51 protein-coding genes (1 of these 51 running past the window's edge) are annotated in these 55,829 nt (G+C 73.5%); 25 read left to right on the top strand and 26 right to left on the bottom strand.

The genetic code is table 11. The features are described from left to right. Window positions 1-122 precede the first annotated feature (122 nt). Complete coding sequence (locus AB0B76_RS49085; protein ID WP_360390028.1) at window positions 123-3,155, top strand: hypothetical protein; 3,033 nt, start codon at window positions 123-125, stop codon at window positions 3,153-3,155. Here the strand turns inward: AB0B76_RS49085 and AB0B76_RS49090 are convergent. From AB0B76_RS49090 to AB0B76_RS49110, 5 genes are read right to left on the bottom strand one after another with little or no spacing between them, the layout of a single operon-like run. Next, a complete protein-coding gene (locus AB0B76_RS49090; protein ID WP_360390030.1) occupies window positions 3,129-4,043 on the bottom strand; it encodes a zinc-binding alcohol dehydrogenase family protein in 915 nt (304 codons plus the stop codon). The two genes, AB0B76_RS49085 and AB0B76_RS49090, sit on opposite strands and share 27 nt — an antisense overlap. Before the next feature lie 43 nt (window positions 4,044-4,086). Then, entirely contained in the window at window positions 4,087-4,449 is a 363-nt protein-coding gene (locus AB0B76_RS49095) for a hypothetical protein (protein WP_360390032.1), read from the bottom strand. After that, a complete protein-coding gene (locus tag AB0B76_RS49100; RefSeq protein ID WP_360390035.1) occupies window positions 4,446-5,309 on the bottom strand; it encodes an extradiol ring-cleavage dioxygenase in 864 nt (287 codons plus the stop codon). Before AB0B76_RS49100 ends, AB0B76_RS49095 begins: the two co-directional genes overlap by 4 nt. Window positions 5,310-5,320: 11 nt before the next feature. Continuing rightward, the gene (locus tag AB0B76_RS49105) at window positions 5,321-6,112 is read right to left on the bottom strand and encodes a citryl-CoA lyase (RefSeq protein WP_360390038.1); all 792 of its coding nucleotides are present in this window, start codon (window positions 6,110-6,112) and stop codon (window positions 5,321-5,323) included. After that, entirely contained in the window at window positions 6,097-7,218 is a 1,122-nt protein-coding gene (locus tag AB0B76_RS49110) for a CoA transferase (protein ID WP_360390041.1), read from the bottom strand. The genes AB0B76_RS49105 and AB0B76_RS49110 overlap by 16 nt, the downstream gene beginning before the upstream one ends. Window positions 7,219-7,356: 138 nt before the next feature. Here AB0B76_RS49110 and AB0B76_RS49115 point away from each other — a divergent pair, with 138 nt between their 5' ends. Together AB0B76_RS49115 and AB0B76_RS49120 are read left to right on the top strand one after the other, a co-directional pair. After that, window positions 7,357-8,781: an amidohydrolase family protein gene (locus tag AB0B76_RS49115; RefSeq protein WP_360390044.1), complete on the top strand. Its 1,425-nt coding sequence runs from the start codon at window positions 7,357-7,359 to the stop codon at window positions 8,779-8,781. Window positions 8,782-8,792: 11 nt separating this feature from the next. Beyond that, entirely contained in the window at window positions 8,793-9,605 is an 813-nt protein-coding gene (locus AB0B76_RS49120) for an IclR family transcriptional regulator C-terminal domain-containing protein (protein ID WP_360390047.1), read from the top strand. A 58-nt stretch (window positions 9,606-9,663) separates the two neighbouring features. On the opposite strand, the gene AB0B76_RS49125 is transcribed toward AB0B76_RS49120, so the two are convergent. From AB0B76_RS49125 to AB0B76_RS49140, 4 genes are read right to left on the bottom strand one after another with little or no spacing between them, the layout of a single operon-like run. After that, on the bottom strand, window positions 9,664-10,488 hold the full coding sequence (locus AB0B76_RS49125; protein WP_360390050.1) for a ribokinase: 825 nt from the start codon (window positions 10,486-10,488) through the stop codon (window positions 9,664-9,666). Beyond that, window positions 10,485-11,231, bottom strand: a complete 747-nt coding sequence (locus AB0B76_RS49130; protein ID WP_360390053.1) for an inositol monophosphatase family protein — start codon at window positions 11,229-11,231, stop codon at window positions 10,485-10,487. Before AB0B76_RS49130 ends, AB0B76_RS49125 begins: the two co-directional genes overlap by 4 nt. Further along, window positions 11,215-11,391 carry a hypothetical protein gene (locus AB0B76_RS49135; protein ID WP_360390055.1) on the bottom strand — a complete coding sequence of 59 codons (177 nt, stop codon included), beginning with the start codon at window positions 11,389-11,391 and terminating at the stop codon, window positions 11,215-11,217. Before AB0B76_RS49135 ends, AB0B76_RS49130 begins: the two co-directional genes overlap by 17 nt. Beyond that, window positions 11,388-11,831 (bottom strand): VOC family protein, encoded by a 444-nt coding sequence (locus tag AB0B76_RS49140; protein ID WP_360390057.1) that lies wholly within the window; start codon window positions 11,829-11,831, stop codon window positions 11,388-11,390. The genes AB0B76_RS49135 and AB0B76_RS49140 overlap by 4 nt, the downstream gene beginning before the upstream one ends. Window positions 11,832-11,939: 108 nt before the next feature. On the opposite strand from AB0B76_RS49140, the gene AB0B76_RS49145 reads away from it, so the two are divergent. Beyond that, on the top strand, window positions 11,940-12,311 hold the full coding sequence (locus AB0B76_RS49145) for a VOC family protein (RefSeq protein ID WP_360390059.1): 372 nt from the start codon (window positions 11,940-11,942) through the stop codon (window positions 12,309-12,311). 3 nt (window positions 12,312-12,314) lie between these two features. Here AB0B76_RS49145 and AB0B76_RS49150 read toward each other — a convergent pair whose 3' ends face one another. Then, the gene (locus tag AB0B76_RS49150; RefSeq protein WP_360390062.1) at window positions 12,315-13,688 is read right to left on the bottom strand and encodes an NAD(P)/FAD-dependent oxidoreductase; all 1,374 of its coding nucleotides are present in this window, start codon (window positions 13,686-13,688) and stop codon (window positions 12,315-12,317) included. A gap of 113 nt (window positions 13,689-13,801) precedes the next feature. Between AB0B76_RS49150 and AB0B76_RS49155 the strand changes: the two genes are divergently transcribed. Next, the gene (locus AB0B76_RS49155; RefSeq protein WP_360390065.1) at window positions 13,802-14,143 is read left to right on the top strand and encodes a GlsB/YeaQ/YmgE family stress response membrane protein; all 342 of its coding nucleotides are present in this window, start codon (window positions 13,802-13,804) and stop codon (window positions 14,141-14,143) included. Here the strand turns inward: AB0B76_RS49155 and AB0B76_RS49160 are convergent. Continuing rightward, entirely contained in the window at window positions 14,140-14,274 is a 135-nt protein-coding gene (locus AB0B76_RS49160; RefSeq protein ID WP_360390068.1) for a hypothetical protein, read from the bottom strand. The genes AB0B76_RS49155 and AB0B76_RS49160 overlap by 4 nt on opposite strands. A 92-nt stretch (window positions 14,275-14,366) precedes the next feature. On the opposite strand from AB0B76_RS49160, the gene AB0B76_RS49165 reads away from it, so the two are divergent. The 4 genes from AB0B76_RS49165 to AB0B76_RS49180 all read left to right on the top strand — a co-directional run bounded on the left by AB0B76_RS49165 (window position 14,367) and on the right by AB0B76_RS49180 (window position 18,744). Then, window positions 14,367-14,531, top strand: a complete 165-nt coding sequence (locus AB0B76_RS49165) for a hypothetical protein (protein ID WP_360390070.1) — start codon at window positions 14,367-14,369, stop codon at window positions 14,529-14,531. A 611-nt stretch (window positions 14,532-15,142) separates the two neighbouring features. Then, window positions 15,143-16,150, top strand: coding sequence for a LacI family DNA-binding transcriptional regulator (locus tag AB0B76_RS49170; RefSeq protein WP_360390073.1), 1,008 nt, complete (start codon window positions 15,143-15,145; stop codon window positions 16,148-16,150). Between the two features lie 151 nt (window positions 16,151-16,301). After that, on the top strand, window positions 16,302-18,272 hold the full coding sequence (locus AB0B76_RS49175) for a hypothetical protein (protein WP_360390076.1): 1,971 nt from the start codon (window positions 16,302-16,304) through the stop codon (window positions 18,270-18,272). Window positions 18,273-18,351: 79 nt separating this feature from the next. Next, window positions 18,352-18,744 carry a hypothetical protein gene (locus AB0B76_RS49180; RefSeq protein ID WP_360390079.1) on the top strand — a complete coding sequence of 131 codons (393 nt, stop codon included), beginning with the start codon at window positions 18,352-18,354 and terminating at the stop codon, window positions 18,742-18,744. Between the two features lie 71 nt (window positions 18,745-18,815). Here AB0B76_RS49180 and AB0B76_RS49185 read toward each other — a convergent pair whose 3' ends face one another. Next, window positions 18,816-21,134 carry a bifunctional diguanylate cyclase/phosphodiesterase gene (locus tag AB0B76_RS49185; RefSeq protein WP_360390082.1) on the bottom strand — a complete coding sequence of 773 codons (2,319 nt, stop codon included), beginning with the start codon at window positions 21,132-21,134 and terminating at the stop codon, window positions 18,816-18,818. 137 nt (window positions 21,135-21,271) lie between these two features. On the opposite strand from AB0B76_RS49185, the gene AB0B76_RS49190 reads away from it, so the two are divergent. Then, the gene (locus tag AB0B76_RS49190) at window positions 21,272-21,571 is read left to right on the top strand and encodes a PASTA domain-containing protein (RefSeq protein WP_360390085.1); all 300 of its coding nucleotides are present in this window, start codon (window positions 21,272-21,274) and stop codon (window positions 21,569-21,571) included. Here AB0B76_RS49190 and AB0B76_RS49195 read toward each other — a convergent pair. The 5 genes from AB0B76_RS49195 to AB0B76_RS49215 are packed head-to-tail and all read right to left on the bottom strand — an operon-like array spanning window position 21,534 to window position 26,483. Further along, window positions 21,534-22,637 carry a VWA domain-containing protein gene (locus AB0B76_RS49195; protein ID WP_360390088.1) on the bottom strand — a complete coding sequence of 368 codons (1,104 nt, stop codon included), beginning with the start codon at window positions 22,635-22,637 and terminating at the stop codon, window positions 21,534-21,536. The two genes, AB0B76_RS49190 and AB0B76_RS49195, sit on opposite strands and share 38 nt — an antisense overlap. Continuing rightward, complete coding sequence (locus tag AB0B76_RS49200; RefSeq protein WP_360390091.1) at window positions 22,637-23,626, bottom strand: VWA domain-containing protein; 990 nt, start codon at window positions 23,624-23,626, stop codon at window positions 22,637-22,639. The genes AB0B76_RS49195 and AB0B76_RS49200 overlap by 1 nt, the downstream gene beginning before the upstream one ends. Beyond that, a complete protein-coding gene (locus tag AB0B76_RS49205; protein ID WP_360390093.1) occupies window positions 23,623-24,507 on the bottom strand; it encodes a DUF58 domain-containing protein in 885 nt (294 codons plus the stop codon). Before AB0B76_RS49205 ends, AB0B76_RS49200 begins: the two co-directional genes overlap by 4 nt. A 46-nt stretch (window positions 24,508-24,553) precedes the next feature. Beyond that, window positions 24,554-25,543: a MoxR family ATPase gene (locus AB0B76_RS49210; RefSeq protein ID WP_360390096.1), complete on the bottom strand. Its 990-nt coding sequence runs from the start codon at window positions 25,541-25,543 to the stop codon at window positions 24,554-24,556. Between the two features lie 40 nt (window positions 25,544-25,583). After that, window positions 25,584-26,483: a trypsin-like peptidase domain-containing protein gene (locus tag AB0B76_RS49215; RefSeq protein ID WP_360390099.1), complete on the bottom strand. Its 900-nt coding sequence runs from the start codon at window positions 26,481-26,483 to the stop codon at window positions 25,584-25,586. A gap of 61 nt (window positions 26,484-26,544) precedes the next feature. On the opposite strand from AB0B76_RS49215, the gene AB0B76_RS49220 reads away from it, so the two are divergent. The 7 genes from AB0B76_RS49220 to AB0B76_RS49250 all read left to right on the top strand — a co-directional run bounded on the left by AB0B76_RS49220 (window position 26,545) and on the right by AB0B76_RS49250 (window position 36,542). Continuing rightward, entirely contained in the window at window positions 26,545-27,393 is an 849-nt protein-coding gene (locus AB0B76_RS49220; RefSeq protein ID WP_360390102.1) for a hypothetical protein, read from the top strand. A 31-nt stretch (window positions 27,394-27,424) separates the two neighbouring features. Next, complete coding sequence (lipB, locus tag AB0B76_RS49225) at window positions 27,425-28,051, top strand: lipoyl(octanoyl) transferase LipB (RefSeq protein ID WP_360390218.1); 627 nt, start codon at window positions 27,425-27,427, stop codon at window positions 28,049-28,051. A gap of 219 nt (window positions 28,052-28,270) precedes the next feature. Next, a complete protein-coding gene (locus AB0B76_RS49230) occupies window positions 28,271-29,578 on the top strand; it encodes an extracellular solute-binding protein (RefSeq protein ID WP_360390105.1) in 1,308 nt (435 codons plus the stop codon). After that, complete coding sequence (locus tag AB0B76_RS49235) at window positions 29,578-30,450, top strand: sugar ABC transporter permease (protein ID WP_360390108.1); 873 nt, start codon at window positions 29,578-29,580, stop codon at window positions 30,448-30,450. Before AB0B76_RS49230 ends, AB0B76_RS49235 begins: the two co-directional genes overlap by 1 nt. Further along, window positions 30,447-31,259: a carbohydrate ABC transporter permease gene (locus AB0B76_RS49240; protein ID WP_360390111.1), complete on the top strand. Its 813-nt coding sequence runs from the start codon at window positions 30,447-30,449 to the stop codon at window positions 31,257-31,259. The genes AB0B76_RS49235 and AB0B76_RS49240 overlap by 4 nt, the downstream gene beginning before the upstream one ends. A 19-nt stretch (window positions 31,260-31,278) precedes the next feature. Next, window positions 31,279-33,609 carry an alpha-xylosidase gene (gene yicI / locus AB0B76_RS49245; protein ID WP_360390113.1) on the top strand — a complete coding sequence of 777 codons (2,331 nt, stop codon included), beginning with the start codon at window positions 31,279-31,281 and terminating at the stop codon, window positions 33,607-33,609. 14 nt (window positions 33,610-33,623) lie between these two features. Next, window positions 33,624-36,542, top strand: a complete 2,919-nt coding sequence (locus tag AB0B76_RS49250) for a glycoside hydrolase family 3 C-terminal domain-containing protein (RefSeq protein WP_360390116.1) — start codon at window positions 33,624-33,626, stop codon at window positions 36,540-36,542. 51 nt (window positions 36,543-36,593) lie between these two features. Here AB0B76_RS49250 and AB0B76_RS49255 read toward each other — a convergent pair whose 3' ends face one another. Beyond that, the gene (locus tag AB0B76_RS49255) at window positions 36,594-37,046 is read right to left on the bottom strand and encodes an Rrf2 family transcriptional regulator (RefSeq protein ID WP_360390221.1); all 453 of its coding nucleotides are present in this window, start codon (window positions 37,044-37,046) and stop codon (window positions 36,594-36,596) included. A 95-nt stretch (window positions 37,047-37,141) separates the two neighbouring features. Between AB0B76_RS49255 and AB0B76_RS49260 the strand changes: the two genes are divergently transcribed. Both AB0B76_RS49260 and AB0B76_RS49265 read left to right on the top strand, forming a co-directional pair. Next, entirely contained in the window at window positions 37,142-37,879 is a 738-nt protein-coding gene (locus AB0B76_RS49260; RefSeq protein ID WP_360390119.1) for an NAD(P)H-binding protein, read from the top strand. Window positions 37,880-38,513: 634 nt separating this feature from the next. After that, on the top strand, window positions 38,514-38,996 hold the full coding sequence (locus AB0B76_RS49265) for a tyrosine protein phosphatase (protein WP_360390122.1): 483 nt from the start codon (window positions 38,514-38,516) through the stop codon (window positions 38,994-38,996). A gap of 3 nt (window positions 38,997-38,999) precedes the next feature. On the opposite strand, the gene AB0B76_RS49270 is transcribed toward AB0B76_RS49265, so the two are convergent. After that, window positions 39,000-40,067: a hypothetical protein gene (locus AB0B76_RS49270; RefSeq protein WP_360390125.1), complete on the bottom strand. Its 1,068-nt coding sequence runs from the start codon at window positions 40,065-40,067 to the stop codon at window positions 39,000-39,002. Between the two features lie 11 nt (window positions 40,068-40,078). Then, window positions 40,079-41,563, bottom strand: a complete 1,485-nt coding sequence (locus AB0B76_RS49275) for a hypothetical protein (protein WP_360390128.1) — start codon at window positions 41,561-41,563, stop codon at window positions 40,079-40,081. 67 nt (window positions 41,564-41,630) lie between these two features. On the opposite strand from AB0B76_RS49275, the gene AB0B76_RS49280 reads away from it, so the two are divergent. After that, the gene (locus AB0B76_RS49280) at window positions 41,631-43,502 is read left to right on the top strand and encodes a cellulase family glycosylhydrolase (RefSeq protein ID WP_360390131.1); all 1,872 of its coding nucleotides are present in this window, start codon (window positions 41,631-41,633) and stop codon (window positions 43,500-43,502) included. A gap of 3 nt (window positions 43,503-43,505) precedes the next feature. Here AB0B76_RS49280 and AB0B76_RS49285 read toward each other — a convergent pair whose 3' ends face one another. Continuing rightward, the gene (locus tag AB0B76_RS49285; RefSeq protein ID WP_360390133.1) at window positions 43,506-44,744 is read right to left on the bottom strand and encodes a hypothetical protein; all 1,239 of its coding nucleotides are present in this window, start codon (window positions 44,742-44,744) and stop codon (window positions 43,506-43,508) included. Between the two features lie 94 nt (window positions 44,745-44,838). Here AB0B76_RS49285 and AB0B76_RS49290 point away from each other — a divergent pair, with 94 nt between their 5' ends. Beyond that, complete coding sequence (locus AB0B76_RS49290) at window positions 44,839-45,717, top strand: GNAT family N-acetyltransferase (RefSeq protein WP_360390135.1); 879 nt, start codon at window positions 44,839-44,841, stop codon at window positions 45,715-45,717. A 58-nt stretch (window positions 45,718-45,775) separates the two neighbouring features. Here the strand turns inward: AB0B76_RS49290 and AB0B76_RS49295 are convergent, their stop codons facing one another. From AB0B76_RS49295 to AB0B76_RS49305, 3 genes are all read right to left on the bottom strand, one after another. Next, window positions 45,776-46,516, bottom strand: coding sequence for a hypothetical protein (locus AB0B76_RS49295; protein ID WP_360390137.1), 741 nt, complete (start codon window positions 46,514-46,516; stop codon window positions 45,776-45,778). 825 nt (window positions 46,517-47,341) lie between these two features. Then, window positions 47,342-48,433: a HAMP domain-containing sensor histidine kinase gene (locus AB0B76_RS49300; protein ID WP_360390140.1), complete on the bottom strand. Its 1,092-nt coding sequence runs from the start codon at window positions 48,431-48,433 to the stop codon at window positions 47,342-47,344. Further along, on the bottom strand, window positions 48,430-49,092 hold the full coding sequence (locus AB0B76_RS49305; protein WP_360390143.1) for a response regulator transcription factor: 663 nt from the start codon (window positions 49,090-49,092) through the stop codon (window positions 48,430-48,432). The genes AB0B76_RS49300 and AB0B76_RS49305 overlap by 4 nt, the downstream gene beginning before the upstream one ends. Before the next feature lie 87 nt (window positions 49,093-49,179). On the opposite strand from AB0B76_RS49305, the gene AB0B76_RS49310 reads away from it, so the two are divergent. The 4 genes from AB0B76_RS49310 (at window position 49,180) to AB0B76_RS49325 (ending at window position 55,004) form a co-directional block, all read left to right on the top strand. Then, entirely contained in the window at window positions 49,180-50,178 is a 999-nt protein-coding gene (locus tag AB0B76_RS49310; RefSeq protein ID WP_360390146.1) for an ATP-binding cassette domain-containing protein, read from the top strand. Then, window positions 50,175-51,596 carry a hypothetical protein gene (locus tag AB0B76_RS49315; protein WP_360390149.1) on the top strand — a complete coding sequence of 474 codons (1,422 nt, stop codon included), beginning with the start codon at window positions 50,175-50,177 and terminating at the stop codon, window positions 51,594-51,596. Before AB0B76_RS49310 ends, AB0B76_RS49315 begins: the two co-directional genes overlap by 4 nt. A 343-nt stretch (window positions 51,597-51,939) precedes the next feature. After that, entirely contained in the window at window positions 51,940-52,656 is a 717-nt protein-coding gene (locus AB0B76_RS49320) for an ABC transporter permease (protein WP_360390152.1), read from the top strand. A 176-nt stretch (window positions 52,657-52,832) separates the two neighbouring features. Further along, entirely contained in the window at window positions 52,833-55,004 is a 2,172-nt protein-coding gene (locus AB0B76_RS49325) for an SNF2-related protein (protein WP_360390155.1), read from the top strand. On the opposite strand, the gene AB0B76_RS49330 is transcribed toward AB0B76_RS49325, so the two are convergent. After that, on the bottom strand, window positions 54,997-55,761 hold the full coding sequence (locus AB0B76_RS49330; protein ID WP_360390157.1) for a methyltransferase domain-containing protein: 765 nt from the start codon (window positions 55,759-55,761) through the stop codon (window positions 54,997-54,999). The two genes, AB0B76_RS49325 and AB0B76_RS49330, sit on opposite strands and share 8 nt — an antisense overlap. 11 nt (window positions 55,762-55,772) lie before the next feature. Beyond that, a protein-coding gene (locus tag AB0B76_RS49335) for a VOC family protein (protein WP_360390160.1) crosses the window boundary here: on the bottom strand, window positions 55,773-55,829 show its 3' portion. 378 nt of this gene lie beyond the right edge of the window; 57 of the gene's 435 nt are visible here — the last part of the coding sequence; its start codon lies beyond the right edge, outside the window; the stop codon is at window positions 55,773-55,775.

The following is a 55,829-nucleotide window of genomic DNA, read 5'->3' on the forward strand; positions in this document are numbered from 1 at the left end:
CCGGCACGGCATCAGCCGGTCAGACCGGGACCGTCCCACCGCAAGGCGGGACTGCCAACCGTGTGCTCACCAAAGCGTACTGAGAGGTAACGGCTTGCCGGACTCGGCTAGGGTCGAGCGGCATGACCCGGTCCGCGGACTCCCTGGGCAACGCGCGCGAGATCCTGCTGGGCAAGCGCTCGCCGACGATCAAGGTGCTCGACCGGCTGCTCGGGGCCGGCATCCTCGCGGCCGGACCGGTCGGGGCGGCGACCGGGCAGCCGTGGCTGCTGGCCGCCTGGGGCTGGGTCGACCAGAAGAACGAGCTCGTCGCGCGGCTGGACGAACTGGTCGCGAAGGGCCGTGGGAAGCTGCGCCGGTCGGGCGGGCACCGGCGGCACGAGGTCCTCGCGGCCACACACGCGGCGCTGGCCGTCGCCGCGTTCTTCGCCGCCGTGCGCGAGGTCGTCGGCCCGGTCTACGACGAGCTGGAGCTGGGCGAGGACGACCTGGCCCGCCTGTCCGCGCTGCCGCGGCACCGGGAGGAGCTGGGGAGCCTGGCCGGGCGGCTGCTGTCGCTGCCGGTCCGGCTCCCGTGGGCGGGCTGCGGGTTCCACGAGAACCTCGACGGCGCCCTGCGGCCGTACTACGACGAGCTCGCCCGCCGGTGCGTCGGGTTCTTCGCCGGGCTCGAGGCGTGGCAGCGCTCGGGGCGCCGCACGGGCGTCGCCGACGAGCTGCGGGATGCCGCACTCGAGCGGTACCGGGCCGAGTACTTCCGCCTCGCCGCGGACGTGCCGGAGTTCCGGATCTGGGCGGTGTTCGGCGAGCACCGGGCCGAGCAGGACGCGCTCGCGCGGCTCGAGGAGCTGACCCGGTCGCTGGCCGGCTCGTCGCGGGTGGCGCTCGAGGCGCTGCGCGGCATCAACCGGGCGGTGCTGACGAGCCCGATCGTCAACCTCGACGAGGCGACCAGCGGGCCGCCGACCGTGCGGGTGCCGGTCGTCCAGCGCGGGTACGTCGAGCCGCACTTCCGCTGGGCCGTCATGGGCCCGTCGTCCCGGCCGGCGCAGGAGGAGTGGTGGCAGCAGCAGCGCCGGGGCACCGACCTCGCCGGGTTCGTCGCGGCCCACGTCGTGTCGGCGGCCGCGGCCGAGCGCCCCCTCGTGGTGCTCGGCCATCCGGGCAGCGGCAAGAGCCTGTTCACCAAGGTCTGCACGGCGCGCCTGTCCGCGACCGACGCCGTCATGACCGTGCGGGTGCCGCTGCGCGACGTCGCGGAGCCGACCGCCAGCGTGTACCGCCAGATCGAGGACGTCCTGCGCGAGTCCACCCACGGCCGGGTCGAGTGGCGCACCCTCTGCGAGGCGAGCGAGGACTGCCTGCGGGTCGTGCTGATCGACGGGCTGGACGAGCTGATGCAGGCCACCGGGGCCACGGAGTCGCGGTACCTGCGCAATGTCATGGACTTCCAGCGCACCGAGTCGGCCGGCGGCGGGCCGGTCGCCGTGATCGTGACCTCGCGGACGCTCGTCGCCGACCTGGCCGCGATCCCCGAGGACTGCCTGGTCGTGCGGCTCGAGGAGTTCACCGACGAGCAGATCGGCACGTGGGCCGAGCGCTGGGCCGAGGCCAACGCGGGCGGCGCGAGCCGGCCGGTGGAGGCGGCGCGGCTGCGCGAGTACGGCGACCTCGCCCGCCAGCCGCTCCTGCTGCTCCTGCTCGCGATCGTCGCCGCCGGGCGGGAGCTGCCCGCGGACGGCACCACCGCGGCCCTGTACCGCATGCTCCTCGACGACTTCGTCCACCGCGAACTGGCCCGCCCCGACAACCAGGCCCCCGGCCACCCGCAGGAGGAGCGGGTCGCGGCCGAGCTGTGGAAGCTGGGCCTGGTGGCGTTCGGCATGCTCAACCGCGGCCGCCAGCACCTTGCCGAGCACGACCTGGAGGCGGACCTGCGCGCCCTGCCCGGCCCCGCGGCCACGGTCCCGGTCCGCCCCCGGGACCTGGCCCGCCCGCTGGGCCCGGCCCGCCGCGTGATCGGCCGCTTCTTCTTCGTGGTGGCGGCCGAGGCCGACGCCGGCGCGGCCGGGCGCAGCTACGAGTTCCTCCACGCGACGTTCGGCGACTTCCTGGTGGCCTTCCAGACGCTGGAGCTGCTGCGGGACGCGGCGAAGGCCCGGACGCTGCGCACCGCGTCGCAGGTCTGGGACGACGACCTCCTCTTCGCCCTGCTGTCGCACACGCTGCTGGCCACGGCCGGCTCGCGCACCATCGACCTCTTCGCCGAGCAGGCCCGCGGCGACGAGGCCGTCGCCGGGGTCCTCGAGCACATCGTGAGCGCGGCCCAGCACCGCTGGACGGCGGGCCGGCACGCGGCCTACGACCCGTCGGGCGCGCCGCCGGTGCGCCGGCTCGCCACCTACACCGCCAACGCCGTCGCGCTGCGCCTCGCGATGGCCGACGGCCCGGTGCCGCTGAGCCGCTTCGGCCCGCCCGGCGCCGAGACCGGCGAATGGTGGTCGGGGCAGGTGCGGCTCTGGGAGGCGATGCTCGCCCCGACGGCCGGTTGGGGCCCCTTCATCAGCCGCCTGCAGGTCACGGACGGCGAGCACCCGGCGGCGGCGTGGCAGTTCCCGGCGGGCGGCTGGGCCGAGGACATGGTGGAGATCGCGGCGCTGCGCACCGACCGGGCCATGCAGCTCGCCGCCGGGCGGACCGTGCTGCACGGCAGCCGGGAGGAGGTGCACCACCCGAGCCCGCGAATCGCGCGCGACCTGGCCCTGCTGCTGCGGCGGTGGCTCCCCGACGGGCCGGAGCTGGCGGTGCTCGCCGCGCCCGGCGAGATCCCGCCGGACCTGCACGGGCTGGCGTCGGTGGTCGCGGCCCGGCACGGCGGACGCCTGGACACGGAGCAGCTGCGCGAGCTGGCCCGCACGCTCGGCGAGGGCGCCGACCGCGCCCACACCGACCTGCTGGGGGGCCGGCGCCTCTTCACGATCTTCGCGAACATGATGATCGACTTCTCGGACCACCTCGAGTCCGGCGACCTGCGGGGGATCGCCGACACCAAGGAGGGGCGGGCCCTGCTGGCGCTGCCGCCGGAGCTGGCGCGGCCGCTCATTCCCGAGCTGGTGGCCTCGTTCCTGTCAGCGCGGCAGCAGGACCTGGCGTGACGTTGCCGCGCCGGAGGACTGGGCCGTCCAGGCCGCCGGGGCCTCGGACAGGGGCACGGCCTCGTACGACACGTTCAGGCGGCCGGCCGCGGCGTGGGCCGCGATCGTGCGCAGGGTCTCGGCCCGCTCCGGCTTGGTCAGGGAGTTGTTGGTGTACCCCAGGATGCGCAACGAGCCGCTGCGCAGCGTCGCCGAGTCGATCGGGGCCGTCGGTGCGGCCGAGCCGCCCAGGTTGACCAGGCGGCCGCCCGGGTGCAGGACCTGCAGCGCGGCCGCGGCCGGGATGCCGAACAGCGGGTCGAGGACCAGGTCGAGGGGGCCGTCCAGGGCCGGGCGCAGGCGGGCCGCCAGGTCCGGGACGGTGTCGTCGTCCAGCAGGGGTACGACCGCGTCCGCGCCCAGCTCCGCGGCCCGCGCCTGCGCGCGGGCCGAGCGGCAGGCCGTCACTACGCGGCGGGCGCCCAGCAGGCGCGCGATCTGGATGGCGGCCTGGCCGACGATGCCGCCGCCGCCCAGGATGAGGACCTGCTCACCCCGGCGCAGGTCGCCGCACGAGGTGAGGGACTGCCACGCCGCGACGGCGGACAGGCCCAGTGCGGCGACCAGCGCCGGGTCGGCCCCGGGCGGCAGCTCGACGATGTCGGCCTCGGGGACGTTCGCGTACTCCGCCATGCTCCCGTCGCCGGGGCGCATGCCGGCGTCGGTGGCGAACCACACCGGTGTGCCGTCGGGGCGGGTGCCCACGCCCTGGACGCCGGGGACGTACGGGACGGGCGGGGAGCCGAAGTACGACGTGCCGGTCGCGCACAGCACGTCCAGCGGCGTGATCGGGGCCGCGGTCACGGCCACCCGGACGCCGCCGGAGAACTCAGCGTCGTACGACGACACGACCGGCGGGCGTCCACACTGGAGGATCAGGGCGGCTTGCACGTCAGGTCGCGATGTCCGGGTAGGGCAGGTTGAAGTGCTGCAGGCGCAGCGCGTACTGCTTCTGGAAGCCCAGCGGCTCGTCGTGGTCGCGCTCGAACATGGCGATGAACAGCGTCAGCGTCAGGAACGGGTGCGCGCCGAGCTCGAACAGTGCCGGATAGTCGTGACCGACCAGCGCCGACCGCTCGGCGTCGTCCAACCGAAGCCACGTCGAGGCCTCGCCGGTGTGGCAGTTCAGCAGCGAGTTGGCCATGTTCGCCTCCCACCACTCCACGGTGCCCGCGGGGTCGGTGCGGTAGCGCTCCACCAGGTCAGGGTCGCGGTCGACGGTGAAGAGGAACTTGTTCAGCAGATACTTGCTCATGCCGGAGCCCCCGACGGGTACCAGGTGAAGTACGCCTCCATGGTGTGGAACAGGTCGAAGGTGTCGACGTAGTCGGCCTTCCGCCCGGCCCCGGCCACGCCCATCATGAGCATGAAGTCCATGAACCCGTGGGTGGCGTTGCCCGGCGCGTGCAGGCTGTCCAAGGTTACCTCCGACAGGCACCCGTCGAGGTCCCCGTTGGCGATCCACTCCACGGCCCGGGCGTCGAACTCGGGGTCGGGGCCGTGCGGGCCGAACTGGCGCGGGCCGCCGAGCTCCAGCGACAGGTGCCCGGTGCCGACGACGGCCACGCGCAGGTCGCTGGGCCAGGACGCGACAAGCTCGCGGATGGTCTGGCCGAGCTGGACGAAGCGCTTCGGCTGCGGCAGCGGCGGGGCGAAGATGTTGGTGTACACCGGCACGATCGGCAGGTCGGCCTCGGGCCGCAGCGTGATGATCGGGCACGTGATGCTGTGGTCGATGCGCAGCTCGTTGCTGAACGCCAGGTCGAAGCCGGCGTCGAGGCCCTCCCGCAGCATGTACGCCGAGAGGTCCTCCTGCCCCTTGAGCTTCATGCGCGGCAGGCCGAACTCGCGCTCCTCGTTGTACCAGTTGGCGTCGTAGAACGGCGCCTTGCCGATGAGGAACTGCGGCATGTTGTCCAGCCAGAGCTGGTGGAAGTGGTCGGAGCCGACCATCACCAGCACGTCCGGGCGGGCCTTGGTCAGCGTCTCCCGGAAGCGCAGGATCTTCGCGACCCACTCGTCGGCGAAGGGCGGCCGGTCCTCGCCGGTGGCCGTGCTGGCCTTGTAGTAGAACGGGTGGTGCGTAGAGGCGATCACCGCGACGATCTCGGCCACGGCGGCTCCCTTCAGTCCGTGACGGGGGTGTACTTCGCGTTTCGGTCCACGGTCTTGTAGATCTCGAGGCCGAGGTTGGTGCGCCGCTCCTCGGCCAGGTGCCCGAGCAGGCCGGCCGCGCGGGCCAGCAGCGCGAAGCCGCGCAGCATCTCCACGGGCAGGCCCAGGTCGGCCAGGGCGGCGCCGCAGACGCCGGCGCCGTTGAGCGGCAGGGTGCGGCCGAGGACCGCGGGGTGCACCCGGCCGACGGCCTCGAACAGGCGCAGGTGGGGCCCGCGCAGGCCCTCCTCCTCGGCGATCGAGATGAGGACGGGGGTGCGCGGGTCCTGGACCTTGTGCACGGGATGGCCGAGGCCGGGGACGAACCGGCCGGCCGAGCGCTGGGTCTGCACCGCATCCGCCGCGACCTTGTCCCAGTCCGCGTCGGTCGCCGGCAGTTCACCGAGCTCCTGCAGTACACCGGAAAGGAACCGGCCGCAGTCCTCGGTGACTCCGAGAAAGCGGGATCCCCCGCCCAGGAGTCCGGCCGCGAGGGCTCCCTGCAGTGACTCGGGGGCGCTGGCGTAGGTGACCCGGGCCGCGATCGCGGTGGGGGTGAACCCGTGGTCGGCGAGGGCGACGAGGACGGCCTCGAACACGCGGGTCTCGCCGGGGGACGGGCGGCGGCCGGCGACGAGCCAGAACGCCAGCTCGCCGAAGCCGACCTTGCCCATCAGGTCGGCCGCGAGATCCTGGCCCAGCAGCCGGATCTGGTCGGCGTCGGACGTGCCGATGCCCGTGGGGAAGCTCAGCTCTTCAGCCATTGCCGGATCTCCTTGCCGTGCTCGTCCAGGGCCGGGGGCGCCAGTTCGTACCGCGGGGGCGTCGCCGAGAACGTGATCGGGTTGCGCACGCCGGGGACGCCGCCGGTGACGACGACGGGGTCGAGTCCGAGGTTCTCGGCGTAGGCGACGCCGCCGTCGATGGTGTTGATCGGTGCGCACGGTACCCCGGCCGCGGTGAGCAGGTCGAACCACTCGTCCTTGCCCCTGGTGGCGAGCACCTCGACGAGCAGCGGGCGCAGCGCCTCGCGGTTGGCGGTGCGGTCCTGGTTGTGCGCGAAGCGCGGGTCGTCGAGCAGGTGCTCCAGGCCCAGGACCCCGCACAGCTTGCGGAACTGCGGGTCGTTGCCGGCGATGACGATGAGCTCGCCGTCGGCGGTCGGCAGCGGCTCGTACGGGAACAGGCTCGGGTGCGCGTTGCCCATGCGGAACGGCACGGTGCCGCCGGCGACGTACCCGCTGCTGTGGTTGACGAGCCCGGACAGCGCCGAGGCGAGCAGGTTGACCTCGACGTGCTGGCCGCGCCCGGTGCCGGCGCGATGGTGCAGCGCGGCGAGGATGCCCAGGCCCGCGTGCATGCCGGCCATCACGTCGAACACGGAGATGCCGGCCCGGTAGGGCGGCCCGTCCGGATCGCCGGTCAGGCTCATGAGGCCCGAGATCGCCTGGACCATGAGGTCGTACCCCGGCAGAGCCGCTCCGGCCGCGGTGCCGAAGCCGGAGATGGAGGCGTAGACGAGGCCGGGGTTGGCCGCGGCGAGCGTGTCGTAGTCGAGCCCGAAGCGCGCCAGGCCGCCCGGCTTGAAGTTCTCGATGAGCACATCGGCGCGGCGGGCCAGCTCGCGGGCGGCGGCGAGGTCCTCCTCCACGCGGAAGTCCAGCGCGATCGACCGCTTGTTGCGGTTGATGCCGAGATAGTAGGTGGACAGGCCGTCGCGGATCGGGGGCATCCACGTGCGGGTGTCATCCCCGCCCGGCCCCTCCACCTTGATCACGTCGGCGCCGAGGTCGGCCAGCAGCATCGTCGCGTACGGCCCCGCGAGGATTCGCGAGAAGTCCGCGACCAGCAGCCCGTCCAGGGGTCCCACGGCGCCGTCCTTTGATCGGTGTCCGCTGTGCGGACGACCGTCCGCAACTCGTTGACACGATACAACGCCGAGCACAGAATGCCACTACATAGCCAATCTGGCCGCCAGGCGGACACATGTCCGAGATTGGAGCCCGCGATGGGCGCAGTCATCTTCCGCAACGCCCTGGTCCTCACCATGGACGACGCGCACACCGTTCTTCCCGGCACCGACGTCCTGATCGTCGACGAGCGCATCGCCGAGATCGGCGTCGGGCTCACCGCCCCGCCCGGCGCGCAGGAGATCGACGCGACCGGCGGTATCCTCATGCCCGGCATGGTCGACACGCACCGCCACATGTGGCAGACCGCGATGCGCGGGTACGGCGCCGACTGGACCCTCACCCAGTACTTCGTCTGGTACTACCTCGAGTCGGGCAAGCACTTCCGCCCGCAGGACATCCACGCCGGCAACGTGCTCGCGGCCTGGGAGGCCCTCGACGCCGGCGTCACGACGACCGTCGACTGGTCGCACGGCCTGCAGACCACCGAGCACGCCGACGCCGCCGTGGACGCGCTGGAGTCGGTGCCGGGGCGGTTCGTGCTCGCGTACGGCAACATCCAGCAGGGCCCGTGGCAGTGGTCGGCCGCGCCCGAGTTCCGCGACTTCGTCACCCGCCGCATCACCGGCTCGGACCTGCTGGGCTTCCAGATGGCCTTCGACGTCACCGGCGACCCGGCCTTCCCCGAGAAGGCCGCCTTCGAGGTCGCCCGCGACCTGGGCGTGCCCGTCACCACCCACGCCGGCGTGTGGGGCGCGACGAACGACGACGGCATCCGGCTCATGCACGAGCACGGCTTCATGACCCCGCAGACGATCTACGTGCACGCGGCGACGCTGACGGACGACTCGTACCACCGCATCGCCGCGACCGGGGGCAGCGTCTCGGTGTCGACGGAGAGCGAGCAGAGCGCCGGGCAGGGGTACCCGCCCACCTGGGCGCTGCGCGACCACAAGATCCCGGTCTCGCTGTCGATGGACACCAGCGTGTGGTGGAGCGGCGACCTGTTCTCGGCCATGCGCACCACGCTCGGCGCCGACCGCTCCCGCGAGCACCTGCAGGCCCACGAGCGCGCCGAGACCGTCACCCACGTGCACCTGCGCGCCGAGCAGGTCGTGGACTGGGCGACCCGGGGCGGCAGCAAGGCCCTCGGCCTCGACGACCGGATCGGCAGCCTGGAGACGGGCAAGAAGGCGGATGTCGTACTGCTGAAGAACGACGCGAGCCCGGTGATGTTCCCGATCCTCAACGCGTACGGCCACGTCGCCTTCCAGGCCCAGCGCGGCGACGTGCACACCGTCGTGGTGAACGGCCGCGTGGTGAAGCACGAGCACCGGCTGGTCGGCGCCGATCTCGCGAAGGCCCGCGCCGATGTCGAGGCGACCGTCGAGCACCTCATCGCCACCATGGGCCGCGACGCCTGGGAGAAGGGCATGAATCCCGACGTTCCAGAGACCAAGGTGACGGACAATCCGTACACGTACACCGACTACGACGCCGGCTCGGCGCAGCGGAAGCAGTAGGAAGGGGCTTCATGCCACGCGAAGCGGGACCGGACTTCATCGAGGCTCTCGCGCGCGGTCTGGACGTGGTGCGCTGTTTCCGGCCGGGCCGGCCGGTGATGACCCTGAGCGAGGTCGCCACCGCCACCGGCCTGGCCCGCCCCACCGTCCGGCGGATTCTGCTCACCCTGGAGGAGCTCGGCTACGTCCGCTCGTCGGGTGAGCGCGGCTTCGCGCTCACCCCACGGGTGCTGGAGCTCGGCATGGCGTACGTCAACGCCCTGTCGATCTGGGACGTCGCCCGCCCGCACATGCAGCGCCTGGTCGCCGCGACGGGCGAGTCGACGTCCCTGGCCCAGCTCGACGGCTCCGACATCGTGTACGTCGCGCGCGTCGCGGTGCCGAAGATCGTCACCCTGGCCGTCACCATCGGCACCCGCTTCCCGGCCCCGGCCACCTCGATGGGCAAGGTCCTGCTCGCCGCCCTCACCCCGGCCGAGCTGACCGCCCTGCTGGCCGAGCCGAGCCGCTCGGGCATCACGCCGCGCTGGCGCCCGCCGCGCGAGGAGCTGGACGCGGCCCTGCGCGAGGTCCGCACGAAGGGCTGGGCCCTGGCCGACCAGGACCTGGCCCCGGGCGTCCGCTCGGTGGCCACGGGCGTGCGCAACGGGGACGGGCGGGTGGTGGCCGCCCTGAACGTGACGGTCCACGCGGCCGAGACGACGGTCGAGCACCTGCTGGAGCACCACCTGCCGCTACTGCTGCGCGCCGCGGCGGACATCAGCCACGACTGGTCCCTGCTCGACGCGGTCCCGCTGGCCACCGCCCCGTCACCGACTGCTTAGGGCTCGGCGGCGGCTCCTGTTCGAGCAGGCCGACCAGTGCATCGGCTCGGACAGGTTGTCAGCGCAGGGCGGTCACCTCGGCGGCCGTGGGCAGGGCGGCCCGCGCGCCGACCGCCGTTGTGGCCAGGGCGCCCGCGGCGCAGGCCAGGCGTGCGGCCTCGTCCAGGTCGCGGCCGGTGTCCAGGGCCCACGCCAGCGTCGCGCAGAAGGCGTCGCCCGCGCCCGTGGTGTCCACCGTGGCCACGCGGTGGCCCGGGACGTCGACGGTGCCGGACGCGCGGTGGATGCGGCAACCCGCGGCGCCCAGGGTCACCACCACGGCGCCGGCGCCCGCGGCCAGGAGGTCGGCCGGGGCGCCCAGCACGGCCAGCTCGTGCTCGTTCGGCACCAGGACGTCCACCCGGGACAGCAGTTCCGGCGGCAGCGGTACCGCCGGAGCCGGGTTGAGCACGAAACGCCAACCGGACCGGGCGGCCGCCAGCACGGCGTCGAGCGGCACTTCCAGGCTCGCCAGCAGCACGCCCGAGCCGGGCAGGGCCGGGATGTCGGCGGGGGAGAGGCGGGCGTTCGCGCCTGGTACCACCGTGATGGCGTTCTCGCCGGCCTCGTCGACCAGGACCACGGCCAGGCCCGTCGGGGCGCTGTCCCGGGCCAGGCACGACAGGTCCACGGAGGACAGTGAGGCCGGGTCGAAGTCGGGGCCCACGCGGGCGATCAGGGTGCACGCGCCGCCCAGGCGGGCGACCGCGGCGGCCTGGTTGCCGCCCTTGCCGCCCGGGCCGGTCGAGGAGGCGGTCGCGACGACTGTCGAGCCGGGCGCGGCGATGCGGGGCACGCGCACGACCAGGTCGTTGTTGACCGCGCCCACGACCACCACGCTCATGGCATCGGATGGTACGTGAGCGCGAGCAGCGCCGCGTGCGTCCGCGCGTCCGCGGCCGCGATCAGGCCGTTCGCGCCCGACTCGACCGGGCCGCCGCGCAGGTCGGTCACCACGCAGCCGGCGGCCTCGCACAGGGCGATCCCGGCCGCGAAGTGCACGCTGGCGCGTACGTCGCCGTCGGTGAGGTACGCCGCGCGCTGGCCGGTCGCGACCCACGCCAGGGCGAGCGTGGTGGACAGGACGCGGGGGCGGAACCGGGCCTCGAACGCCGGGTTCGTGAGCAGGCGCGCGATCCGCTGGTTCGGGAACGGCGGGTCCAGGTTCAGGTCCACGAGGGCCGTGTGCGCGGACGGGGTCAGGGGGCCCTGCGTGGAGTACACCCGATGGGAGAACGGATCGGCGACCGCCGCGGCGACGGTGCGGCCCGACGCGCGCAGGGCCACGTTGACCGCCACGTTCATCGCGCCCGAGGCGAAGTTCAGGGTGCCGCAGAGGGGGTCGACGAGCCAGGCGCGCGCCGCGTCCGCGGGGCCGGTGCGGCCGCTCTCCTCGCCGGTGACCGCGTCGCCGGGGCGGGCCGCGCGCAGTACATCCAGGATCGCCGCCTCGGCCTCCAGGTCGGCGGCGGTCGCGAAGTCGCCGGCGCCCTTGTCGAACCGCGTGAGCTCGGCGCCGAAGCGGGCCCGCACCACGGCGGCGCCCGCCTCGGCGGCGGTCACGGCGAGTTCATGATCGTTCGGCATCCGGCGAGTGTACGGTCGCGGGATCGCGCAGCATGAAGGCCGCGTACCAGTCCGGCCACCCCTCGTCGTAGTGCCCGAGCTCCTGCTCGTGTACGCCGTGCGCCTCGGCCGCGCGGCGCAGGGCCGCGGCGAGTTCCTCGGCGGTGTCGAAGCGGATCACCGGCCCGGCGCCCTGACCTTGATCTCCTGCAGCACCCAGCCGTTGCCGTCCGGGTCGCGGAAGGACGCGAACGAGCCGTAGTCGCCGCGGCCCGGGTCCGGGCCCGGCACCCGCGCCTCGTCGCCGGCGTGGTGGAAGACCCCGCCGGCGTCGTGGAACGGCTCGCTGATGTCGGCCCCGCGCTCGGCGAGCTCGGCCCGGCCCTTCTCGATGTCCTTGACCACGAGGTGCAGCCCCTGCACGGAGCCGGGCGCGGCGGTGGTGAGCCGGTCGCCGAAGATGACCGAGCACTCGGATCCGGGCGGCGTCAGCTGTACCACGCGCAGCCCGTCGGATCCCGGGAAGTCCGCGTCCAGGCGCCAGCCCAGCCCGGCGTAGAAGTTCTTGGCCCGGTCGACGTCGGCGACGGGGATCACCACTACCTCGAGTTTGAAGTCCACCCGGCAACGATCCCGCGCCGCGGCCGGCCGGGGCCCCGGATCACCCCGGATCCGGCCCCGCGGCTCACTCGGCGTAGCCGTGGCCGCGGCGCTGGCTACAGTGACCCGATGGCGAGCATCCAGCCGGAGTTGTGGGTCGACGGCGCGGCCACGGCGGTCGAGTTCTACGCCGCCGCGTTCGGTGCCCGGGTATTGCACCGCGTCGGGGAGGGCGAGGACGTCGTCGCCCAGCTCGACGCCGGCGGCGCCGTCTTCTGGGTGGTGCAGGCCGACGCGGGCCGGCGCCGGCTCAGCCCGCCCGCGGCCGGCGGCACCACCGGGCGCGTCCTGCTCGTCGTCGACGACCCCGAGGCCGTGCACGCGCGCGCCGTGGCCGCGGGCGCGACCGCCACGTCGGCGGTCGCGCCCGAGCACGGCTGGCTGGTCGGGCGGATCGTGGACCCGTTCGGCCACGAGTGGGAGATCGGCCGGCCCGGTTAGAGCCTAGAGACCGAGGGCGTTGAAGAGGTACAGCCAGATCTCGCTGCGGGTCGGGAACGCCGGGATCGCGTGCCGCAGGCGGCTCAGCGGCACCTCGCCCACCACCGCGATCGTCGCCGCGTGCAGGAAGTCGGCGACCTCCGAGCCGGTGATCGTCGCCCCGACGATGACCTGGCGCTCCTCGTCGATGACGAACCGGCTGGTGCCGCGGGCGCCGTTGCCGTAGTACGAGCCGCCGGCGTTGCCCGAGGTCGGCAGGTCCACGACGCGCACGCTGATGCCCGCGGCCCGGGCCGACTCGGCGGTGTGCCCGACCGCGGCGACCTGCGGGTCGGTGAAGATGACGCGCGGGGCGCCGGGGCCGTCGCCGAGGTGGGTCGCGGCCATCGGCCGGCCCAGGATGTGCCCGGCGGCCAGCGCGGCCTGGTACTTGGCCATGTGCGTGAACAGCGCCCGGCCGTTGAGGTCGCCGATGACGTACAGCCAGTCCTTGTCCGGCACCCTGGTGTCCTCGTCGACGGTGACGTACCCGCCCGTCGTGAGCCCCACCGACTCCAGCCCGAGGCCCGCCGTCTCCGGCACCCGCCCGGTCGCCACGAGCAGCTCGTCACCGGTCGCGGTGCCGCCGTCGCCGAGGTTCACGACGACCGTGTCACCGTCCCGGCGTACCGACGTCGCCTTCTGCGCGGTGCGGATGTCGACCCCCTGCTCGGTCAGCGACGCCGTCACCTGCTCACACGCGAACTCCTCCTCGCGGGGCAGCAGCCGCCGCTCGCCCTCGATCAGCGTCACCTTCGTGCCCAGCGAGACGTAGGCCTGGCTGAGCTCCGCCCCGACCACCCCGCCGCCGAGAACCACCAGCCGCCCCGGCAGCGTCTTCGCCGTCGTCGCCTCCCGGTTGGTCCACGGCCGCGCCTCGGCCAGCCCCTCGATCGGCGGCATGGCCGGCGCCGTCCCGCCCGCGAGGATGACCGCCCGGCGCGCGACGAGCGCGGTGTCGCCGACGACCACCCGCTTCTCCCCGTCGAGGCGACCCCGCCCGCGGAAGAGGGTGATGCCGCGCTCCTCCAGCCACGGCAGCTGCCCGGCGTCGTCGAGGTTGCCGATCAGCTCGTCACGGCGGCGCAGCACCTCGGCGGCGTCGAGCGGCCCGGTGACCGCCTCGCGCACCCCCGGCACCCGGCGCACCTCGGCGAGCAGCTCGCCCGGGCGCAGCAGGGCCTTGGACGGGATGCAGGCCCAGTACGAGCACTCCCCGCCGACCTTGCGGTCCTCCACGATCGCCACGCCGAGCCCGGCCTCGGCGAGCCGCCCGGCCGCGACCTCCCCGCCCGGCCCGGCCCCGACGACCACGACGTCGAAGCTGCGTTCCTGCATCACACGGACTCCCCTTCGTTCGGGCATGTACCTACGACCGTACGCGGGAGGGGCGGGGTTGCGCCGGGGCGGAACAATGCGGGGGACAGCTCCTCTAGGGTGGGAGGCACCCGGTGCACTTTCAGGACTACCTGGCCGCCATCGTCTTCGGCGCCGTCATCGGCATCGTGGCGCGCATCATCCTGCCCGGCCGCCAGTCGATCGGCATCATCCTGACCACCGTGATCGGCATGGCCGCCGCGGTGGCCGGCACCTGGGCCGCGGACCGCTGGAACCTGCACAGCGACAAGCACTTCACGGTCGCCGGCCACGGGTACGACTGGCTGGTCATCGGCGTGCAGGTCGGCATCGCCGTCGTCGGGGTCGGCCTCGCGGCCGCGCTGACCAGCGCCTTCCGCTCGGACGACCACGACCGGCGCCACCACCATCACGACCGGTACGACTACGACCGCTAACGCTCGTTGAGCAGCCGGGCCAGGTGGGCCTGGTCCTCCAGGAGGCGCTGGGAGACCAGCTGCTGGACGTTGCGCAGCGCCGAGGCCCGCGAGTCGCTCAGCTCGATCCGGTCGGTGGTGAAGAAGTCCATGGTGCCGACCACGCGCCCGCGCGAGGTCGGCCACGAACACCAGGTCGCGCGCCCTCCATGCCCGCCCCGACAGCCCGACCCCCTCGGTGAACGTGGCCGCCAGCGTCACGTCGCGGAACTCCGGCCCGGCCGAGCCGGACTCGTGCCGGAACACCGGCACCGGGCCGGTGTCGCGCTCCTCGATCTCCCAGTACGATCCGTACGCCCAGCCGAAGGAGCTGCGCACCGTGTCCAGGGCCCCGCGGATCGCCGTCTGACTGTCCGAGGTGTGCCCGAGCGCGGTGACCACCTCGGTGACCGCGGCGCGGTCCTTGGCGTCCTGGCGCAGCCCGGCCGCCGCGCCTCGGCCGTGCGCCGGCAGTCCCGCACCTCGGCCAGGTCGCCGTGGTAGATCGGCTGCCGGCTCTGCTGCGCCCGCGCGACGAGCCCCGTCGGCGCCGCCCGCAGCCGGTCGGCGATCGGCCGGTCTCGAGCACGCCCCGGGCCCGGTGGGCAGCCAGACGGCGCCGTAGTGGTAGTCGTAGGAGCGCACCAGCGACTCCACGGTGATCCGCCAGGTGCTCGCCTCGTCCAACGCGCCGCTCGGCGCGGTGACGAGTTCCTCGAGCGCCTCGACGTCCCGCGGCACCGGCTCGGGCCGGGCGGCGGGTTGAGAACGCGACAACAGGCCCACGCCTGGCCATCGTCATCGCGGTGCGCTTCTGTAGTGATTTGGTTCGCGGGTGGAAGGTGCATGAAAACGGACATGGCTCGCCGATTCCCCTGAACCGCCAAAAACCCTGCGGGGGCGAGCGGGCGGCCGGACGGTGATCGACCGGAGTGCCTGCCGTGCGGGACGCGTGGTGCGTGACCGGCTACCGTGTGCGCCATGGCAACGATCGGTGACGTGGCGAAGCAGGCGGGAGTCTCCCCGAGTACCGTCTCGTATGTCCTGAGCGGCAAGCGGACCATCTCGGAGGAGACCCGGACCCGCGTCCTGGCCGCCATCGAGGTGCTCGGCTACCACCCGCACGCGGGCGCCCGCGCCCTGGCGAGCAACCGCTCCAACGTCATCGCCCTCATCATGCCGCTGTACACCGGGCTCTACGTGCCGATCCTCATGCAGTTCGTGATTTCGGTGGTGACCGCGGCGCGCCGCTACGACCACGACGTGCTGCTGCTCACCCAGGACGAGGGGGAGAAGGGCCTGGAGCGGGTCGCCGCGAGCTCCCTCGCCGACGGGCTCATCGTCATGGACATCGAGGAGCACGACCCGCGCCTGCCCCGGCTGCGCACCCTCGGCCGCCCGTCCGTGCTCATCGGCTTCCCGGCCGACGGCACCGGCCTGACCTGCATCGACCTCGACTTCGCGGCGGCCGGCGCGGCCTGCGTGGACCATCTTGCCGACCTCGGGCACCGCTGCGTGGCCCTGATCGGTTCGCCGCCGGAGGTGTACGAGCGCGGGCTCGGCTTCGCCCGCCGTACCGCGGACGGCTTCCACGAGGCGCTGCGCCGCCGGGGCCTCACCGGCTCGACGGTGCCGTGCGAGCCGTCGCCGGACGCCGTGCAGGCCGTGGCGGAGTCGCTGCTGGCCCGGCACCCGGACCTCTCGGCGGTCGTGGTGCACAACGAGCCGGCGGTACCGCTGCTGCTGGACGCCTTCGCCGCGCTCGGCCGCTCGGTCCCGCACGACGTGTCAGTGGTGGCCATCGGGCCGGACGACCTCGCCGAGCGCTCCAAGCCCCGCCTCACGTCGGTCGGCATCCCCGCCGAGGAGATCGGGCGGCGGGCGGTGGAGCTGGTGGCGGCGAAGCTCGGCGGGCGCGCGGTCCCCGATGCGACGCTGGTGTCGCCGGTGCTGATCCCGCGCGACAGCGCCGGGCCGGTGGGGGCCTAGGTTTCTCGGCGCGGGGTTGTCCGTGGCTCGCGCGTAGTCCGCAGCTCGCGGGGTTGTTCGCAGCGATCTTCGTCACTGCGGGTGCCGGTTCGTCCGCGGTCCGCACGAACCGGGGTTGGCACAGTGCGCCGCGGGAGTGCAACATGTCGTCGTGTCCGCGTCAGCTGCCCTCCCGCAAGCCCGTCACGACGCCCAGGCGCTCGCCGACTCCGGCGACGTCGCGGGTGCGCGGGCGGTGCTCGAACGCGCTGTAGCCGCCGGCCGCCCGGGCCTGGCCGACGGCGACCCCGAACTGCTGGCCACCATGCGCCAGCTCGCCGCCCTGCACACGCGTGCGGGCGACCCCATGATGGCGCGGCGCGTGCTGGAGGAGGCGGTGGAGTCCGCCGGCCAGCGCGGCGACACCGACCCGCTGGCCGTGCTGCTCTCCCACGACCTCGCGGTCGTCGCGACCGAGCTGAACAACCGGTACGTCGCGAAGACCCACTTCGCGCGGGTCGCCCGCTTCGGCCCGGCCGCGCTCGGCCCCGGCCACCCGGCGGTCGTGCACGCGCGCCAGATCACGGCCCAGGACCCCGGCGCGGCGGCGTTGGAGGACGACGCGCCGACGGTGCGCCTGGAGCCGGGCGGCCCCATGTACCCCGTGCCGGTGGTACCGGGCCCGCCGCTGACCGGGCCGCCGCCCATGCCCGCCCCGATGCCGCCGGGCCAGCCGCCGGTGCCCGGCCCGCCGGTGCCGGGTCAGCCGATGCCGGGTCATCCGGTTTCGGGTCCGCCCGTGTTCGGTCAGCCGCCGGTGCCGGGCCAACCGATGCCGGGTCCGCCGGTTTCGGGTCCGCCGGTTTCGGGTCCGCCGGTGTTCGGTGCGCCTCCGATGCCCGGGCCGCCGGTTTCGGGTCCGCCGGTTTCGGGTCCGCCTGGGCCGCGTCCGCCGGTGTCCGGTCCCCCCGTGTTCGGCCAGCCGCCCGTGCCGGGCCAGCCGATCCCGGGTCAGCCGCCGTTCCCGGGCCAGCCGCCGACGGGGCCGGGCCAGCCCCCGTTCCCGGGTCAGCCGCCGACTGGGCCGGGCCAGCCACCGGGGCCGGGCCAGCCCCAGTTCCCAGGCCAGCCGCCGGTTGCCGGGCCGCCGCAGTTCCCGGGCCAGCCCCCCGTGTCCGGGCCGCCGCAGTTCCCGCCGATGCCGCAGCTGCCCCTGCCCCCCGTCTACGCGCCGCCCCTGCCACCCCCGCCCCCCGCCGGCTCCCCGTTCGCGGGCCCGCCGGTCTCGGGCCCGCCCCTGCCCCCGTCACCGTTCGCGACGCCTCCGGTGTCGGCCCCGCCCGTGTCGGGCCCCCCGGTGTCCGGCCCGCCGGGCCTGCCGCCGAACCCGTTCGCGCTCCCCCCGGTGTCCGGCCCCCCGGTGTCGGGCGTGCCGGTCTCGGGCCACCCGGTGTCCGGGTACCCGGTGTCGGGCGTACCCGCCTCGGCGCCGCCGGCCCCGTACCAGCCGCCGGCCCCGCACCACACCGAGCTGCCGCCGGTCGTCCCGCCGCTGGGCGACGTCAACGCCAAGCGCCGCCGCTGGCCGCTGGTCGTGGCCGTGGTCGGCGTCGTGGCGGTCCTGGCCGCCGCCGGCGCCGCGTTCTACGTGCTGCGCCCCAAGGGCACGCCGTCGGTCGTGTCGGACCCGCCGTCCGCGAGCGCGTCCCCGTCGCCGTCGGCCTCGCCGTCGCCGACCGGGCCGCCGCCGGTCACCGCGATCGTCTCGCCGCTGGACGGCAGCGCGGTCCCGTGGCCGGTCGACGCGCAGTTCACCATCGCGCCGGAGGACGCCGGGGCGACCGACACGGTGCTGGTGCTGTCCGTCTGCGTCGGCGGCCGCTGCTACCTCGACAACAAGCTCGACCTGCGCAAGGGCATGTCGAAGCAGACGTACACCGTCCGCCTCGGCTCCACCGCCGCCGAGGGCATCAACTCGACGTGGACGGTGCGCCTCGACCGGCTGACGAACGCGGTGTTCGACCAGGCGAAGGCCGAGAAGAGCGCCGAGGTCGCCAACAACACGTGGGGCAACAAGGGCACGTCGATGAGCCTGCTGAACCCGACCCCGGTGGGGCAGGTCACGCTGACGAAGCAGCACTGACCTGGGGCCACGGGGTGGCGCACGATCGGGTACCGTGTGCGCCGCCCCCGTCCGCGAGCCCAACGGAGCTGAACGCATCATGTCCGAATTGTCCTGCCGGATCTGCCATCGGATGCCCGCCGCCGACGTGCGGTTCCACGGGCATCGGGGCATGGTCGTGTTGATGCGGTTCTCGCGGGTCGACGGGCCGTTCTGCCGGGACTGCGGGCTGGCCGCCTACCGCGACATGAGCGCCGACACCCTGCTGCGCGGCTGGTGGGGGCTGCTGTCGGTGTTCGCCGCCGCGGGCGTGCTCGTGCTCAACACGGCCCGCCGCGCGCGGGTCGCGCGGCTGCCGGAGCCCTCGGCCGCGCGCAACGAGCACACGCTCGACCCCGGCAAGCCGCTGCTCGACCGCACCGCCGCCTACGGGCTGCTGGTGCCCGCCCTGCTGCTCGTGTTCATCGGGTGGTCGGCGGTGAACGGCGGCTGATGTCCGGATTCTCATCCGGTTTTCGCGCCCGGCGCGCGTAGATCGCGGCAGGTCGCCGCGGGTCCGGAGACCTATCCATCAATTCCGGACAGGGCCCGGGCCGGCGACGCCGGCTGCTGGCGGGCGAGCAGGCGCGACACGCCGTCGGCGGTGAGCGGCTCGGCCAGGTGGTAGCCCTGCCCGAGGGTGTAGCCCAGCTCGCGCAGGACCGCCGCCTGCTCGGCGCTCTCCACGCCCTCGGCGACGGTGTCGAGCCCGAAGGCGCGGGCCAGCTGGATCACCGCGCGGGCCACGGCCTGGCGGGCGTCGGCGGCCGCGGGCTGCCCGTCGTCGATCTCGATGCCGTCCACGAACGACTTGTCCAGCTTGACGATGGCGGCCGGGAAGGCGCGCAGCAGGCTCAGCGACGACTCGCCGGTGCCGAAGTCGTCGAGGGCGAGCCGGACGCCGAGGCGGTCGAGCTCGTGCAGCGTGCGCGAGACCTGCTGGCCGCGCAGCACCGCCGACTCGGTCACCTCCAGCACCAGGTGCTCGTACGGCAGGCCGGTGTCGGCCAGGGCGGCGGTCACGTCGGCGACGAAGTCGGGGTCGTGCAGCTGGCGCGCGGAAACGTTGAGGCCGGCCTCGAGCAGGGCGCCGGGGCCGAACTCGGCGCGCCAGCGGGCGGCCTGCCGGCAGGTCTCGCGCAGCACGAACCGGCCCAGCGGCACGATGAGGCCGGTGCGCTCGGCGGCCGGGATGAACTCGGCCGGGCCGATCGTGCCGCGGGTCGGGTGCTGCCAGCGCACGAGGGCCTCCACGCCGACGACGCGGCGGTCCTCGAGGCGCAGGATCGGCTGGTACACCACGCGGAACTCGTCGTGGTCCAGCGCCCGGCGCAGCTCGCCGCCCAGCTGCATGTGGGCCAGCACCGGCTCGCCCATGCCGTCGGCGTACCGCACGAACCCGGCCTTGCCCCGCTGCTTGGCCGTGTACATGGCGACGTCGGCGTCGCGCAGCACCGAGTCGACGGTCGCGCCGGGCCCGGCGGCCGCGATGCCGATGCTGGCCTGCACGAGCAGGCGGTGCCCGCTGAGCGGCTGGTCGAGCGCGGCGAGCAGGCGGGCGGCGAGGGCCTCGGGCTCGGCCCCGGTGAGCAGCACCGCGAACTCGTCGCCGCCGACGCGCACCGGCAGCCCGTGCGGGCCGGCCTCGGCGCGCAGCAGCCGGGCGACGGAGACGAGCAGCTCGTCGCCGACGCCGTGGCCGAGCAGGTCGTTGACCGTCTTGAAGTCGTCGAGGTCGACCAGCAGCACGTGGGCGGGCTCGGCCGCGGCCAGGGCGGCGGCGAGCCGGTCGCGGAACAGCGCGCGGTTGGCCAGGCCGGTGAGCCCGTCGTGGCTGACCTCGTACTGCAGCCGCTCCTCCTGCACCCGCGTGCTGTGCAGCAGCCGGACGTTCTCCCGGAACGCGAGGTACTGCCGCAGCGTCACCAGCACCGTGACCAGCACCGCGGCGAGCAGGACCACGCGGCTGGGCCAGCTCAGCGGCGCACCGAGCGCCACGGCGACGAGCGGGACGTCGGCCGCGGCGACGGCGAGGTAGGGCAGCACCACCCCGCCGCGGCCCGGGGCGCGGCGCGGCCCGAGGTCGGCGCGCGCCTGGGCCAGGACGGCGAGGGTGGCCAGCAGCGGGGTCAGCGGCATCACGATGGCCTGGGCGGGCACGCTGCCGGCCGGGCCGAGCCGCACCGCGATCACGGTGACGATCGCGGCGGTGACGCCGCCGGCAGCCGCCATGAGCCGGATCGCGTCGCGGTCGACGGGCCCGCCGGCGACGTAGGACACCTTCGTGGCCGCGCCGAGGGCGACGAGCAGCCCGAGGCCGGTGAGCACCATCGCCTGCGGGCTCCACGGGTCGGCCGCGTCGATCATGGGGGCCAGCCCGGCGTACCACAGCACGACCGCGCAGCCGAGGAAGCCGATGGCGCGGTCCAGCAGCATCCGCCACCACTCGACGCCCTCGGCGGGGACGACGGGCACGCGGATCATGGCCCAGATGGCGATGAGGAACCCGATCGCGGCGCAGGCGGCGGCCGGCAGGGGCATGGAACGGGTGCCGGCCTCGCGGTAGTGCACCAGGATGTCGGCGGCGAACCAGGCGTACCCGGACGAGATGAGCACGACCGCGGCGAGCATGGTGCGCCAGAACCGGCGCGCGACCGGCGGCAGGCCCCTGGTGCCCAGGAGGCGGTGGACGGCCACGGTGGCGAACACGCCGCCGAGGGGCGCGAAGGCGTACGCGATCGCCTCGGTGCCGGCGCCGACGGTCAGGTACGCCACGCACCACACGATGCCGAGGGCGGCCACCACGGCGGCGGCGAGCACATAGCGCCGGGCCTCCCGCGTCACGCTGGGAAGAATATCGTGCCGGTTGCGTACCGGATCTCACCCGAACGTTCCGTTCAGACCCGGCGCATCAGCCCCGCGTCAAGGCGGCACTCGTCGATGTCAGCGCGGTCTCAGGGCCGGTCCCCAGACTCACCGGCATGAAGAAACTGATCGCGGCGGCCTTCGGGGCCGCCCTCGTGTTCGTGGCCACCCCTGCCCTGGCGGCGCCGGCCCCGCCCGACCTGCGGGTCAAGGTCCCCAACGTGGTCGGCCTGAACGACCGGGACGCGGTGAAGATCCTCAAGACGGCGGGCCTCGGCGTCGCCGCCGACACCGCCGTGGACTGCGCGAACATCGACGTCGTGCTGGCCCAGGACCCCGCGGGCGGCCGGATCGTCCCGCTGGGCACCCGGGTTCTGATCACGATCGGCGCGGCTCCGGAGAAGGGCTGCCCGTAGCCGGTCGAGGCCGCGCCCACCACTGGGCCAGGGCCACGGCGGCGAGCACGAGCAGCGCGCCCGCGAGGGCGAACCACACGCTGATCTCGGTCTTCTTGTGCTGCAGGGTCACCTGGCTGGGCAGGTCGCGCAGGACGTCGCCGAGGGCCTTGGCGTTGTCGGCCTTGAAGTACTTGGCCCCGGTCATCTCCGCGACCTTGGTCAGCGTCTCCTCGTCCATGTCCTGGAACCGGCCGCGCCCGCCGAAGCCGAAGCCCCCGCCGCCCGGACCGCCCCGGAAGCTCTGGTCCCCGGCGATCTGGTTGCTGGAGCACACCATCGGCGAGGGCTGGTCGGTGCCGAAGCCGATGGTGTAGACGCGCAGGCGGCGGGCCGCGGCCTGCTCGGCGGCGGTGATGGGGTCCACGCCGTCGGTGTTGCGCCCGTCGGTGAGCACGACGATCGTGTCGGGCTCGTAGTCGCCGCTGTCCGCGCCTTTGGCGCCGCCGTTGTCGGGCACTTCCACGCCGGTCGGGGGGACGTCGGGGTTGATCTCGGCGATGGCGTCGATCGAGGCGAGGATGGCCAGGCCGATGGCGGTACCGCGGGAGGTGCGCAGGCCGTCGATCGCCTTGGTGAGCTTGTCCTTCTCGGTGGTCGGCGGCACCAGCAGGCCCGCGGTGCCGGAGAAGGCGACCAGGCCGATCTTCGCCCCGCCCTCGTGGTCGGCGATGAACTCCTTGGCCGCCTTCTGCGCCGCGCTGAGCCGGTTGGGGTCGACGTCGGTGGAGCACATCGAGCCGGAGACGTCGACGGCCAGCAGGATTGTCGCGGCCTCGTCGGGCACGACCACCGACGCCTGGGGGCGGGCGGCGGCGGTACCGGCGAAAAGGATGCCGGCGGCCAGCAGGGCGAGGGGGATGCGCCGGCGCCACGAGGAGCGGCCGGGCAGCGCGGCGCGCACGAGCGCCACGCTGGACAGGGTCACGGCCACCTTGCGGCGCCGGCGGCGGCTCCACCACCGGTAGGCCAGCAGCAGCGGGAACGCCAGCAGGATGCACAGGGCCCACGGCCAGGTCAGCGACATCAGAGGATCCGTCCGAACCAGGTGGTCATCAGTATGCCCCCGAGGGTGAGCAGCAGCACGGCGATCGCCGCGGCCGCCCCGGTCAGCTCGACCGGCTTGCGCTCGGTCGTCAGCCGCAGGTCCAGCGACTGGTACACGTCGTGCAGGGCCTGCGCGTTCTCCGCCCGGTGGTAGTTGCCGGCCGTCGTCTGCGCGATCTGGGTGAGCAGGTCCTCGTTGAGCGAGGTCGCCACCTGGTAGCCGTCGACCTCGACGGTCGCGCCCTCGACGGTGCCGACGCCGACGGTCTCGACGCGCACCCCGGCCTTCGCGGCCAGGCTCGCCGCGGCGAGGGCGTCGGGCCCGCCGGTGTCCTCGCCGTCGGAGAGCACGACGATCGTGGCGTTGCCGAAGTACCCGATGTCGGGCGCCGCCCCGCCGGTGTCCTCGCCCGGCAGGCTCACGGGCTTGCCGACGACCACGGTGAGCGAGGCGAGGATCGCCTGGCCCAGCGAGGTGCCGCCGTTGACCTGCAGGCGCTTGATCGCGGCGGCGGTGGCGTCGTGGTCCGCGGAGGGCTGCTGGGTGGTGAGCGCGCCCTGGTCGAAGGCGACGATGCCGATGTTCACGCTGTCCGGCTGGGCCTTGACGAACTCGGTCGCCGCCGACTTCGCGGCGTCGAGGCGGCTCGGCGGCACGTCCTGGGCCTTCATGCTGTTGGAGACGTCGAAGGCGAGGATGACGGTGCCGGCGGCGCGCGCGACCGGCAGCGTGGCCGCCGGGCGCGCGACGGCGAGCAGCAGCAGGGCCGCCGCGGTCAGGAACAGCACCTGGGGCAGGTGCCGGCGCAGCGCCGACCGTGCAACAAACCGCGACCGGCCGACCGCGTCTTTACCGACGGGGCCTGTGTAATTGAGTCCCGGGCGGCGGTGCGCGCGGAAGTACACGAAGAACAGCGCGGCTGCGGCGACCACCGCGACCACCACCAGCATCGGATGTTGGAACGTCATCGGCGCCTGCGCTTCGCGTCGCGGACCATGGCGACGAGCGCCTCCAGCGGGTCCTCGTCGGTGGTGACCACGTGCCCGCGCACGCCGGAGCGGCGCATCGCCGCGGCCACGCCCGCCTCGCGCGCGTCGACCTCGGCGCGCAGCCGCAGGCGGAACTGCGGGTCGCCGGTGTCGACGAGGATCTGCTCGCCGGTCTCGGCGTCCTCGACCACGACCAGCCCCAGGTCGGGCAGGTCGAGCTCGACCGGGTCGACGACCCGGATCGCGATCACCTCGTGGCGGAACGTCAGCCGGGTCAGCTCCGGCTCCCAGCCCTCGCCGATGAAGTCGGACACGACGAAGACCAGACCCCGCCGGCGGGCGGTCGAGGCGGCGAGCCGCAGCATGGCGCCGAGGTCGGTTGCGCCCTTTTCGGGGGTACCCCCGGAGGCCTTGCCGATCTCGTGGGCGATGCGCAGCACATGGGGCCGGCCCGCGCGGGGCGGCAGCACGAGCTGTTTCGCGTTGTCGTAGAGGATCGCCCCGACCCGGTTGCCGCCGTAGGTGAGCAGCCGCGCCAGGCTGACCGCGAGCTCGGTCAGCGTCCCGTCCTTGGAGGACCCGGCGCCGGCCACCCGCATGGACGCCGAAAGGTCCAGCACGAGCCAGGCGGTGAGCTCGCGGTCCTCGGTGTACTGGCGCACGAACGGCTCGTCGAGGCGGGCCGTCACGTTCCAGTCGATGTGCCGGACGTCGTCCTCGGGCGTGTACTCGCGCACGTCGGCGAAGTCGATCCCCGTGCCGCGGAACACCGTGCGGTACGAACCCTGCAGCTGCCCGTCGAGGCGGCGCAGCACCTGCCACTCCAGGCGGCGCAGCAGGCGGTCGGCGGCCGTGGTCACGGCCTGAGCCTCTGATGAACGGCCACTCCGCTTCGCTCCGTACCGCTCATGGGCGGCCGACGCTCCGGGCCGGCGTGGGGGCCGGCACGTTTACCGCGGCCAGCACCCGGGCCACGACCATGTCGGCGGTGACGTCGTCGGAGAGCGCCTCGTAGGACAGCACCAGGCGGTGGCGCAGCACGTCGGGGGCGAGCTCGTGCAGGTCCTCGGGCACCACGTAGTCGCGGCCGCGGATGAACGCGAGCGCCCGCGCGGCCAGCACCAGGTTGATCGAGGCGCGGGGGCTGGCGCCGAAGGTGACGTACCGGGTCAGGTCGCCGAGCCCGACGTCGGCCGGGTTGCGGGTGGCGTTGGTGAGCCGCACCGAGTACTCGATGAGCGACGGGTCCACGTACACCTCGTCGACCTGGCGCTGCATCTCGATGAGCCGCTCGGGGTCGACGACGGCCTGGGTGACCGCCTCGGGCAGGATGGCCCGCTCGACGATCACGAACTCCTCGGTCGGGCTCGGGTACCCCACCAGGACCTTCATCATGAACCGGTCGACCTGGGCCTCGGGCAGTGCGTAGGTGCCCTCGGACTCGATCGGGTTCTGGGTGGCCATGACCAGGAACGGCTTCGGGATGTGGTGCGTCTCGCGGCCGATGGTGACCTGCCGCTCCTGCATGGTCTCGAGCAGGGCGCTCTGCACCTTCGCCGGGGCCCGGTTGATCTCGTCGGCGAGCAGCAGGTTGGTGAACACGGGGCCGAGGCTGACCTGGAACTCGCCGGAGGGCTGGTGGTAGACCCGCGTCCCGACGATGTCGGCCGGCACCAGGTCGGGGGTGAACTGCACCCGGTGGAACTGCCCGCCGATGGCCGCCGCGAGGGCCTTGACCGCGAGCGTCTTGGCCAGGCCGGGGACGCCCTCGACGAGGATGTGGCCGCGGCTGAGCAGGGCGACCATGAGCCGCTCCAGCAGCCCGTCCTGCCCGACGATGGTCTTGCGGACCTCGTAGAGCACCTGCTCGACGGCGGTCGCGTTCGGTACGTCCATGCTCTTCCTTACCTCGGTTGGTCCGTTCCCGGTTCAGCCGTTACTGCTCGGGGCCCGGCTCGCCCGGCCCCGTCGAGCCCAGGGCCGCGCCGATCGGCACCGCGAAGCCCACACCGACGAAGGTGCCCGCGGAGGTGGGGTTGGCCAGGGCGACCACGATCCCGATGACCTCGCCCTTGGCGTTGACCAGCGGCCCGCCCGAGCTGCCCGGGTTGACGGCCGCGTCGAACTGGATCAGGCCGGCCAGCTTCGTGCCGTCAGGGTTGGCCGCGGTGCGGTTGAGCCCGGAGATGACCCCGGTGGTGGTGCTGCCGGTCAGCCCGAGCTGGTTGCCGATGGCCACGACGTCGTTGCCGACCGCGATCCGCCCGGAGTTGCCCATGACCGCCGGGACGAGCACGTCGGGCAGGTCGGCCGGGGTCAGCGTCGCGATGTCCAGCTCCGGGTTGGACCCGGAGACCTCGGCCGCCGACTCGGTGCCGTCGGCGTAGCGGACCTTGATCGCGGTGCCGCCCTTGACCACGTGGAACGCCGTCAGGATGGTGCCCTGGGCGTTGGCGATCACGCCGGTGCCGGTGGCGCCGCCGTCGCCCAGCGTCGTCTCGATCGTCACCACCGACGGGGCCACCGCCTGGTAGATCTGCGCCGTCGTCGGCGGGCCGGACGCGCTCGGCGAGGCCGCCGCGGACGGGCGGGTGGCGGTGGGGGCCGCGCCGGAGCCGCCGGCCCGGAACGCGAGCACGCCGGTCGCCACGATCGCCACGACCACCACGCCGACCCCGATGGCGAGGTCACGGCGGGTCAGCGCCACGGGGGCCCGGCCCGGCCGCCCGGCGGCGTCCTCGGGCTTCTCGGCGGGCTCTGGGCTCTTCGGGCCGGGTTCCGCGATGATGCTCACCTCGGGGCCGGCCCACTGCACGGGCTTCCCGGCTGGGCGCATGGGCCCAAGATAGCCCCGGTAACTCGGAGAACGGTAAGAGCGCGCTCTACAGTGCCAGGGTATGGAGGAGCGTAACTGGTGGGTGGCGCCCGGTCTCGGCATCGGCCCGCTGCGGTTCGGCACCCCGCGCGGGGAACTGCGCGCCGCTCGCGGATCGTGCCGGCCCTTCCGGCGCGGGCCCGACGCGGTGGACCTCACCGACGACTACCCCGACGGCGTGCAGCTGACCTGCTCGCCCGACGAGGGCCTGTACTGCATCGAGATCCACGAACCCGTCGGCGTGCACCACCTGGGGGTGCCGCTGCACGGGCGCGCCCGCGACGTGCTCGCCGCCCTCCGCGCGGCCGGCGTCCCGGTCGCGCGCGACGACTCCGGCTGGTCCGTGGCCGGGGGCGCCGCGCTGCTCTCGGTGGAGTCCGGCGCGGTCGACATCGTGACCGCGTACGCGCCGCGCCGCGCGGGCACCCGCATCGAGGAGTTCGACGCCGGCCCCGCGGCCGCGCCGCCGCTGACCTCTTACACCGTGCGGCCGGGCGAGGGCCTCACCGCGCTGGCCCTGGGCACCCACCGCGACGAGGTGCGCGCGACGCGCAACGGCGGGGTGGCCCTGGTCGGGTACCCGGCCGGGGACTCTTTCTTCGACGAGGGCCTCACGGTGGGGTACGACTTCGCCGGCCTCACCGAGCGCATCACCGTGGCCCGGGCCGGGGCGGTCCTGCTCGACGGCGTCAACCTGCTGCCGTCGCGGCCCCGGACCGTGGCCGACGTGCGCCAGGCGCTGGTCGCGGCCGGCCACGAGGTCGCGGAGGAGGAGGCCGCGCTGCTGCTGCCGGGCACGGGCATCGCGGTGTGGACGCCCCGCCCGGGCCCCTCGCGCCAGGTGTGTGCGGTATCTCTGACCCGCCCCTGAGCGGGCGCGGAACAATGGACCCGTGGCGAAGATGGTGCGGGTGGACCTCGGCGAGGTCGAGTACGCCGAGGCGGCCGAGGCGATGCGGGGCTGGGTCGCCGAGCGGCAGGCCGGCTCGGCGCCCGACCGGCTGTTCCTGCTCACGCACCCGGCCGTCGTCACCTACGGGCGGCACACCGCGCTGTCCGACCTGCCGCAGGACGGCTCGCTGCCGGTCGTCGAGGTCGACCGCGGCGGGCACGCGACCTACCACGGGCCGGGGCAGCTCGTCGGGTACCTGGTGATGAACCTGCGCGAGGGTGGCCCCGGCGACGTGGTGCGCTGGCTCGAGCTGGCGCTCATCGACGCGCTCGGCGACCTCGGGTTCGCGGCGGTGCGGCGGGACACGCCCAAGGGGGCCGACAGCCTCGTCGGGGTGTGGACGCCGGAGCACCACAAGCTCGTGTCGATCGGGATGCGCATCCGGGGCGGCGTCACCAGCCACGGGTTCGCCCTCAACGTCGATTCGGACCTCGGCGTGTACGAGCGGTTCGTGGCCTGCCGGCTCGACGGGGTCACGATGACGTCGCTGCGCCGGATCGCCGCGGACACCGGGCAGCCGGTCCCGGACCTGGCCGGGGTGCGCGACGCGGTCGCCCGGCGGCTCGGCGCGCAGTAGCTGGAAGTTTCCTGATCGCACCCCGGTGCACCTGGGGGCGGGTTCTTCACTGTTGACAAGCCGCCCGCGAGTTCGTAGTTTGCGTGTCGAAGCGCTTCGACAGGATTTCGAACAAACCCCATCGGAAGCCGCGAAGCGCCCCCTGACGACCATCGGACCGACTGCGCACCCGCACACGGCGCCACCCCCGCCGTGCCCCACTCCACATCAGGAGCAGACGTGTTCACGCGTATCCGCAGCGCCGCTGTAGCCGCAGCGGCCATACTCGCGCTGACCGGCTCGCTCGCCGCCTGTGGCGGCGGCGACGACCAGGCCCAGGGCGACGGCAAGACCCTGAAACTCTGGCACTACGAGGGCGCGACGAGCGCCATGGGCATCGCCTGGAACGAGGCGATCAAGCAGTTCGAGGCCTCCCACCCCGGCGTCAAGGTCACGTTCGAGGAGAAGAGCTTCGAGCAGATCCGGCAGAGCGCCAGCATGATCCTCAACTCCAACGACGCGCCGGACGTCATGGAGTACAACAAGGGCAACGCGAGCGCCGGCCTGCTGTCCAAGCAGGGGCTGCTCACCGACGTCTCGGCCGAGGCCGACAAGCGCGGCTGGAGCAAGGCGCTCACGCCGGGCCTCGCGACCACCGCCCGGTACGACACCCGTGGCGTGATGGGCAGCGGCAAGTGGTTCGGCGTGCCCAACTACGCCGAGTACGTGATGGTGTACTACAACAAGGACCTCTTCGCGAAGTACAACATCCAGGTCCCGACGACGCTCGAGCAGCTCGAGACCGCGATGCAGACGTTCAGGACCAACGGCGTCACCCCGATCAGCATGGGCGGGGCCGAATACCCGGCCCAGCAGATCCTGTACTCGCTGGCGCTGTCGAAGGCCGACCGCTCCTGGGTCGAGGACTACCAGCTGTACAAGAACAAGGTGGACTTCCACGGCCCGCAGTGGACCTACGCGGCCAACACCTTCGCCGACTGGGTCGCGAAGGGCTACATCGACAAGAACTCGGCCGGCATCAAGGCCGAGGACATGGGCCAGGCCTGGGAGCAGCAGAAGTCCCCGATCATGATCTCCGGCAGCTGGTGGTACGGCCGGCTGGTCAAGGAGGCCACCACGTTCCAGTGGGGCACCTTCCTGTTCCCCGGCAGCAAGCTGTACCCGGGCTCCAGCGGCAACCTCTGGGTCGTGCCGGCCAAGGCGAAGAACAAGCAGCTGGCGTACGACTTCATCGACATCACGATGAAGCCCGAGATCCAGAACCTGCTCGGCAACTCCGGCGGCATCCCGGTCGCGGCCCAGACCGACAAGATCACCGATGCCAAGAGCAAGGAGCTGATCGCCAACTACGAGGCCATCTCGAAGCAGGACGGCCTCGCCTTCTACCCGGACTGGCCGGCCCCCGCCTACTACGACGTGCTCGTGGCCGGCGCCCAGAAGCTCATCAACGGTTCGGCCAAGCCGGACGCGGTCCTCGACGAGATCGCCAAGCCCTACAACGACAACTTGGCGAACGTCGGCAAGTGATGACCCAACGCAAGGGCTACTGGCCGTTTCTGGTCCCGGGTTTCCTCCTGGTTGCGCTCGTCGTGGCGGTACCGCTGCTCATGACGGTGGGCACGAGCTTCACGGAGTGGTCCGGCGTGGGCACCCCACGCTGGACCGGCCTGGCCAACTACGACCGGCTGCTGCACGACGACAGGTTCTGGAAGTCCTTCGAGAACATCGCGTTCATGATCATCGCGATGGCGGTGGTGCCGACCCTGCTCGGCCTGTTCCTGGCCGCCCTGTTGTTCGACTACGTCGCGCCGCGCCTGGGTGCTCGCACCGCCCGGGCGCTGCGCTCCGGCTTCTACCTGCCCCAGGTGCTGCCGCTGGCCGTCACCGGCATCGTGTGGGGCTGGATCCTGCACCCGAACTACGGCGTGCTGAACTCCATCCTCGACAAGGTGGGGCTGGGCTCGCTGGCGCGCAACTGGCTCGGCGACGAGCACTACGCGCTGTACACCGTCATGGCCGTCATGATCTGGGTGCAGATCGGCTACCCGGTCGTCATGTTCATGGCGGGCCTGCAGCGGGTCGACCCCGAGCTCTACGAGGCCGCCGCGCTCGACGGGGCCGGCTGGTGGCAGCGCTTCAGCCGCATCGCACTGTTCCAGATCCGGCCCGAGATCGGCGTCGTGCTCATCACCACCACGATCGCCGCGCTGAAGGTGTTCGCCCAGATCTTCGTGCTCACCGGCGGCGGCCCGGGCAACGCGACGATGGTGCCTTCGTACTTCGCGTGGCAGAACTACTTCCAGAACGCCAACGTCGGCTACGCCTCGGCCATCTCCACGGTCCTGGCGGTGCTCATCGTCGCGCTGACGTTCGCCTTCATCCGGGTGCAGTCGCGATGAGGAAGTACGCCGTCCTCGCCGCCCTGCTCGTCGTCATCCTGCTCGTCCTGGCCCCGTTCGCGCTGATCCTGATCAACGCGGTCAAGACGCCGCAGGACTACGCCGCCGTCGGCCCGCTGGCCCTGCCCACCCACGTGTCGTTCGCGGGCATCAAGGCCTTCTGGATCCGCGCCGACTTCGGCCAGACGCTGCTCAACAGCGCCGTCATCTCCGGCTCCGTGGCCGTGCTGGGCGTCGGCTTCTCGTTGCTGAACGCCTACGCGCTGGGCATCGGCCGGGTGCGCGGCCGCCGCTGGTTCCTGGCCGCCTTCCTGGTCGCGAACCTGCTGCCGCAGGAGAGCCTCATCTACCCGCTGTACCACATCGCCACCCAGGTCGACCTGTACGACTCCCAGCTCGCGGTGATCATCATCTTCACCGCGATCCAGAGCGCGTTCGGCACGTTCCTGCTCTCCTCCGTCCTGGCCGAGTTCCCGCCGGAGCTGCTGGACGCGGCCGCGATGGACGGCGCCGGCCGGCTGCGCACCCTGGTGCGCATCGTCGCCCCGGTCAGCCGCCCGACCCTCGCGGTGCTGTTCACGTTCTTCTTCATCTGGACGTGGAACGAGCTGTTCATCCCGCTCGTCTTCCTCGTCTCCAACAGCAACCAGACCGTGCCCCTGGCGCTCGCCCTGCTGCAGGGCGAGCACGACCTCGACGCCACCGCGACGAGCGCGTCCGCGCTGCTGGGCATCCTGCCCGCGGTGCTGTTCTTCCTCGTCTTCCAGCGCACCCTGACCCGGGGCGTCACGGCGGGAGCGGTCAAATGAGTACAACGATGGAGCGCACATGAAGTTCACCGACGGGTACTGGCTGCTGCGCCCCGGCGTCGAGCCGCAGTACCCCGTGCACGTCCGCGACGTCGACCTGCGCTCCGACCGGCTCACGGTCTACGCGCCGGCCAAGCGCATCGCGGAGCGCGGGGACACGCTGAACATGCCGCTGCTGACCGTGCAGTGCACCGCCCCGGCCCCGGACGTGATCGCGGTGCGCATCACCCGGTACGCCGGCGGCGTCGACCGCGGCCCGCACTTCCGCATCGAGGCCGATCCCGCCGCCTCGCCGAAGGTGACCCGCGACGAGGAGCACGCCACCTTCACCTCCGGGGAGCTCTCGGCCCGCTTCGCCCTCGGCGACGAGTGGCGGCTGGAGTTCACGGCCGGCGGCCGGGTCCTCACCGCGAGCCCGCGCAAGGCGATGGCCGCGCTGTCCACCGGCGACGGCCACTTCCTGCGCGAGCAGCTCGAGCTCGGCGTCGGCGAGACCGTCTACGGCCTCGGCGAGCGCTTCGGCCCGCTGGTGAAGAACGGCCAGACCGTCGACGTGTGGAACGCCGACGGCGGCACCAGCAGCGAGCAGGCGTACAAGAACGTGCCGTTCTACGTCACCAGCGGCGGCTACGGCGTGTTCGTCAACGACCCGGGCCCGGTCTCGTTCGAGGTCGGCTCCGAGGCGGTGTCGCGGGTGCAGTTCAGCGTGCCCGGGCAGGTCCTGGAGTACCTGGTCGTGTACGGGCCGACGCCGAAGGACGTGCTGCGCAAGTACACCGCGCTCACCGGCCGCCCGGCGCTGCCGCCCGCCTGGTCGTTCGGGCTGTGGCTGTCCACGTCGTTCACCACCGACTACGACGAGGCCACCGTCACGGCCGCCGTGGACGGCATGGCCGAGCGTGGCCTGCCGCTGTCGGTGTTCCACTTCGACACGTTCTGGATGCGCGAGTTCCACTGGTGCGACTTCGAGTGGGACAAGGACACGTTCCCGGACCCGGCCGGGATGCTGGACCGGCTCAAGTCCAAGGGCCTGCACATCTGCGTGTGGATCAACCCGTACATCGCGCAGCGCTCCGCGCTCTTCGCCGAGGGCGCCGCGGCCGGGTACCTGGTCACCTACGCCAACGGCGACGTCTGGCAGTGGGACCGCTGGCAGGCCGGCATGGGCCTGGTCGACTTCACCAACCCCGAGGCGAAGGCCTGGTTCCAGGGCAAGCTGCGGGCCCTGCTCGACCTCGGCGTCGACGCGTTCAAGTCCGACTTCGGCGAGCGCATCCCCACCGACGTCGTCTGGCACGACGGCTCCGACCCGGTACGCATGCACAACTACTACACGCACCTGTACAACGAGGCCGTCTTCGAGGTGCTGCGCGAGCACCGCGGCGAGGGCGACGCCGTGCTCTTCGCCCGCTCCGCGACCGCCGGCGGCCAGCAGTTCCCGGTCCACTGGGGCGGCGACTGCTCCTCCACGTTCCCGTCGATGGCCGAGAGCCTGCGCGGCGGGCTGTCCCTGGCGATGTCCGGGTTCGGCTTCTGGAGCCACGACATCGGCGGCTTCGAGGGCACCCCCGACCCCGCGGTGTTCATCCGCTGGATCCCGTTCGGGCTGCTGTCCTCGCACAGCCGGCTGCACGGCAACGAGTCCTACCGGGTGCCGTGGCTCTTCGGCGACGATGCCGTGGCGGTGCTGGGGGAGTTCACCCGGCTCAAGGCGCGGCTCATGCCGTACCTGTTCGCCGCCGCCGTCACCGCCCACCGCGAAGGGGTGCCGGTCCTGCGGCCGATGGCGCTGGAGTTCCCGGACGACCCGGCGTGCTCGCACCTCGACCGCCAGTACATGCTCGGCGACTCCATCCTCGTCGCCCCGGTGTTCAGCGCCGACGGCGACATCACGTTCTACCTGCCCGAGGGCCGCTGGACGGACCTGCGCGGCGGGGAGGTGCTGACCGGGCCGGGCTGGGTCCGGCGCCGGTACGGGATCGGCGACCTGCCGGTGCTCGTCCGGCCCGGCTCGGTCGTCGCACTGGGGGCGCACGACGACCGCCCCGACTACGAGTACGCCGACGGGGTGACGCTGCGCGTCTACGAGCTCGCCGACGGGGCGAGCACCACCGTCGAGGTCCCGACCCCTCAGGGCCGGCCCGCCGCCACGTTCACCGTGCGCCGGACCGGATCCGTCGTCGAGGTGCGCCGCGGCGGGAGCGCGGCGCCCTGGCGGGTGCAGCTGGCCGGCGTCGCCACGGTGGCGACCGTCGACGCCGGCCGGCTGGCTCCCGCCGGCGCAGAGTCCACCGGCGTTCTCATCGAGGCGGACGCCGACACGGAACAGGTGATAGTGCACCTCCATTAGCTGGGAGGCACCGCATGCACAGGCGACTGATCGTCGCGACCCTCTCCGTCTTACTCGCCCCCGCCCTGGCGCCCACCGGCGCCGGGGCGGCACCCCCACCGGAGGCCTTCCGCAACCCCCGCCTGCCGATGGCGGTCCGGGTCGACGACCTCGTCGCCCGGCTCACCCTCGACGAGAAGATCTCGCTGCTGCACCAGTACCAGCCCGCCATCCCACGGCTGGGCATCGGGCTGTTCAAGGCCGGGACCGAGGCCCTGCACGGCGTGGCCTGGTCCAACGACTACCACGACAACGGCAACGTCGTCACCGCCCCGGCGACGCAGTACCCGCAGGCGATCGGCCTGGCCAGCACGTGGGACCCGGCGCTGCTCGACCGCGTCGGCTCCGCGGTCGGCGACGAGGCCCGCGGCCTGCACGCGAGCAACCCCGACGTGTTCGGCCTCAACCTGTGGGCGCCCGTCGTCAACCCGCTGCGGGACCCGCGCTGGGGCCGCAACGAGGAGGGCTACAGCGAGGACCCGTGGCTCACCGGACAGCTCGCCGTCGCGTACGCGGGCGGCCTGTCCGGCCATGACCCCCTGTACCTCAAGACCGCCCCGACCCTCAAGCACTACCTCGCGTACAACAACGAGGCCCACCGCGACACCGCGTCGGCGTCGGTGCCGCCCCGCGTGCTGCACGAGTACGACGAGACCGCCTTCCGCATCCCGCTGCAGGCCGGCGCGGCCACCGGCGTGATGCCCTCCTACAACCTCGTCAACGGCCGCCCCAACACGGTCAACCCCGATCTCGACGCGATCCGCAACTGGAGCCGGTACCCGCTGTTCAACCCCAGCGACGCCGGCGCGCCCGGCAACCTCACCGGCTCCGAGCACTACTTCGCCACCCAGGCCGAGGCCGACGCCGCCGCCGTCAAGGCCGGCCTCAACAGCTTCACCCAGGACAACACCAACCCGGCCGCGACCGTCGCCGCGATCCACACCGCGCTGGACCAGGGGCTGCTCACCGTCGCCGACATCGACGACGCCGTGAAGCAGAACCTGTGGCTGCGCTTCCGCCTCGGCGAGTTCGACCCCGGCGGCGGACCCTTCGGCCGGGTCACCCCGTCCGTGGCCGACAACCAGCGGCTGGCCCGTCAGAGCGTGGCGGAGTCGGCGGTACTGCTGAAGAACTCCGGCGTCCTCCCGCTGCGCCCGGGCGGCAAGGTCGCCGTCGTCGGCCCCCTCGCCGACACCGTCTACAGCGACTGGTACGGCGGCGCCGCCCCCTACGCCGTGACCCCCCGGCAGGGCATCGCCGAGCGCTCGCAGGTCGCGTTCAGCGAGGGCGTCGACCGCATCGCGCTCAGGCAGGCCGGCACCGGCCGGTACGTCGTCGGCGACAGCGGCCTGCTCGCGGCCACCGAGGCGAGCGCGACCGCCGGCGCCCAGTACGACGTGTTCGACTGGGGCGCCGGGATCGTCACCCTGCGCAACGCGGCCAACGGCAAGACCGTCGGCTACAACTGGTCCGGCTTCGTCGCCGACCAGGCCCAGCCCAACGGCTGGTTCGTCCAGCAGCAGTTCAAGCTGGAGCCCCGCCCCGACGGCAACGTCGTGCTGCGCTACGCCGGCTACGAGTCGGTGTTCGACTGGGCGCCGTCGTACCGCAACCCGTACGTCGTCGTCCAGCCGGACGGCACCCTGAACCTCGGGGCCGCCACCGCCGACACCGCGACCGAGTTCACCCGCGAGGTGATCAGCTCCGGCGTCGACGCGGCCGCCGCCGCGGCCAAGGGCGCCGACGCGGCAGTGGTCGTGGTCGGCTCCATGCCGTTCATCAACGGGCGCGAGGACCACGACCGCACCGACCTCGAGCTCGCCGCCGGGCAGGAGGCGATCGTGCGCGCGGTCAAGGCCGCGAACCCGAACACCGTCGTGGTCGTCGAGAACAGCTACCCGACCGCGCTGAACTGGGAGCAGGCCAACGCCCCGGCCCTGCTGTGGACCAGCCACGCCGGGCAGGAGACCGGGCACGGGCTCGCCGACGTGCTCTACGGCGACCGCAACCCGGCCGGCCGGCTGACCCAGACGTGGTACCGCACCGCCGAGGAGCTGCCGTCCATCATGGACTACGACATCATCGGCTCCCGGCGAACCTACCAGTACTCCACTGTGGACCCGCTCTACCCGATGGGCTACGGCCTGTCGTACACCACGTTCCACTATGGACGCGTCCAGCTCAGCGCGCCCGCGATGGACGACCGCGGCACGGTGCAGGTCACGCTCGACGTCACCAACACCGGGACCCGGGCCGGCGACGAGGTCGTGCAGCTCTACACGCACCAGCGGCAGTCCCGGGTGCCCCAGCCCGTCAAGGCGTTGCGGGGCTTTCAGCGGGTACACCTGGAGGCCGGTCAGACGAAACGGGTGACCTTCAGTCTGGCCGCGACGGATCTGCGGTTCTGGGACGTGACCCGGGACCGCTGGGTCGTCGAGGACGCGACGCACGACATCCTTGTGGGCGCCTCCTCGGCCGACATCCGGGCCACCGCGCAGCTGCGGGTGCGCGGCGAGACGATCCCGCCGCGGGATCTGCGCTCGGTGCGGGCCGCGAACTTCGACGCGTACTCGGGCACGACGCTCGTGGACGAGTCGAAGACGTCCGGTACCGCGGTCGCGGCGACCGGGTCCGGGCAGTGGCTGCGCTACGCCGACGCCGAGCTGCGTGGTTCTTCCTTTGCCGCCCGCGCCGCGGGCCCGGGGACGACGCTGCAGGTGCGGCTGGACGATCCCGTGCAGGGCCGGCTGCTGGCGACGGTGAACCTTCCGGCCACCGCGGACGTGTACACCTATGCCGACGTCAGTGCACGGCTGCCCCGGGTGTCGGGGCGGCACGACGTGTACCTGGTGTTCGGCGGCTCCGCGCGGTTGTCGACCTTCTCGCTGCGCTGATGTGAACCGGGGCCGGCGTCGCGTGTGGGGTGGCGCCGGCCCTATCCCTCGCTACTGCAGCCACCTTCGTACTCCGTCGAACGCGCCCGCCCCGACGTCTCTCGCCAGGTCCGCGATGGTGACGTCGCGCAGGGCCGCGCGCCAGGCCTCGTCGGCGGCGATCATCGCGCGATGCACGGGGCACGGCGCCGTGCATGCCTCGGCGGGGGTGGCCAGCGGGCCGCGCTGGCGGATCTCGGTACACACGAAGGCCGGCCGCGCCCCGTCGACCGCCGTGACGACGTCCAGCACGGTGATATTCGCCGGATCCCGGGTAAGCGCATAGCCACCGGAGTGGCCCTGCACCGAGTGGATCAGCCCGGCGCGGGCGAGGGCCTGCAGCTGCTTGGCCAGGTAGCTGCCCGAGACGTCGTGCAGCTCGGCCAGGCGTGCCGCGGGCACGGGCTCCGGCGCCGCGGTCAGCACCACGCAGCAGTGCAGCGCCCACTCGACGCCGCCCGACATCTTCACCCGCCCATCGTACTTGACTCGGACAGGCGGTGTCCGAGTAGAGTTGTTCTCGGATAAAAGTTGTCCGAGTTACTCGGGAGGTCACAGTCATGAAGGTTGTCGTCTTCGGCGGCACGGGGCTCATCGGCCGCAAGCTGATCGCCCTGCTGGAGCAGGCCGGCCACGAGGCGGTGTCGGCGTCACCGAGCTCGGGCGTGGACACCATCGCGGGCGTAGGCCTGGACGAGGTCCTGGTGGGCGCGGCGGTGAGCGTGGACGTCACCAACTCGCCGTCGTTCGCCCCCGACGACGTCCTCGCGTTCTTCACGAAGTCGACCACGAACCTGCTGGCCGCGGCGGCCCGGGCGGGCGTGGGGCACTACGTGGCCCTGTCGATCGTGGGCGCGGACCGCGAGCCGGACAGCGGGTACCTGCGGGCGAAGGTCGCGCAGGAGGGGCTCATCGCGGCGGGCCCGGTGCCGTACACCATCCTGCGGGCCACGCAGTTCTTCGAGTTCGCCGCGGGCATCGCCGCGTCGTCGGCGGGCCCGGACGGCGCGCTGCACCTGACCCCGGCCAAGCTGCAGCCGGTAGCGGCGGACGACGTGGCGGCAACGCTGGCCGACGCCGTGCAGAGCGAGCCGGCGAAGGGGATCGTAGAGTTGGGCGGCCCGGAGAAAATCGGCTTGGACGACTTCGTCCGCCGAGCCGTAACGTCAACCCAGACGGTGGTGACGGACGCGACAGCCCCGTACTTCGGCGCGGTGATCACCGACGACTCCCTGGTAACGGCCCCGGGCGCCCACATCGGCGAGATCACGTACAACGAATGGCTGGCGTCGCGCTGACTCAGGGTCTCTACGGTTGTAACCCTCCGCGTTTTCGCCAAGATCGGACTTTTCCGGGACGGGTACCGTCTTGGACAACGGAACGGCACGGCGGGCGTGGGGTCTCGGGCGGATTCTCGGCTCTCGCGGGGTTTGGTCCGGCTGGGCGGGGTTGGGGTCGACTTCGCGGCTCGTACGCGCGGGTAACCGCGAGACGGCTCGCGATCTTGCCCCTGACCTGGTCGGCTGGTCGGTTCGTCGCGTTGGTCGGCTCGGGGGCTCGGCTGATTCGGCGACTCGGGGCTCGGCTGCTCGTGGTCTGGGTGCCCTGACATCGCCGGTTCGGCCGGTTCGCCGGAACGGCGGTTCGGGGTTTACTTGCCCTGACGTCGGCGGCTTCCTTGCCTCTGAAGTCGGCGGCCTCACCATCGCCGCCGTCGCCGGGCGATGCCCGGGCTGGCGTTGCTGGTCGGCGGCTGTGGGGGGCGGTTCGGGCGGGTGCTGGGCAAGTGCGCGCCGGGCCGGTTCGGACGAACTCCTCGGCGGGCTCGCCGGCAACGCCGCACCGGCCGGGCCCGCGCCACGCCCACCGCGCGCCGAACCCGGCCGAGCGTTGGCCCTGACCGTCGTCCCTTCAACGGGAAAGCAAAAGCAGATGCGCCCCACCCTGTTCACCATCGACCAGCCCGGCCCCGGGCGGCTCAGCACCATGGCCAAACCCCGCGGCGGCGACTGGCTCACCGACGAGCTGACCGCACTGCGCGCGGCCGGCGTCGACATCCTCGTGTGCGCGCTCACCACCGCCGAACTCCACGAAGTGGACCTCACCGAGGAACCCGACGCTGCCAGAGACGCCGGTCTGGAGTTCGTGTCCGTCCCTATCCCCGACCGTGACGTCCCCGATCCGGTCGCCGTCCTGCCCGAGCTGCGGCGGCTCGCCGGGCGACTCCGTGCCGGCGATCACATCGTCACCCACTGCCGGTTCGGTATCGGCCGCGCATCACTGCTCGCCGCCGGCATCCTCGTCCTCAACGGCCTCGCGGCAGAACAAGCCTGGCAACGGCTCGAACTGGCCCGTGGTCACGCCGTCCCCGATAGCCCCGCACAGCGCGAATGGCCGACCAAGCTCCTCAGCTGAAGGTCAGAGGTACGCCGTGCGCTCGTACGCCAGGCCCGCCTCGCGGAAGACCAGGCCGGCACTGCCGTTCCCGGGATCCCAGAGGTCCTCGTTGGCCGCCAGCGCGCGCAGGTACGCGGCACGCTGCTCCGGTGGCAGGGCCTTCAGCAGGACGCCCCAGTCGCTGCGCGCCGTGTGGATCGACGCGATCGGGGCCAGCGCCAGCGCGGCCTCCAGCAGCCGTGACGGGTCCGGCACGCGCGCCACGGCGGCGGCGATCAAGGGGAAGCGCACGCGCTGCGGGAACTGGGGCGGTTTGACCGTGAACCAGGTGTCGATCGCGGCCGGGTTCGCCAGGGCGGTCAGGATCTCCTCCGTCGCGGCCTCGTCGTCGGCCAGGGCCGGGGCCAGGGCCGCGCAGGCTCGCACGCCCGGGTGAGGGTCCGACAGGAAGGCGCGCGGGGACAGGCCCAGGTCGCCCATGGCCAGAACCAGCGCCGCCCGCTCGTCGGCGTCGGCGGCGGCGGCGTCCGCGGCCCGGGCCGTGAGTGCCTCGGCCGGGCTCGCGGTGCCGGGCGGCAGGGCCGCGGCGCAGGCGGCGATGGTGGCGGCCGCCGCAGCGCGTACCGTCGCATCGGCATCGGCCAAGGCGGCCCGCGCCGTGGCCAGCAGCGCCGGGACGACCGAGCGGCAGCCGGCGATCGCGCGGGCGTACACCGTGTCACCGAGTTCGCCGTAGATCGTCTCGTCGTCGTCGGCCTCGAGGGCGGCGGCTATGCGCGCGTCGGCGTCCGGCGGCTCCACGAAACCGGTCAGGTCCAGGCCCGGCTGGGCCGCATGCGCGACCGCGGTGAGGAAGTTGAGCAGGTTGGCGCGTACCGCCGGGTCGGGCACGTCGCCGAGCAGGGCCGCGACCGCCAGGGCCGCCGGCGGGGTCGCGGTCCACGGGGTGCCCTGGTGGATGATCGCGCCCCACAGGTGCTGTTGCGCGGCGTGCAGGGCGTCGGGGTCCGTGCCGGTCAGGGCGGTCAGGTGGGCCGGAGTGTCGAGGGCGCGACCGTACGCGTGCAGCAGCATCCCGTAGTCGGTCACGTACGCCGCCTTCAGCCGGTGAGGGAGTTGACGAGCTCGCGGTAGCGGGCCGCGGCGGCCGGGTTCGGGGTGGTCGGGTACACGTTGCACTGGCAGTAGGTGTCCGGCTCGTTGAACAGCGACACGAAGGCGATCGAGCCCGGCCGCGCCGTCTGCTTGGCCGACAGCCAGTGGTAGACCTTCGTGAAGTACGCCGGGTCGTCGCCGCCCGCGCCCGGGTCGCCGGTCGCCACGCTGAACTCGCCCAGTGCGAACGGCAGGCCCTTGGACTGGGCGAAGTCGTACCACCAGTTCCAGCCGTACCGCTTGGTGAAGTGCACATCCGACGTGCTGTACGCCGGGTACCAGTCGTAGGCATCGATCGCCACGACGTCGACCAGGCCGTCCACGAACAGCGTCGAGGCGTCCGCGACCAGGTTCGGTTCGCTCGCGCCCTCGTTCGGGTTGAACACGATGCGCAGGCCCGGCGCGGCCGCCTTGAGCAGGCCCGCCGCCCGGGTGAACTGGGCCCGCCACGCGGCCGCGTCGGTGGCCAGGGACGTGCAGCAGTTCATCTCCCAGCCGAGGCGCACGTAGGCGTCGCCGTCCACGGCGGCGATCCCGGCCGCGAGGGTGCGCCAGTCCGCGTCGGTCCCCGCGTTGCCGTCGTCGGTCCACAGGGGTACCGCCACAATGAAGTCGTCCCAGGTCGCGCGGAACGAGGCCGGAACCGTGTCGGCCCACCACTCGTCCAGGAGCAGCGGCCAGGTCTCGCGGGCGGGGAACGCCACGATGTTGTCCACCGGGCGGCCGCGCCAGGCGGCGAAGGCGTCGGCCTGGGCCGGATCGTGCAGGAAGTACCCGCCGTCGGACCACGGCAGCCCCGACGCGCGGCCGGAGCGCGGGAACGGCGCCGACTTGGTGGCCGCGGGCAAGGACGGCGGGGGCGCCGCCTTGGCCTTCGCGGGCGGCGACGGGGCCGCGGGGGTCGCCGGGCCGCCGAGGACGTCGGCGCGGTCGAACGTGAACGACCGGCCGCCGGCCGAGGCCGGGTGCTTGCGGTTCGTCATGCGCAGCACCAGGGTGTGCGGGCCGTCGGCCAGGGACGGGGAGACCCAGACCTTGACCGCGGTGGCCGTGGCCGTGGCCGCGTACTCGTCGACGTCCGCCGGCACGCCGCCGTCGATGGAGGCCGTCGCGATGTACGAGAAGGGCTCCTTCACCCCGAAGAGGCTGATCTGCCGGCCGGTGAACCGGATCGTGGCGGTAGCGCCCGTGACCTCGCTCCACACGTAGCTGCGGTCGCTGGCCTTGCTGCAGGTACCGCTGCAGAAGTGCCAGCCCGCCGAGAACTGCACCTGGCCGGTGCCCGTGCCCCGCGCGGTGTCCTGGATCGAGGTCTCGGCGGCCGCCGCCGACCAGGGCAGCGTCACGACCGCGGCCGCGCCGAGCGCGATCGCCCCGGCGACCGCCGGCCACCAGCGCCGGGCGCCCCGGAACCATCCGCGCACGATCACCCCCCGAGTCTTACCAGCGATCCGGCGTAATCACCAATCCGGCCCCGGTTCAGCTACGCTCATCGATATGAAGGCGGCCCTGCTCGTCGCGGCCCTGGTGGCGGGCCTACTGACGCCGATCAGTCCACCGGCGAGCGCCGCCGCGGAGCCGTCAACGACGCCCTCGTGGACGCCGCCGCTGAGCACCCGCGGCCGGTACATCGTGGACGCCGCCGGCCGCCGGTTCAAGCTCAAGGCCGGCAACTGGCACGGCGCGAGCGGCACCTGGACCGGCTCCGGCGACCCGGAGGCCGACGCGAACCAGCACGCGGGGGAGAACTCCGGGCGGGTACCGCTCGGCCTCGACCGGGTGCCGCTGCCCGCCCTGGTCGCCGAGTTCGCCGCGACCGGGATCAACAGCGTCCGGCTGCCGTTCTCCAACGAGATGGTGCACGACCAGCGCCCGGTCGCCGACGCGGCGATCGCGGCCAACCCGGAGCTCTCTGGGCTGACCCCGCTGCAGGTCTACGACGCCGTCGTCGCCGCCCTCACCGGGGCCGGGCTCGCGGTGATCCTCAACAACCACACGAACACGACCCGCTGGTGCTGCGGGGTCGACGGCAACGAGCGGTGGAACGCGAGCCAGTCCGACGAGGCCTGGCAGTCCGACTGGCTCTTCATGGTCCGCCGGTACCGTGACAATGCCCGCGTCGCCGGCGCCGACCTCTACAACGAGGTCCGCCGCTCGGTGTGGGACGACCCGAACTGGGGCTCGGGCGACGGCCACGACTGGTTCGCCGCGGCCCAGGGCCTGGGCGACCGCATCCTCGCCGAGGCGAACCCCGACCTGCTCATCGTCGTCGAAGGCATCAACTGGACCGGCATCCCCGTCGACGGGTTCGCGCACGGCCGGCCCACCCTGGAGCCGGTGCGCACCCTCTCGCCGGAGCTCGTGCGCTCCGGCAAGCTCGTGCTCTCCGCGCACTTCTACGACTACACCGGCCCGCACCACAGCGGCGCGACCGGCGTCGGCGAGACCAGCGACCCCCGCTACCGCGACCTGAGTCGCGACGAGCTGTTCGCGACGCTGGAGCAGCAGGCCTTCTTCGTGGCCGACGAGGCCGCCCGGCACTACACGGCGCCGCTGTGGGTCAGCGAGTTCGGCATCGGCCGGTTCGGTACCGACGCCAAGGGCCGCGCCTGGTTCGCGAACTTCGTCGACTTCCTCGTCGCCCACGACACCGACTTCGCGTACTGGCCGCTGACCGGCTGGCAGGACAACGGCACCGGCAACGGCTGGGCGCTGCTGAGCTGGGACCGGGCCGGGCACCTGCTCGGCATCGACGACGGCGGGGACTGGCGGGCCGCGGACTGGCACCGGCTCGTCGCCGCGCCCGGCCGCACCGGCGTCGTCGATCCCGTACCGCGCTGGTCGATGCTGAGCCCCGACCACGGCGACTTCGTGCAGTCGCTGCGGATGCGGGCGCTGCCGGACTGGGACCCGGGCGCGCGCAAGGCCGCCTGCCCCGACGGGCAGCGCCTGGCCGGGCTCGCCCGCGACGGCAACCGGGGCCTGTGCACCGACGCCGGGCCGGCGCCCTCGTGGCCGGCCGGGGCCGCACCCCGGGTCGTCACCGACGAGCGCTTCGTGACCGCGGACTGGGCCGGCGGCTACACCAAGCTGCAGTGCCCGGACGGGTCGTTCCTGGTGGGGTACGCCGTGCGCGGCGCCGCCGTGTCCAGCGCCCTGTGCGCCCCGGCGCCGGTGCCGGGGTCCGGGGGCCGGACGGTCTGGTTCGACCGGGGCGACAACCGGCCGGCGGGCGCGTCCGGCGGGGACTTCGCCTCCGGGCACTACAAGGGGCAGTGCGGCGACGGCGAGTACGCGGCGGGCATCGCCTTCACCCGCCGGGTCGGCTCGAACGGCGCCCCCGCGGCCCTGTACTGCCGCCCGCTGTAACTTTCACTGCGCGGCGGCGGCCCGGACCGAGGCCGCGGCGTCCCTGGCCACCGTGGACCAGGTCGCGCCGAGCGCCGACGTCGCCGCCGCGTCGAGGGTGGCGCCCCGGCGCACCACCTGCGCGAAGAACGCGAGCATCTTCGCCTCGCCGAACTGCCGGGCCAGGTACGTCACCGCGAGCAGCGCGATGCCGTACCGCGCGACCGTGTCGTCCAGTGTGGCGCCGTCGGCGGGCGGGCCGAGCGCGACGGTACCGTCCCAGCGCTCCGCCTTCAGGTACTTCTGGACCGACGGCAGGTCGTCGCGCAGCGCCGTGCCGTCGCCGTTGGCGACGTACTCGGCGATGCCCTCGACCAGCCACCAGGCCCCGAACGGTGGGCGCGTGCCGCCGAGGGTGACCACGTGCGCGAACTCGTGGGTCATCAGCGTGCGGTTCCACGCCTCGCCCCGGATCGAGCGGCGGTCCACGACCACGTCGGAGGTGCCCGGCTGCAACGGGATCGTGTAGGCGGCCGCGTTCTCCGTGTCGCTGTCGTACCAGCTCGCCCACTCCTCGTCACCGGCGACGAACACGAGGTACCGGCGCGGCGGCCCGCCGAACGAGGACGCGACGCGATCGTCGACCGGCGCGGCGGCCTCGGCGGCGCGCAGCAGCGTGTCGAACAGGTCGGGGTCGACGGACGCGGCCGCGGCGACGGTGACCCGCTCACCGCGGCGGACCGTCAGCCGGGCGGTGTCCCAGGGCCGGTTCGTCTGCTCCCAGCCGGCCAGCCGCACCCGCCCGTGCGCGACCGTCCAGTCGGTGTCGACGAGCAGCGGCACGGGGGTGCAGTCGGGGACGTCGAAGCAGTACCCGATCGAGACCGGCACCCGCCAGAGCCCGTTGAACTGCCCCGGCACCCCGTTCGTGGCCAGGTCCCAGCGCCGCACCCCGAGCGCGGCCAGCGAGTCGAACCGCCGCCCCGCCCGTTCGCGCAGCTGCGTCTCGGTGGCGGGGAACGCGGCCAGGTAGGCGTCGCGGTCGCCCTGCACCATCGCCTCCGACTGTCCCTTGAGGACGGCCTGGATGGCGTACAGCGGGTTCTCGCCCGGCCCCACGACGGGCCCGGTGCGCTCCAACGCGGCCGCGGCGTACGCGGTCGGCGGGGCGCCGAAACTGATCAGCTGCGCGGCGAGGACGGCCGCGGCCGCCACCACGGCGGCCGACAGCGCCACCACGGTACCGGTGCGGGCTCGCATCATGCCCCGGACCGTAAACTGCTCCCGGGCCGAGTCCCGGCCGCCCGCAGCGATCCTGGCACTATTCCGGGAACAACCGTGCCCCTTTTGGAGTGCCATGACGGACCTGCACGCACGGCCGTGCCGCCTCGACGACGCCCCGGCGGTCGCCGAGCTCGTCAACACGGCCATCGCGGCCGGCGGCGGCCGGGGCGAGTTCGCGGTCTCGGAGTTCGAGGACGAGCTGCGCCGCTGCGAGCACACCCGGGCCCTGTTCGACCCCGACGGGAACATGGTCGCCGTCGGTCTCGTGCCCCGCCCGCCCGCCGGGGGCGACCACGTCGAACTGATCGGCGGCATACACCCGGCGTGGCGCGGCCGCGGCCTGGGCCGGGAACTGCTGGCCTGGCAACTGGAACGGTCCGCCCCCTGGTCCGCCCAGGTCTTCGCGACGGTGGGCGACGAGTCGGCGGCAGCCCTCTACGAGCGGCTCGGCTTCACCCCCATGCGCTACTTCCTGGAGATGTCGGCCCCGACCGGCGGCGGCGCCCCCGTTCCGCCGGGCGCGGCCTTCGATCCGGCGCGGGCGCAGGAGCTGTACCGCGTGCACTGCGACGCGTTCCGGGGCCTGTGGGGCTACCAGGAGCGCACCTTCGACGAATGGGCCGACGCGACCGTGCGCGCGGCCTCGTTCCGGCCCGACCTGGCCCGGCTGGCCGTGGACGGGGACACCATCACCGCGTACGTGCTGCCGTACGACCGCGGCTCCCTCTACATCGGCCAGGTCGGCACCGCGGCGCAGTACCGCCGCCGCGGCATCGCGACCGCCCTGCTGACCGAGGTCCTGTCCGCTGCCGCGGGGGCGGGCTTCGAACAGGCCACCCTGGACGCCGACGCCGCCAACCCGACGGGCGCGCCGTCGGTCTACGCGAACGCCGGTTTCGTCGTCGACCAGCACGTCGTCGTGTACCGGCACGAGGCCCAGCCCGCTCGTTGACCGGCCGGCCGCCCGTCGCGGCGGCCGGCCGGATTCTTCGTGTCGGGCCCCTCGGCTCCTACCAGGCGGCCGGCAGGTAGGCGACCGACCAGCCGCGGTACATGCCGTGGTCGGTGTAGCCGGCGACGCCGACCTGGCCGGCGACCGAGGTGCTGACGACCTTGCCCTCGCCCAGGCTGATGGCGACGTGGCCCTGGCCGGTAGAGTTGTGGTACCACGTCAGAGCGCCCCGCGGCGGGATGCCCGTGGTGTGCAGGTAGCCGTGGCTGGACTCCCAGTCGCCGCCGATCTCGGCCGTGTTCCAGCCGGAGCCGCCCCAGCCGTACGCCTGGGCGACGAAGGACAGGCACATGTTCTCGTACGCGCTCGAGCCGTAGCGCTGGAACGCCCAGTTGATGGCCCCGTTGGCCGCGCGCGGGTTCGTCTTCGACGCCGGCTCGTCACCGACGTACGTACAGTTGTTCACGATCTGGCCGTCCGAGCCCGTGTAAATGTAGGCGTCGGAGACCATGCCACCGTTGGACAGCAGATCCCACAGCTTCGTGGTGCCGTACGTGCCGGTGACTGATTCGCCACTGGTCTGGCACAGGAGCGTGACGCCCGCCCCGTCGGCGACGGTACGCCAGCTGTCATAGCTGGTACCGGGCCCCGAGCGAACGGTGAGCGGAGACCCGGCGGTGTTCACCGTGCCGGGAGCGGAAGCAGCAGCCGCCGACGCGGTGCCGGGCACCACCGCGATAACGAGCCCCACAACGGCGGCGACGGTCGCGGTGATCCGCACATTGAAATATTTCCACATATCGAGCGATGGTAGCGGAGCTAGTTTTCGGAATCCAGGCCGGAATTCCCGACCGACGCCGCGGCTGGCGGTGCACCGCGCCCGGTTTGGACCGACTCGCTGGCGTTGGGTGCGATTGGTCTCGTGGCGCCCGGCTGGAGTGCGGGTGGCGCGCTGCTGGACGTGCTCGTGGGCGCTGGGTAGCGCCGGTCCTAGCGGCGCCCGGCTGGGTGCGGGGGCGTCGCGCTGCTACGCGTGTTCGTTGGCGTTGGGTGGAGCTGGTCCTGGCGATGCCCGGCGGGTGTCGGCGCCGCGTTGTTGCGCCTGCCCGCCGCCTGCGGCGCGGCTCGCGTGCAGCGCGGTGCCCGGCCGCGTATGGCGTCGATGGGCCGCTGCGTCGGCAAGAGCAGCGGCCGTCATCCCGTCGAGGCCGCCACCGACCGAGGGTGGGCGCATGGGGCGCTGGCGAGGGTGCGCCCGCCGCCGACGCTGACCCAAGGCTGAGGCGGACTCAAGGCGAGGCGGGCTCAAGGCCAAGGCGAGGCGGGCTCAAGGCCAAGGCGAGGCGGGCTCAAGGCCAAGGCGAGGCGGGCTCAAGGCCAAGGCGAGGCGGGCCCAAGGCCAAGGCGAGGCGGGCTCAAGGCTGAGGCGGGCTCGAGGCGTGGCGGGCTCGAGGCATGGCGGGCTCAAGGCCAACACGAGGCGGGCTCAACGCGTGGCGGGCTCAAGGCGAGGTGGGCTCGGGGCGGGGCGGGCTCGGGGCGGGGCTGAGGCGGACTCAAGGCTGAGGCCGACTCAAGGTTCGACGCTGGCGCTGGCGAGGCGGCCGGGGGGTGCGCTGGCCGGTTAGGTGCTGGCCGGTTCGTCGTCTACCACCGCCTCCCCGTGTGCCGGCGGGAAGTCGACGGTGATCTGTAAACCGCCGTCCGGGCCCGGGTGGGCGGTGAGCGGGGCGCGGTGGGCGTGGGCGATCGCGGCGACGATGGCGAGGCCGAGGCCGTGACCGTCGGTCTGGTCGGTGCGGTCGGCGCCGAGGCGCTGGAACGGCTGGAACAGGCGGCCGATCTCGCCCGGCGGCACCGGGCGGCCGGTGTTGCGCACCGCCAGGCGGCCCGAGGCGGTCGTGGCGATTTCGACGCGACCGCCCGAGACGTTGTGCCGCACCGCGTTGTCCACCAGGTTCGTGACGAGGCTCGCGGCCAGCGCCGGGTCGCCGGCCACGGCGGCCGGCTCCAGCTCGGTGCTCACCCGGATGCCGCGCTGCTCGGCCGCGGCCCGCTGGTCCAGCGCGGCCCTGTGCGCGAGGCCGGCCAGGTCGAACCGTTCCCAGCGCTCGACCGGCCGGTAGCCGCCGGCCAGGGTGAGCAGCGCGTCGAGCAGGTGCTCCTGCTGCCGGCCGAGGTCCAGCAGCTCGTGGCAGGCCCCGCGGAGCGTCTCGGCGGTGGCGCCGGGGTCGGCTACGGCGAGCTGGAGCAGGGTCCGCTGGACGGTCAGCGGCGTGCGCAGCTCGTGGGAGGCGTTGGCGACGAACAGCCGCTGGGCGGTCAGCGCGCCGTGCAGCCGGTACAGCAGGCCGTCGAGGGTGCCGGCGAGCTCGTCGAACTCCCGGTAGACGGCCGGCACGCGTGGGGCGGCGGTCAGGTTGTCCGCGGACATGCCGCGGGCGGAGGCGGTGAGGACGGCCAGGGGGCGCAGGGCGCGTCCGGCGATGAGCCAGCCGACGACGCCCGACAGGCCGGCGATCGCGACCAGGGCGACGGCGTCGTAGCGCAGCACCTCACCGAGGTTGCTCGTGCTCCGGTCCCCGCCGGGTCCGGTCGTGTGACTCGCGACCAGCAGCGGGACGTCGAGGAAGGCCAGCAGCAGTACGCCACCGGCGAAGGCGAGGCCGCCGTGCAGGAACGCGAGCCGGGTGCGCAGCCGGCGCCTCGGCCTCATGGCTCCCCGATCCGGTAGCCGCCCTCGCGGACGGTGTGGATGGCGGCCGGCCGGCCCAGCTTGAGCCGCAGCCGCCCGATGGTCGTCTTCACCGTGGTGGTGAACGGGTCGGCGGCGTCGTCCCAGACCCGCTCGAGCAGCTCTTCGGCGGAGACCACGCGGCCGTTCGCGGCGAGCAGGTGCTCGAGGACCGCGAACTCCTTCGGGCTCAGGTCGAGCCGCCGCCCGGCGCGTGAGGCGACCCGGAGGTTGGGGTCGACGGTCAGATCGCCGTTGTCCAGCACCGGTGGCAGGGCGGGGGTGCTGCGCCGGCCCAGCGCCCGGATGCGCGCCACCAGCTCGGCGAAGTCGAACGGCTTGGGCAGGTAGTCGTCGGCGCCGAGGCCGAGGCCCTCGACGCGGTCGCGCACGGCGCCGGCGGCGGTGAGCATCAGCACGCGCGTGCCCGTCCCGCCCGCGACGATCCGCCGGCACACCTCGTCGCCGTGGACCCCGGGCAGGTCACGGTCCAGGACTACGACGTCGTAGCGGGTCGCGGCCACCTGATCGAGCGCGGCGTGACCGTCGAGGGCCGCGTCCACGGCCATCGCCTCGCGGCGCAGCCCGGCCGTGATGAGCGCGTTCAGCGCCCGATGATCCTCCACCACCAGCACCCTCATGCCATCAATCTGCCAGGCGGAAGGTGACAACCGGGTGACAGTTGTGGACACCTGGCTGTCACCGGCCGCGGCGTAGAACTGCCAACCATGAGTGACGCCACGATCGAGGTCGCCGGACTGCGGAAGCGGTACGGGGCCACCACCGCGCTGGACGGGATGACGTTCACCGCCGGACCCGGGCGGGTGACCGGGTTCGTCGGCCCCAACGGCGCCGGCAAGTCCACCACGATGCGGATCGTCCTGGGGCTGCACGCCGCCGACGCGGGGCGGGCCCTGGTCGGCGGCCGGCCCTACCGGTCGCTGCGCCACCCGCTGCGCCACCTGGGTGCGCTGCTGGACGCCGCCGCGCTGCACCCGGCCCGCACCGGGCGCAACCACCTGCTGTGGCTGGCCCGGTCGCAGGGCCTGCACCGCCGCCGCGTCGACGAGGTCATCGAGCAGGTCGGACTGGGCCCGGCGAGCCGGCGCGCCGCCGGCGGCTACTCGCTGGGCATGCGCCAGCGGCTCGGCCTTGCCGGCGCGCTGCTCGGCGACCCGCCCGCGATCATGCTCGACGAACCGTTCAACGGCATGGACCCCGAAGGCATCGTGTGGCTGCGCGGCTTCCTGCGCGCCCTGGCCGGGCAGCAGCGGGCGGTGCTCGTGTCCAGCCACCTGATGAGCGAGCTGCAGGGCATGGCCGACCATGTGGTGGTGGTCGGCCGCGGCCGGGTCATCGCCGACAGCGGCGTCGCCGAGCTGATCGCGGCCGCCTCCGGGGACCGGGTCCGGGTGCGCACCAGTGCACCGGAGCCGGCCGCCGCGGCCCTGTCCGCCGCGGGCGCCGAGGTGCGGGCCGCCGCCGACGGCGAGGTGCGGGCCGCCGGAGCCGGCGCCGAGGTGCGGGCCGCCGCCGACGGCGAGGTGCGGGCCGCCGGAGCCGGCGGCGAGCTCAGCGTCCGGGGCCTGCCCGCCGAGCGGGTGGCGGCCGTGCTCGCCGCCGGCGGGGTGGCGTTCTCCGAGCTCACGCCGCACCGGGCGACGCTCGAGGAGGCGTACTTCGAGCTGACCCGGGAGTCGGTCGAGTACCGGGCGGGGGAGTCGTGAGCGTGCTGCGGGCGGAGTGGACCAAGTTCCGATCGGTACCCGGCTGGGTGCGCGGTGCCGTGATCGCGGCGCTGATGATCCTGGTGTTCCCGGTGACCGGCCTCGGCGGCGGCCCGCCCGAGCAGACTCGGCCGGTGCCGATCGGGCCGGACGGCGGGCCGGTCGTCGACGCGTACTACTTCGTGCACCGCCCCCTGAGCGGCGACGGCCGGATCACCGTCGCCGTCGGGTTCGCGGGCGCGGCCGCGCCGTGGGCGAAGGCCGGGCTGATCGTGAGCGCGGGGCCGGCGCTCGGCGCACGGTACGCCGCGATCATGATCACGGGCGGCCACGGCGTGCAGGTGCAGCACGACTACGTCCACGACCGGGCCGTGCCGGTCGAGGCGCCGCGCTGGCTGCGGCTGACCCGGGCCGGCGACACGATCACCGGCGAGGCCTCGGCCGACGGCACGCACTGGACGCCCGCCGAAACCGTGCGGATTCCCGGGCTGCCGGCCACCGTCGACGCCGGCCTGTTCGTGGCCTGCCCGTCACAGGTGGAGGGGCTCGGCACCAGCCTCGACGCCGCCACCGCGGACTTCGGCGCGCCGCAGCTCACGGGCGGCTGGCCGGAGGCCGGCTGGAGCGGGGTCCAGGTGGGCGCGGGCAGTGCGACCTTCGGCGGGTACCCCCGGGAAATGCCCGGCGGGTTCAAACCCACCGCCGACGGGTTCACCGTGACCGGAGCCGGCGACCTCGCCCCGGCCACCCGCAACGACATCGCCGTCGGCGCCTCCGCCGCCGACCTGCTGTTCGGCACCTTCCCGGCCCTGATCGTGATCGTCGTCGTGGCCACCCTGATGATCACCACCGAGTACCGGTACGGCCTGATCCGCACCACGCTCGGCGCCGCCCCGCGCCGGGGCCGGGTGCTCGCCGCCAAGGCCGCCGTCCTCGCCGGCGTCACCTTCACCACCAGCCTGGCCGCCGCCGTCATCGGGGTGCCGTTCTGGCTGCGGGTGGTACGCGGCCTGGGTATCTACGTGTTCCCGGCCTCGCCGGGCGCTCTGCTGCGCGCCGAGGCCGGCACCGCCGCGGTGCTCGCCGTCACCGCCGTGCTCGCCCTGGCGGTCGGCACCATCCTGCGCCGCAGCGCGACCGCGGTCACCGCCGTCGTCGTCGCCACCGTGCTACCCCACCTGCTCGCGCGCACGCCGTTCCTGCCGTCGGCCATGGCGAACTGGCTGACAACGTTCACCCCGGCGGCCGCTTTGGCCGTGCAACAGACGCTGGTTCGGTACCCGCAGGTCGACACCGTGTACACCCCCGCCTACGGCTACTTTCCCCTGTCACCGTGGACCGGTCTCGCCGTGTTGTGCGCCTACACCGCCGCCGCCCTCGGGCTGGCCGCGCTCCTGCTGCGCCGGAGGGACGCATGAACGCCGATACCGCACTCGTCGTCGCGCCGGCCGCACTGGGTCCGCGCCGGGGGAGGCGTGGACGCCCGTTGTGCCGGGGAGACGCCGGTACCGCGACGGCTTCGCTTGCGCAGGCGGTGTTGCTGCTGCTTCGGAGGACCGCAGGGATGCCCGCACCGTGCTCGTTGTTGCGCCGGCCGCGATGCCGCCGCGCTGGAGCGATGCATGAATGCCCGCGCCGTGCCTGTCGCGGCGGCGGCCGTGATGCCGTTGTGCCGGAGGGACGCGTGAACGCCCACGCCGTGCTCGCGCGCGCCGCGGTGGTCCTTGTGCTCGCCGTGTTCCTGTTGCCGCGGGGGTACGCGTGAACGCCGTTCGGGCCGAGTGGACCAAGCTGTGTACGACGCCCGGCCCGGCGTGGTTGCTCCTGGCCACCGCGGCGCTCACCGTTGCGCTCGGCGCGGCGATTTCCGCTGCCGCCGCCGGACCCGGTGTTGATGCCGCCCGGGTCACGCTGAGCGGTGTGTACCTGGGGCAGGCTCCGGTCGCGGTGCTGGCCGTGCTCACGGTCAGTGGTGAGTACAGCACCTCGCTGATCCGTACCACGGTGACCGCGATCCCGAACCGTCCGGCGATGCTGTCGGCGAAGGCGTTGGTGCTTGCCGTCGCGGTGGCCGGCGCCGCGGGGCCGGCCGTGGGGGTCTCGCTCCTCGCGGCTCCGCACCTGTCGCTTGCGGACGGGCCGGTGCTGCGGGCCGGGGTGGGCACCGTGGCCTATCTGGTGCTGGTCGCGCTGTTCGGGCTGGGCGCGGCCGCGGTGGTGCGTGACTCCGGGGGTGCGGTCGGTGTCGTGCTGGGGTTGTTGTACCTGCCGCCGCTGCTCGCGTCGATGGTGGCCGAGCCGCGCCTGCACCGGCTGCTGGAGCGGGCCTCGCCGATGAGCGCCGGGCTGGCCGTTCAGGCCACCACCGACCTGGACCGGATGCCGATCGGTCCCTGGGCGGGTCTGGGGGTGCTGGCCGCGTGGTCGGTCGCGGCGTTGGCGGGAGGTGCGCTGCTGCTGCGATATCGCGACATCTGAATGGGTGTCAACCGGGGGAGGGCATCGATGTCTGCAGGATCCGCACCGCCGCCAGGCCGGCCGCCTCCGGAGCGGTTCGTGACGATGCGGTACACCAAGGGTATCGCGGCCGGTCACCTCGGACCGGAAGCTGCTGGCGCTGAAGATCCCGTTCCGGTACCTGTAGGTTCATGGGCATGTCTGACGTGGCCGGGCCGAGCCGCCGGGAGACCCGCGCGCTGCTCGCCCGGGCCGCCCGGACGCAGGCCGACGCCGAGGCGGTTGCCGAGATCGCCGGCGCGGCCCGGGCCGAGGTCGTCGCGGCGTACGCGGTCGCCAGCGAGCCCCAGGTGTGGGTCGCAATCGAGAAGATGTCGATCGAGACCGTCAAGGACACGGTCGACGGGCGGGCGCGGCTCGACGACCTGCCGGCGCACGGCATCCGTTCCGTGGCCGACGTGCTGCGCGCCGGCCCGCAGCGGCTCACCCGCGTGCCGGGCATCGGCGACGGTACCGCCAGAAAGACCATCCACGCCGCCGAGCAGCTCAAGCGCGCGGCGCGGGACTCGCTGCAGTTCCGGATCGAGTACGACCCGAAGAACCCGGACATGACGCGTCTGGTCCGGGCGCTGAACACGTTCGGCGCGGTGTGGCGCGCGGCCGGGACGCAGGAGAAGGACGCCGGGCGGCTCGCCGCGGAGCTGGCCCGGCAGCGGCCGGTCGCCGGGCCGGCCGAGGCGGGGCGGCTGCGCCGGCTGTTCATGCGGGCCGGGGACAAGGCGGTCGCCGATGACGCCGCGCGGGAGGTCCGGGCCCTGGTCGACGCGGCCGAGGTTGCCGGGCTGCCGGCCGCCGCGAAGGAGGCCCGGGCGGTGCGCACGCCGGGCGACCGGCAGGTCTGGCGCGACTTCGAGCGGCGCTCGACGGACTACTACGACCTGCTCAGCCTCGTCGTCGGGCTCGGCGGCGACGTCGCCGCGAGCGAGGGCTTCCTGCCCGCCGACATCGTCGAACGCGTCGGCGCGCAGCAGCTGGACAGCTCCCGGCTCAGCGACACCCTGCGGCTGCGCGGGTACCAGTCCTTCGGCGCCCGCTTCGCGCTCGTGCAGCGCCGGGTCGTGCTCGGCGACGAGATGGGGCTGGGCAAGACCGTCCAGGCCATCGCGGCGATGGCGCACCTGGCCGCCCGCGGGGCCACCCACTTCCTCGTCGTCTGCCCGGCCAGCGTCCTGATCAACTGGTCCCGCGAGATCGCCCGGCACTCCACGATCCCGGTCGTCAGCCTGCACGGCGGGGGCCGGGCCCGGGCGGTGGCCCGCTGGCGGGCCGAGGGCGGCGCCGGCGTGGTCACGTTCGGCTCGCTCGGCGCGCTCGCGCTCCCGCCGCCCCGGCCCGCGCTGCTCGTCGTCGACGAGGCGCACTACGTGAAGAACCCGGGCGCGAAGCGGTCCCAGGCGGTCAACCGGGTCGCGGCGGAGTCCGAGCGGGTGCTGTTCCTGACCGGCACGCCGATGGAGAACCGCATCGACGAGTTCCGGGCGCTCATCGAGCACCTGCGGCCCGAGATCGCGGCCGGGATGGGCCCCGAGCACGCGGCGATCAGCGTCGAGGCGTTCCGGCGCGCGGCGGCCCCGGTGTACCTGCGCCGCAACCAGTCCGACGTGCTCACCGAGCTGCCCGAGCTCGTCCAGGTCGACGAGTGGGAGGAGTTCGGCGGCGAGGACGGGTCGGCGTACCGGGATGCCGTACGCGACGGCAACTTCATGGCCATGCGCCGGGCCGCGTTCGCCGTGCGCCGCCCGCGCGACTCGGCGAAGCTGACCCGCCTGCTGGAGCTGGCCCGGGAGGCGATGGCCAACGGCCGCAAGGTCGTGGTCTTCTCGTACTTCCGCGACGTCCTCGCCGTCGTGGCGGCCGCGCTCGGCCCCGACGCCCGCGGCCCGATCACCGGCTCGACCCCGGTCGCCGAGCGCCAGCGCCTCGTGGACCGGTTCACCGCCGAACGGAAGCCGGCGGTGCTCGTCTGCCAGATCGAGGCCGCCGGCGTCGGCGTGAACATCCAGGCCGCGTCGGTCGTGATCCTGTGCGAGCCGCAGGTCAAGCCGTCGATCGAGGCCCAGGCGATCGCCCGCGCGCACCGCATGGGCCAGGTGCGCACCGTGCAGGTACACCGGCTGCTGATCGCCGACTCGGTCGACGAGCGCATGATCGAGCTGCTCGGCTCGAAGGCGCAACTCTTCGACGCGTACGTCCGGCACAGCACGATCGCCCAGGCGACTCCGGGTGCGGTGGACATGTCGGAGGTACAACTGGCTCGAATGATCGTTGCCCAGGAGCAGGAGCGGCTGTCGGGCGTGCCCGTCAGCTAGGACGCCCGACCACGAGCAGGTCGCTGTCGATCGTGATCGGGCCCGGGTGGTCGCCGGCCGCCACCGACCGGTCGAGGGCCGCGAACCCGTCCCGGGTCTCCTCCTCCGTGAGGTGCTCGAAGGTCGAGATGGCCCGCAGCCGGAGCCGTTCGGCGTAGGCGGCGAGGTCGGGGGCCGTGGTCTCGCGTATCCGGTCGAGGCCGAGCACGGTCAGGCCGGCGTCCTCGAAGAGCCGTGTCGTGTCGGTGAGGGTCGGGAACACCTCCTGCTCGATGCGGCGGGCGCCGGGGAAGTACCGGTGCCACAGCAGGTCGGGCATGCGGTCGGTGAACGTGCTGCGGATCAGGACCCGTCCGCCGGGGCGCAGCACGCGGCGGATCTCCGCGACGGCGCGGGGACGGTCGGGGATGTGGTGGTACACCAGGAACATCAGCACGAACCCGCAGACCTCGTCGGGCAGCGGGATGGCCTCGGCGCTGCCCGCGAGGTAGCGGACGTCCGGATGGCCGGCGGTCTGCTCGGCCTGCCGCCGCATCCGCTCCGACGGTTCGACGCCGTAGACCGGGCCCCCGAGGGTCTCGGCCAGGATCGGCGTGAACCGGCCGGTGCCCGAGCCCAGGTCCAATGTTGTCGACGGCCGCGGCCCGGCCCAGCCGGCGAACACGCGGGACCAGAGCCGCGCGGTGTCCGGCGACAGCGCCCGCCCGGCCGAGTACACCGTGTGCTGCCGTTCGTCGTAGTCGACCCGCTCCACCATGGCGACCCCCCTCAGTCGAGACAGAACTCGTTGCCCTCCACGTCCTGCATCGCGAGGCAGGACTCGTT

It is taken from the genome of Dactylosporangium sp. NPDC049140 (genome assembly GCF_040648435.1).

What these genes read in the sequence shown, in the direction of transcription:
- AB0B76_RS49085 (WP_360390028.1), top strand. Translation starts at nt 123, where the DNA reads ATGACCCGGTCCGCGGACTCCCTGGGCAACGCGCGCGAGATCCTGCTG.
- AB0B76_RS49095 (WP_360390032.1), bottom strand. Translation starts at nt 4,449, where the DNA reads ATGAGCAAGTATCTGCTGAACAAGTTCCTCTTCACCGTCGACCGCGAC.
- AB0B76_RS49105 (WP_360390038.1), bottom strand. Translation starts at nt 6,112, where the DNA reads ATGGCTGAAGAGCTGAGCTTCCCCACGGGCATCGGCACGTCCGACGCC.
- AB0B76_RS49115 (WP_360390044.1), top strand. Translation starts at nt 7,357, where the DNA reads ATGGGCGCAGTCATCTTCCGCAACGCCCTGGTCCTCACCATGGACGAC.
- AB0B76_RS49120 (WP_360390047.1), top strand. Translation starts at nt 8,793, where the DNA reads ATGCCACGCGAAGCGGGACCGGACTTCATCGAGGCTCTCGCGCGCGGT.
- AB0B76_RS49125 (WP_360390050.1), bottom strand. Translation starts at nt 10,488, where the DNA reads ATGAGCGTGGTGGTCGTGGGCGCGGTCAACAACGACCTGGTCGTGCGC.
- AB0B76_RS49130 (WP_360390053.1), bottom strand. Translation starts at nt 11,231, where the DNA reads ATGCCGAACGATCATGAACTCGCCGTGACCGCCGCCGAGGCGGGCGCC.
- AB0B76_RS49145 (WP_360390059.1), top strand. Translation starts at nt 11,940, where the DNA reads ATGGCGAGCATCCAGCCGGAGTTGTGGGTCGACGGCGCGGCCACGGCG.
- AB0B76_RS49150 (WP_360390062.1), bottom strand. Translation starts at nt 13,688, where the DNA reads ATGCAGGAACGCAGCTTCGACGTCGTGGTCGTCGGGGCCGGGCCGGGC.
- AB0B76_RS49160 (WP_360390068.1), bottom strand. Translation starts at nt 14,274, where the DNA reads ATGGACTTCTTCACCACCGACCGGATCGAGCTGAGCGACTCGCGGGCC.
- AB0B76_RS49170 (WP_360390073.1), top strand. Translation starts at nt 15,143, where the DNA reads ATGGCAACGATCGGTGACGTGGCGAAGCAGGCGGGAGTCTCCCCGAGT.
- AB0B76_RS49180 (WP_360390079.1), top strand. Translation starts at nt 18,352, where the DNA reads ATGTCCGAATTGTCCTGCCGGATCTGCCATCGGATGCCCGCCGCCGAC.
- AB0B76_RS49190 (WP_360390085.1), top strand. Translation starts at nt 21,272, where the DNA reads ATGAAGAAACTGATCGCGGCGGCCTTCGGGGCCGCCCTCGTGTTCGTG.
- AB0B76_RS49195 (WP_360390088.1), bottom strand. Translation starts at nt 22,637, where the DNA reads ATGTCGCTGACCTGGCCGTGGGCCCTGTGCATCCTGCTGGCGTTCCCG.
- AB0B76_RS49200 (WP_360390091.1), bottom strand. Translation starts at nt 23,626, where the DNA reads ATGACGTTCCAACATCCGATGCTGGTGGTGGTCGCGGTGGTCGCCGCA.
- AB0B76_RS49210 (WP_360390096.1), bottom strand. Translation starts at nt 25,543, where the DNA reads ATGGACGTACCGAACGCGACCGCCGTCGAGCAGGTGCTCTACGAGGTC.
- AB0B76_RS49215 (WP_360390099.1), bottom strand. Translation starts at nt 26,483, where the DNA reads ATGCGCCCAGCCGGGAAGCCCGTGCAGTGGGCCGGCCCCGAGGTGAGC.
- AB0B76_RS49220 (WP_360390102.1), top strand. Translation starts at nt 26,545, where the DNA reads ATGGAGGAGCGTAACTGGTGGGTGGCGCCCGGTCTCGGCATCGGCCCG.
- lipB (WP_360390218.1), top strand. Translation starts at nt 27,425, where the DNA reads ATGGTGCGGGTGGACCTCGGCGAGGTCGAGTACGCCGAGGCGGCCGAG.
- AB0B76_RS49235 (WP_360390108.1), top strand. Translation starts at nt 29,578, where the DNA reads ATGACCCAACGCAAGGGCTACTGGCCGTTTCTGGTCCCGGGTTTCCTC.
- AB0B76_RS49240 (WP_360390111.1), top strand. Translation starts at nt 30,447, where the DNA reads ATGAGGAAGTACGCCGTCCTCGCCGCCCTGCTCGTCGTCATCCTGCTC.
- yicI (WP_360390113.1), top strand. Translation starts at nt 31,279, where the DNA reads ATGAAGTTCACCGACGGGTACTGGCTGCTGCGCCCCGGCGTCGAGCCG.
- AB0B76_RS49250 (WP_360390116.1), top strand. Translation starts at nt 33,624, where the DNA reads ATGCACAGGCGACTGATCGTCGCGACCCTCTCCGTCTTACTCGCCCCC.
- AB0B76_RS49255 (WP_360390221.1), bottom strand. Translation starts at nt 37,046, where the DNA reads ATGTCGGGCGGCGTCGAGTGGGCGCTGCACTGCTGCGTGGTGCTGACC.
- AB0B76_RS49260 (WP_360390119.1), top strand. Translation starts at nt 37,142, where the DNA reads ATGAAGGTTGTCGTCTTCGGCGGCACGGGGCTCATCGGCCGCAAGCTG.
- AB0B76_RS49265 (WP_360390122.1), top strand. Translation starts at nt 38,514, where the DNA reads ATGCGCCCCACCCTGTTCACCATCGACCAGCCCGGCCCCGGGCGGCTC.
- AB0B76_RS49280 (WP_360390131.1), top strand. Translation starts at nt 41,631, where the DNA reads ATGAAGGCGGCCCTGCTCGTCGCGGCCCTGGTGGCGGGCCTACTGACG.
- AB0B76_RS49285 (WP_360390133.1), bottom strand. Translation starts at nt 44,744, where the DNA reads ATGATGCGAGCCCGCACCGGTACCGTGGTGGCGCTGTCGGCCGCCGTG.
- AB0B76_RS49290 (WP_360390135.1), top strand. Translation starts at nt 44,839, where the DNA reads ATGACGGACCTGCACGCACGGCCGTGCCGCCTCGACGACGCCCCGGCG.
- AB0B76_RS49295 (WP_360390137.1), bottom strand. Translation starts at nt 46,516, where the DNA reads ATGTGGAAATATTTCAATGTGCGGATCACCGCGACCGTCGCCGCCGTT.
- AB0B76_RS49300 (WP_360390140.1), bottom strand. Translation starts at nt 48,433, where the DNA reads ATGAGGCCGAGGCGCCGGCTGCGCACCCGGCTCGCGTTCCTGCACGGC.
- AB0B76_RS49305 (WP_360390143.1), bottom strand. Translation starts at nt 49,092, where the DNA reads ATGAGGGTGCTGGTGGTGGAGGATCATCGGGCGCTGAACGCGCTCATC.
- AB0B76_RS49310 (WP_360390146.1), top strand. Translation starts at nt 49,180, where the DNA reads ATGAGTGACGCCACGATCGAGGTCGCCGGACTGCGGAAGCGGTACGGG.
- AB0B76_RS49325 (WP_360390155.1), top strand. Translation starts at nt 52,833, where the DNA reads ATGTCTGACGTGGCCGGGCCGAGCCGCCGGGAGACCCGCGCGCTGCTC.
- AB0B76_RS49330 (WP_360390157.1), bottom strand. Translation starts at nt 55,761, where the DNA reads ATGGTGGAGCGGGTCGACTACGACGAACGGCAGCACACGGTGTACTCG.